Annotated in this window: 32 protein-coding genes and 4 pseudogenes; 11 read left to right on the forward strand and 25 right to left on the reverse strand. The window is 41.8% G+C overall.

The features are described 5' to 3' along the window. Window positions 1-142: 142 nt before the first annotated feature. A pseudogene (locus B9G53_RS16735) lies at window positions 143-501 on the reverse strand (transposase); the annotation flags it as partial. A gap of 127 nt (window positions 502-628) precedes the next feature. After that, a pseudogene (locus tag B9G53_RS16740) lies at window positions 629-971 on the reverse strand (ATP-binding protein); the annotation flags it as partial. 179 nt (window positions 972-1,150) lie between these two features. Between B9G53_RS16740 and B9G53_RS26870 the strand changes: the two are divergent. Further along, window positions 1,151-1,420: a hypothetical protein gene (locus tag B9G53_RS26870; protein ID WP_141211804.1), complete on the forward strand. Its 270-nt coding sequence runs from the start codon at window positions 1,151-1,153 to the stop codon at window positions 1,418-1,420. Window positions 1,421-1,441: 21 nt separating this feature from the next. On the opposite strand, the gene B9G53_RS16745 is transcribed toward B9G53_RS26870, so the two are convergent. The 11 genes from B9G53_RS16745 to B9G53_RS16790 all read right to left on the reverse strand — a co-directional run bounded on the left by B9G53_RS16745 (window position 1,442) and on the right by B9G53_RS16790 (window position 9,916). Continuing rightward, entirely contained in the window at window positions 1,442-2,050 is a 609-nt protein-coding gene (locus tag B9G53_RS16745; protein WP_094534290.1) for a DJ-1/PfpI family protein, read from the reverse strand. 142 nt (window positions 2,051-2,192) lie between these two features. Further along, window positions 2,193-2,759, reverse strand: a complete 567-nt coding sequence (locus tag B9G53_RS16750) for a hypothetical protein (protein ID WP_094534292.1) — start codon at window positions 2,757-2,759, stop codon at window positions 2,193-2,195. 55 nt (window positions 2,760-2,814) lie between these two features. Continuing rightward, a complete protein-coding gene (locus B9G53_RS16755; RefSeq protein WP_094534294.1) occupies window positions 2,815-3,168 on the reverse strand; it encodes a carboxymuconolactone decarboxylase family protein in 354 nt (117 codons plus the stop codon). A gap of 214 nt (window positions 3,169-3,382) precedes the next feature. Then, window positions 3,383-4,429 carry a hypothetical protein gene (locus B9G53_RS16760; protein ID WP_094534296.1) on the reverse strand — a complete coding sequence of 349 codons (1,047 nt, stop codon included), beginning with the start codon at window positions 4,427-4,429 and terminating at the stop codon, window positions 3,383-3,385. 12 nt (window positions 4,430-4,441) lie between these two features. Beyond that, window positions 4,442-5,569 carry a DctP family TRAP transporter solute-binding subunit gene (locus B9G53_RS16765; protein WP_094534298.1) on the reverse strand — a complete coding sequence of 376 codons (1,128 nt, stop codon included), beginning with the start codon at window positions 5,567-5,569 and terminating at the stop codon, window positions 4,442-4,444. A gap of 26 nt (window positions 5,570-5,595) precedes the next feature. Next, window positions 5,596-6,492 (reverse strand): alpha/beta fold hydrolase, encoded by an 897-nt coding sequence (locus B9G53_RS16770; protein WP_254923691.1) that lies wholly within the window; start codon window positions 6,490-6,492, stop codon window positions 5,596-5,598. A gap of 28 nt (window positions 6,493-6,520) precedes the next feature. Next, window positions 6,521-7,387 (reverse strand): sugar phosphate isomerase/epimerase family protein, encoded by an 867-nt coding sequence (locus tag B9G53_RS16775; protein ID WP_094534302.1) that lies wholly within the window; start codon window positions 7,385-7,387, stop codon window positions 6,521-6,523. Then, entirely contained in the window at window positions 7,384-8,184 is an 801-nt protein-coding gene (locus tag B9G53_RS16780; protein WP_094534304.1) for a cupin domain-containing protein, read from the reverse strand. Before B9G53_RS16780 ends, B9G53_RS16775 begins: the two co-directional genes overlap by 4 nt. 45 nt (window positions 8,185-8,229) lie before the next feature. After that, window positions 8,230-8,400, reverse strand: a complete 171-nt coding sequence (locus tag B9G53_RS27505; protein ID WP_176453252.1) for a hypothetical protein — start codon at window positions 8,398-8,400, stop codon at window positions 8,230-8,232. Between the two features lie 63 nt (window positions 8,401-8,463). Then, complete coding sequence (locus B9G53_RS16785; protein ID WP_254923692.1) at window positions 8,464-9,159, reverse strand: cupin domain-containing protein; 696 nt, start codon at window positions 9,157-9,159, stop codon at window positions 8,464-8,466. A 331-nt stretch (window positions 9,160-9,490) separates the two neighbouring features. Beyond that, on the reverse strand, window positions 9,491-9,916 hold the full coding sequence (locus B9G53_RS16790) for a putative quinol monooxygenase (RefSeq protein ID WP_094534308.1): 426 nt from the start codon (window positions 9,914-9,916) through the stop codon (window positions 9,491-9,493). A 178-nt stretch (window positions 9,917-10,094) separates the two neighbouring features. Between B9G53_RS16790 and B9G53_RS26875 the strand changes: the two genes are divergently transcribed. The 5 genes from B9G53_RS26875 to B9G53_RS16810 all read left to right on the forward strand — a co-directional run bounded on the left by B9G53_RS26875 (window position 10,095) and on the right by B9G53_RS16810 (window position 15,540). Continuing rightward, complete coding sequence (locus B9G53_RS26875) at window positions 10,095-10,328, forward strand: hypothetical protein (RefSeq protein ID WP_141211806.1); 234 nt, start codon at window positions 10,095-10,097, stop codon at window positions 10,326-10,328. 483 nt (window positions 10,329-10,811) lie between these two features. Then, a complete protein-coding gene (locus tag B9G53_RS16795) occupies window positions 10,812-12,641 on the forward strand; it encodes an AGE family epimerase/isomerase (RefSeq protein ID WP_094534310.1) in 1,830 nt (609 codons plus the stop codon). Window positions 12,642-12,676: 35 nt separating this feature from the next. After that, window positions 12,677-13,009: an STAS domain-containing protein gene (locus B9G53_RS16800; RefSeq protein ID WP_094534312.1), complete on the forward strand. Its 333-nt coding sequence runs from the start codon at window positions 12,677-12,679 to the stop codon at window positions 13,007-13,009. Between the two features lie 16 nt (window positions 13,010-13,025). Next, on the forward strand, window positions 13,026-15,143 hold the full coding sequence (glgX, locus tag B9G53_RS16805) for a glycogen debranching protein GlgX (protein WP_094534314.1): 2,118 nt from the start codon (window positions 13,026-13,028) through the stop codon (window positions 15,141-15,143). 76 nt (window positions 15,144-15,219) lie between these two features. After that, on the forward strand, window positions 15,220-15,540 hold the full coding sequence (locus B9G53_RS16810) for an anti-sigma factor antagonist (protein ID WP_094534316.1): 321 nt from the start codon (window positions 15,220-15,222) through the stop codon (window positions 15,538-15,540). Window positions 15,541-15,716: 176 nt separating this feature from the next. Here B9G53_RS16810 and B9G53_RS16815 read toward each other — a convergent pair whose 3' ends face one another. Further along, window positions 15,717-16,133: an anti-sigma regulatory factor gene (locus tag B9G53_RS16815; RefSeq protein ID WP_094534318.1), complete on the reverse strand. Its 417-nt coding sequence runs from the start codon at window positions 16,131-16,133 to the stop codon at window positions 15,717-15,719. A 387-nt stretch (window positions 16,134-16,520) separates the two neighbouring features. Between B9G53_RS16815 and B9G53_RS16820 the strand changes: the two genes are divergently transcribed. Continuing rightward, window positions 16,521-18,689 carry a SpoIIE family protein phosphatase gene (locus B9G53_RS16820; protein ID WP_094534320.1) on the forward strand — a complete coding sequence of 723 codons (2,169 nt, stop codon included), beginning with the start codon at window positions 16,521-16,523 and terminating at the stop codon, window positions 18,687-18,689. A gap of 56 nt (window positions 18,690-18,745) precedes the next feature. After that, window positions 18,746-19,797, forward strand: a protein-coding gene (locus tag B9G53_RS29110; protein WP_094534342.1) for an IS630 family transposase whose coding sequence is annotated in 2 segments (ribosomal slippage) — window positions 18,746-19,196 and window positions 19,196-19,797 — 1,053 coding nt in all. Because the reading frame shifts where the segments join, the coding sequence is not laid out codon by codon here. Here B9G53_RS29110 and B9G53_RS16830 read toward each other — a convergent pair. From B9G53_RS16830 to B9G53_RS16850, 5 genes are all read right to left on the reverse strand, one after another. After that, on the reverse strand, window positions 19,790-22,129 hold the full coding sequence (locus tag B9G53_RS16830) for a condensation domain-containing protein (protein ID WP_094534322.1): 2,340 nt from the start codon (window positions 22,127-22,129) through the stop codon (window positions 19,790-19,792). The two genes, B9G53_RS29110 and B9G53_RS16830, sit on opposite strands and share 8 nt — an antisense overlap. A gap of 3 nt (window positions 22,130-22,132) precedes the next feature. Then, window positions 22,133-23,176, reverse strand: a complete 1,044-nt coding sequence (locus B9G53_RS16835; protein ID WP_094534324.1) for an LLM class flavin-dependent oxidoreductase — start codon at window positions 23,174-23,176, stop codon at window positions 22,133-22,135. 4 nt (window positions 23,177-23,180) lie between these two features. Next, window positions 23,181-27,794, reverse strand: coding sequence for a type I polyketide synthase (locus B9G53_RS16840; protein ID WP_094534326.1), 4,614 nt, complete (start codon window positions 27,792-27,794; stop codon window positions 23,181-23,183). Window positions 27,795-27,819: 25 nt separating this feature from the next. Continuing rightward, the gene (locus B9G53_RS16845) at window positions 27,820-31,311 is read right to left on the reverse strand and encodes a non-ribosomal peptide synthetase (protein WP_094534328.1); all 3,492 of its coding nucleotides are present in this window, start codon (window positions 31,309-31,311) and stop codon (window positions 27,820-27,822) included. Between the two features lie 156 nt (window positions 31,312-31,467). Then, a complete protein-coding gene (locus tag B9G53_RS16850; RefSeq protein ID WP_094534330.1) occupies window positions 31,468-32,982 on the reverse strand; it encodes a 3-oxoacyl-[acyl-carrier-protein] synthase III C-terminal domain-containing protein in 1,515 nt (504 codons plus the stop codon). 193 nt (window positions 32,983-33,175) lie between these two features. On the opposite strand from B9G53_RS16850, the gene B9G53_RS16855 reads away from it, so the two are divergent. Next, a complete protein-coding gene (locus tag B9G53_RS16855; protein WP_094534345.1) occupies window positions 33,176-34,462 on the forward strand; it encodes an MFS transporter in 1,287 nt (428 codons plus the stop codon). A 38-nt stretch (window positions 34,463-34,500) separates the two neighbouring features. Here the strand turns inward: B9G53_RS16855 and B9G53_RS16860 are convergent, their stop codons facing one another. From B9G53_RS16860 to B9G53_RS16870, 3 genes are all read right to left on the reverse strand, one after another. Then, window positions 34,501-35,820 (reverse strand): salicylate synthase, encoded by a 1,320-nt coding sequence (locus B9G53_RS16860; RefSeq protein ID WP_094534332.1) that lies wholly within the window; start codon window positions 35,818-35,820, stop codon window positions 34,501-34,503. Between the two features lie 62 nt (window positions 35,821-35,882). Then, window positions 35,883-37,451 (reverse strand): benzoate-CoA ligase family protein, encoded by a 1,569-nt coding sequence (locus B9G53_RS16865; protein ID WP_094534334.1) that lies wholly within the window; start codon window positions 37,449-37,451, stop codon window positions 35,883-35,885. 59 nt (window positions 37,452-37,510) lie between these two features. Next, window positions 37,511-37,747 (reverse strand): acyl carrier protein, encoded by a 237-nt coding sequence (locus B9G53_RS16870; RefSeq protein ID WP_254923695.1) that lies wholly within the window; start codon window positions 37,745-37,747, stop codon window positions 37,511-37,513. Window positions 37,748-38,018: 271 nt separating this feature from the next. Between B9G53_RS16870 and B9G53_RS16875 the strand changes: the two genes are divergently transcribed. Next, window positions 38,019-38,789 carry a thioesterase II family protein gene (locus tag B9G53_RS16875; protein WP_094534347.1) on the forward strand — a complete coding sequence of 257 codons (771 nt, stop codon included), beginning with the start codon at window positions 38,019-38,021 and terminating at the stop codon, window positions 38,787-38,789. A 60-nt stretch (window positions 38,790-38,849) separates the two neighbouring features. Beyond that, window positions 38,850-39,260: a hypothetical protein gene (locus B9G53_RS16880; protein ID WP_094534338.1), complete on the forward strand. Its 411-nt coding sequence runs from the start codon at window positions 38,850-38,852 to the stop codon at window positions 39,258-39,260. A gap of 41 nt (window positions 39,261-39,301) precedes the next feature. Here the strand turns inward: B9G53_RS16880 and B9G53_RS16885 are convergent, their stop codons facing one another. From B9G53_RS16885 to B9G53_RS16895, 3 genes and pseudogenes are all read right to left on the reverse strand, one after another. After that, window positions 39,302-41,869, reverse strand: a complete 2,568-nt coding sequence (locus tag B9G53_RS16885) for a TonB-dependent siderophore receptor (protein WP_094534340.1) — start codon at window positions 41,867-41,869, stop codon at window positions 39,302-39,304. Between the two features lie 392 nt (window positions 41,870-42,261). Continuing rightward, a pseudogene (locus tag B9G53_RS16890) lies at window positions 42,262-42,687 on the reverse strand (transposase); the annotation flags it as partial. Continuing rightward, window positions 42,665-42,936 (reverse strand): annotated as a pseudogene (locus tag B9G53_RS16895) (hypothetical protein); the annotation flags it as partial. The pseudogenes B9G53_RS16890 and B9G53_RS16895, both read right to left, overlap by 23 nt.

Consider the following 42,936-nt stretch of genomic DNA (forward strand, 5'->3'; position numbering starts at 1 on the left):
CTAAAAATCCATATACCTGTTGACGAAATTCCTGTAGTTTGTCAATAATCATGGCTGTAGATATGTCTTTCTTTTTTATCTACTTTAGGCAGTTTGTATCTCTTTTACTCTGCCTTTCTTACCTTTTTTAGTCTAAACTCCAGTCTAGATTCAATCGTTTGCGAAAGTGTACCATCATGCTGGCTTCAAATGGTGCTTTGTCTCTGTATTCTGATATCCTTAAAAGTATTGCAAATATGGATTCTCTCGGATCTGTTCTACTGTCTCTTTATCGCTTGTTCCTAGTTTCTCTTTGATGATTAGTGCTTCCAGTGCCATCCGAAAGCTCTTGGCTGGTGCTCCTTCTCCTGCGCTGAATTGTTCGGCATATTCACTCTCAAAACTTTCCCATGGGATTAGTTCCGCTAACTTTACACATCGATTCTCTCCTGACAGTTTTCCATTAAATGGAAGATAGAAGTTCTCGAATGATAGTTGCCCTTTTGCGAAACTTCGGTACATAAAATTTTATTGATGCAAGTTTTTTTCTTGCTTTTGGGCTTTTTCCTTGCATTCTATCAGCTTGTGCAACCTTTGAAAACTACTGATTGCAACTGTTTCTGCCTTTTTCAGCAAGCCCTACATAAGTACAAAGCCCTAAATCTAAAACGTAGCGAATATCATCCTGTGTCACATCTGGCAGTTCCTGCCCAGCGAGAATCGGCTGAATCACTGCTTTGACTCTATCTATCTTCCCTCAATCTCTCCGCCAGACTATCCAAATGTGTATCCTGTCTTCTAATCAGAATCTCCTTAGCCTCATTCACCAACTCAGGAGTAATAGGAATTGCAGGATCTTTTGTAATGTATTCAACAATTTCCTTAGTGATCGCATTGACTAGCCAAGGTTGTCCCTGCATCAAATAAAAAGCTAAATCAACCGCTTCAGGTGTAAATACTTGCCCCGTTGCATCCGTATGTTGCTGATAGACGGGTATGACAACGATTCGTGCAATTTTGTATCATGAAGGCTTTTTCTCTAGCTTTAGGGTGACTCAAACCCGCATTCTTACGTTCTAAGATTGTCAATCAAGGCTGCAAAAAGCAAATCTCTAAAAACATCACTATATCTACATCTTAAGCCTGTCGTGATACAGTTTTACACGAATCGTTGCCATACCCGAATAATTCCGCAGAACGTGCTTTGCGTCCCGCCGTAATTTGGCGTAATCTCAGCTTTGGTTCTCGGGCTCAGTCTGGGAGTGAGTTTGTGACGAGAATGTTGACTGGCAATCATTCTTTGAAACTACAAGGACGTTCCATCTTGGATTTTCTGACGCAATCTTGTCTGGCAGCTCGACTGCGGATGCAGCATCATTCTCTAATTCCTACTGTTCATCAGCCTCTTATACATAATCCTAGACACTTGATTTTTCTGTAGGCTATTGGACGGTTACACACACTAAGATACAGTTTCGATTTCTTTAACAAAGGTTTCAATAAACTTCATAGTTACACCCGGGTGCTTACCTGTGATCAAATTACCGTCAATTACTAAATCTGCGGTAGCATCTCCTTCGTAAATCACATCACCACCAGCATTCTCTACGTCGCAAATAATATTATGGGCGCAGGTAACTTTTTTACCTCTAATTAAATCGGAATCAGCACAGAACAGCCATAGACTGTGACAAATTGTACCGAGCTTAATCTTGGGATTGTCAATTACCTTGCGTAGAAACGCAACAGCAGGAGCTTGATTCTTTTGACCTTTTTTCACAGTAGCCTGATATCTCAACCGATCTGTGGCATAGGCACCAATGCAAATAAATCCTTTATAGTCATCTGGATTAATGGAATTAATCTCTGTTGTGACCGTAACTTTTTCAATGGGATCGTAAATACCATCATCAGGATTCCCGCCAAAATGTAAGGCAGGCTGTCCCCAAAGATGAGAGATATATTCTACTTCATAGCCATACTCAGGGAAGTGAGCATTAAAAAGTCGAAATTCAGTTTGATCGAAATGGTCTTCAATAATTACGCCAATTTTGCCTTTGATTTGAGTCATATCTTGTGATTACCATTGATTAGCTTTGATTGTCTGTGATTTCCTTTAACTGACTTGGTCAGTTTTACAGCCTATTTAAGGTTTGTTGAATACATAGAAATATTTCGAAAAGAATTATTTGGTAATCCTTTTCGAAATATTTCTATGTAGTGATTAGTGTTAGTAACTCAGGGGCAGCAAAGACATCCCTATAGAATGTCAATTGTTCGCTCTTAAAGTAGCAACCGCCACGGTGTCCACGTCTTACCCAGCAAACCATGCCTTTAGCAAGGGTTTCATTGGTTTCATCATCGACACATTTCCACTCAAAGTGGACGAATTCTGACCAAAATTGCACAATGGGCCAGCACATGGTCACACCAGGTTGAGCAATTAATGCCCACCAATGTTGTTCTCGTTCTTTCTGTTCCACTAATCCATGAAAAGGTCCATCTTGGCAAAGATAAACTAAATCATCTCGATATTCACCAGTTAATAAATCACCTCTACCTTGTCTGAGAGCTTCACAGTGGGTGGGCCACCATTCTTTATTTTCTAGCTCAATTTGGGCAGTAGTATAATTATCTCCGATTTGAGGTAAGGTTGCTTCTTTTAAGAGAATAAACGTCTCGGCATCACTTATAAGTTTTGTCTTTAATTCTTCAGAAACTAGTCCAGGTTTTGAATAATCAGCAGATAAATCTTTGTAGTAGTTAGTCCTTTTTTTCATTTTTTTACAGATAAATTCTTTCGAGATGTAAGGTATACTGTGCAATGATTCTAGTCTAATCTAAATTAGAGTTGTCGAGAATTTGATTGAGCGCACCGAAGGCACTAGCGGATTTGTTGAAGCCAGCATATACCGCCGTGAACAACAAGAGTTCTTCAATTTCTTCGCGGGTTGCACCTTGTTTGAGTGCCATATTTACATGGGCTTCAAAGGGACTACCAACGCCTATTTGAGTGTTATTAACTAGGTCAACTGCGATGGTAATCAAGGCTTTTGTTTTTTGATCGATGAGAGGTAAACCCCAAGCTTCTCCTGCAACACGGGTAACGAAGTCTCCAAATTTAGGATTGATTGCAGATAAACCTGCTTGGAGGTCCTTATCATCTAGCACAGCATTTTCGTAAGGCATTTTATTCTCCGCTTCACATTATATTGATAGTTACAGCTTTTTGCACTTAATTAAAATTCAGAAATATTTTGAAAGCTTCAATCATCTGTATCTAGAATCTAGAAGTTAAGTTAGTTATTATATATATCATAAATGGAATCGATTTAATAATTACAGAATAATTTAAAATAGTTGTTTTAAATTGTTAAGTTCGCAGTTAAACTTACGGTTAATATTAATTACCTACTTTAGTTAGACTAAATTGATATAAATACCCAGCAGCATCAGTTGCTAGGATTGTCTTATCATCAATAAACAGAATCCCTGTAACTCCTACGGATGATATTTTCTGTTCTTGTAAAACCCTACCTGTTATTAATGAAATAATCCTGACATAACCTTTGTCATCAGCGATCACAATAATATTTTCGGGACTGATATCAAGACTACTAATTTGAGAACTAACTTGCAAAAGCTTCCTAAATTGACCATTAGTAATATTTATCTCTACCAAGTCACCTGTAAAATACCCAACGATTAACTTATCGCCTGATTGAGAAAATTTTAAAGCATTAATTCGGCTTTCTATTGGTTGAAATTTTACGGAATCTGCTTTCCTTGTAGAAATATCTTTTGTTAGAGAAAGAACTGCAATCTCTCCACTATCATAGCTAACTACAACTTTAGATGTCGTGACTGCATTTGCAGGGAAAACTGCTAAATTTCTAGCAACCCCAATTGAGCGATATATTTTATAGCTATTAACTTTATTCTTTAGTAAATTATTTAAAATATTAATTTGAACTGACCCATCATCGGAAGAAGATATTAAGTAATTATTAGTAATAAATGAATCCGTGACAGCAGCTTTATGGATTGGAATCGAAAAACTCTTATCGGCATTTACAAGTGATGCATTACCAGAATATATTGCTGAAGAAATTATAGTCTGATTATCAAATACTCCATACCTAGACTTGAAAAGTTTGCCACATTTATCTAAATAAACATTTCTTTCTAACTCTAAACCTCTATTAAGGATAACTAAATTACAGTTTTGAAAACCTACTACTAATTGTTTATTAGTTCGACTTTGATCAATAAAACTAGGGCTACCATATCGACTTAAGTCAACTTTTTTGATAATAAAATCTTGCTCTTGGGCTAGAGACTGAGAAGTTTCAAATCCACCTAAAAAAATCAGAGAAAATAAAAATAAAATTAATCTCTTTTGAGTAAAGTTTTTATTAAAAAGATTCAGAAGTTTTTTTAACATGCCCATAATTAACTATAATTAACTAAATTTAACTCCAGTTTTTTGTTCTAACTTAGAGTTAATTAGTGATTTTGCCTGTGAATTAAGTTGACTATAAATTGACTTATATATAGGAATCAATTTTTGCACTGCTTTAGAGCAGTCGGGTTGAGTCGCAGTCATACCATATTTTGTTGTCAATTCCTTATAAACAGCAGAGTTATAATCTCCCTGTGCCTTAATTTGTTTTGCCTGATATATGGGTAATAATTCTGAAATGACCTTTCGGTTAGATGGAGACAACTTATTCCAAAAGTTAGAGTTAAAAAAAGTGTTATAGCCTGACCAAGCGTGATTAGTCATATTCAAATATTTAGTAACTTCATGCAGGGCAAATCCTTTTGCTACTGATAATGGGTTTTCTTGAGCTTCTACAATCCGATTTTTAAGAACATCATAGACTTCATTCATCGTAAAAAACTTAGGATTAGCTTCTAGGGCTTGCATTGCTTGCTGAAAATCATAGGATGGGGGAATCCGAATAATTAAGTCTTTGAAGCTATCTAAGTTATAAATGGGTTTGGCTTCGACAGATGTAATGACACGCATACCATTATCAAACGTACCATTGGATAAGTACTTGAGGTTATATTTAGCAACTGAGTGATCGAGAATTTTGGCAAAAATAGGTTGATTGATTATTTCAAAAACTTCTTGAGAAGATTGATAGATAAACGATAAATTCTGGATGCCAACAACATCTGGCGATAATTTATCAATAATTGGAGCCGCAACACTTACAACCTCAAATCGTCCCGTTGATACTAACCTGACAGCTTGGGGATCACCACCTTGAAGCGAGGCATCTTGAGGAAGAGGAGAAACAAAAAGTTCACCATTAGTTTTCTCAAAAACATCTAACCAGAGAGCTTCTAGGTTTTGATGTAAGGGACTAGATTTGGGTTGATTATGAAGATGGAAGGCTTTGATTTTCGACTTCCCATAATTTTTCCCATATTCGCCAGAAAGACCTAAGACCTTTTCTAATTCGGTTTCTAGGTCAGGAAGTGAGGCTTTGTGATCGTTCTCACTTAGGGCTTCTGCTCCTAGAGCGGTTAATGAGGTTGCACCTGCCATTAATAAAAAGTTTTTACGGGAGAATTTCATGAGTCTATCCTCTTTTTAAATATTGGTTAAGTATTAGATTGATTTATAAAAGTTGCAAAGATGGCTTGGGCGATCGCTTCGGGTGCTTCTTCAGGAATGTAATGTCCACAGTTTTCCACAACATAACTGGTAATTTTATCGCAGTAGGGAGCTAAGCCTTGATAAATGAGAGTCTTAGTCGCGAATTCTCCACCCATAGCAAAAATCGGTTGATAGAAGCGAGTCTCAGGGGATAAGGTGTTAGTTTTAATGCTGTCATCAATGCAGGAATACCACCAAAATCCTGCTTTCATAGCATGGGGACGGCTATAGTAACTCACATAAAAATCAATGATATCAGGAGAGAGATTTTCTTTGCGAATGGATTTGTTGGTAAAGTACCAAGATAGATATTCTCTCTCTTTCCCTTGCACTAGATCTGATGCTAGATCACTATTTTTATGAAAGTAAAATTGCCAAACTTTGGCGGCATTGACAACAGAGAAGAAATCTGTGCTAACTAAACCAGGAATCGCAGCATCAATTAAACCTGCACCTTGAATAGCTTCAGGAAATAGTTTGAGTATGGTAAAGGCAACCCATGCCCCCACATCATGACCAACTAAGTAAAAGGAAGTGATTTGTTTTTGAGCTAAATAGGCGATCGCTTCTTGGGCAGCCGTAGCACAATCATAGTCTCCCTCAGGGATATCAGAATCGCCTTGACCTCTTAAGTCGAGGGCAATCACATAAAAAGATTTACCTAGTTCCTCTAATAAAAGTCGCCAAGCATAACAGGTTTGCGGCCAGCCCCCCAGTAATAATAGAGGCGTACCTGTCCCTCCCTCGATCGCATGTAAAGTAACATCAGCAACCGCAGTAAAAGTATGTTGAAATCCTGACGGTAAGGGAATAGGAATAAATGTTTCTTTCATATTATTCATGCTGATTATCCATTCTGATTATTTATGCTTAAAGAGAACTATAGGTTTGAGTCAGAAACTTTAGCCCTTCACGGGCAATATACTCACTACTAGGAGCCAGAGATCGCCAGACTCGCGCCATTGTTGCTAGCTCTGGATCATGAAAGTTAAAGCTCTCAATCACCACCCAATCTTGGTAATTTAGCTCATGCAAAGTCTCAAACCATTGTGACCAAGGGAAAGTATCAGTTCCAGGAGTGCCGCGATCGCAAGCACTAACATGGATATGAAAGCAGCGATCGCCCGCTAATCTAAAAGCCGATAGAACATCCTTCTCCTCAATATTCATGTGAAATAGGTCTAGTAATAAACCCAGTTGAGGGGAGCCAATGGTTTCTAAAATTTCTACTCCTTGTTCTACTGTATTTAAGATATAGCCTTGAAAGCGATTAAGAGGTTCAAGAGCTAGCTTGATTTTTGTTGGGGATAGAGATTCGGCTACTTGAGCCAGACTATCTATGAGGAAGTTTTTTTCTGACTCTTGGGGAGGGTAGCCAGTCAAATAACCCACTGGATGAATGAGTGGCCCTGACAGTTTAGTTATGCCACAAGCCTCACAGAAGGCGATCGCCTTCTGAATATAGGCAATGGACTGATCCCGAATCTGCTGATCATGGGCGGCAAGCGATAAACCATTGGGCATACTGGTGCAGAAAGTGATATCTAATCCATAGCGATCGCGATAATCCTGAACCGTATCGGGAGCGATCTGGTCAAATAAATGGGTGGAGATTTCCACACCAGCAAATCCCCAAGACTTTGCTTGCTCAAAGATAAACGCCTCTTCTCCTGCAAATTCTTTTTTCCAGATGAAGGTATGCACACCAAACTTCAGCGACGCAGGTATTAAACTCATGAGCAGCTCACAGATTTATCCCCTTGATTAAAGGCTTTGATTGCCTGAACAATTTTCCTGAGGTCGCGATCGTTCTTAAGCTTGGCAAGTTCATCGGGAATCTGATCCGAGATCGTACTGACGTATTGCAGGAAGTAAGAACTTTGGTTGATCCCATGCTCAGGCGCAAGATTGACAAATGCTGCCCTAGAAGTATTTGTTACCTGAGGCAGATCATTCAGATCGGTGATTGTTACCCCACTGTCCGTAAAATATTCGCGCATCCCGCCATCATTAAAGGAGAAATCTGGGGCAACTTTATCTTTCAACCATACAAAAGTGATCGGTAGGGTTTTGGTGGTGCTATTCACAAAGCCATGCACATGGTGTTTGGGAGAGTACACTACTTGCCGAGGCTGCATATTAATCATGTATAAATCAGTCTTCCCTGCGCCATCTTGGGTGGGGGGGTGATTAATATCGGGATACTCGCGAGCGCTACTGTAAAGTTCAATTCCTCCTTCAGGAGTCCAAAACCACTCATTGATAAAGTAATGAACATGAGGCATTGGTCCACCACCAGGGGGAATCTTCGCCGAAGCAATGGAAAAGCCCATATCCTTGGTAGAACAGGAAGCAATGTTAAAAATTTCGATCGCTGGAGTGAGAATCAGCGAAGGTTTTTCAACCTTCGGCGTAGGAATATCTGCGATCGTGTCCACTGTCTTGGCAGAGGCGACAAAGGATTGAAAGAAAAAAATGCTACAGGCAGCGATCGCCAAGAAAAAAACAACAGACCAAGCTTTAATTTTTAACATTGGGTGGTTCTGCTTGAAAGGGTGTAAAGAAGAACAAAAAAGGCATTAAAGAGCAAATCTTTCTTTGATGAAATTGTAAGTTACTTGACCGAGTAAAACGGCGGCAGCGGCAACTAAACCTTGAAAAGGAGGAACTGGTAAAGGAAGCTTAAAAAAAGTAAAAATCACACCAAGCAACCAACCACCTAAAAATGCAAATCCTAATTCTTGACTCATGGATCTATTCCTTTACTTCCAAGTTGAAATTCCCTAATTAATTTTTAGATATTTTTGAAAAATCTAAAAACATTTCACAGATTGATCGCCCTGATTATAAGCATTAATCGCATCAATAATCCTTGTTAAATCTTGATCATTAGTTAAATTTGCCAAAGCTACGGGAGGTTGACCAGACACAGCAGAAGCATATTTCAGAAAATAATTACTTTGATTAATGCCGTACTTAGGAGCAAGAGTCACAAATTTTTTCTTTGACTCATCGGTAATTGGTGGCAATTTCTCAATATTTTTAATAGGAATTCCCACTTCTTGGAAATACTCACGAATCCCACCATCATTCAAAGGATATGTCGGTGAAGTTTGATCTTTAATCCACACAAAGGTTAGGGGGCGAGTTTTGTTACTGGTATTGACAAACCCATGCACATGATACTTAGGACTATAGACCACCTGATTAGGGCTAGTATCCACAGTATAAAGAGTGGTTCGTCCCGCCTGATCGTTAGTAGCTGGCTTATTCAAATCAGGATACTCACTGGCACTTTGGAATAGTTCTAAATTACCTTCAGGAGTCCAGAACCACTCATTGGTGTAATGGTGAATATGGGGCAATGGTCCAGCTCCTGCGGGAATTTGGGCATTGGCGATCGTAAATCCTAAATCACCGCGATTACAAGTGCTAAACTCAAATATTTCTCCTGCAGGGCCCAGAATAAGCTCAGGATTTTCTATTTTGGGCGTTGGAAAATTATCCAAGGTTTTAAATTTTGATACTTCCGCAGCCTCTACAGACTCAAGTTGTGGTAGTGGCAAAAAACTTATAAAAACTATTGAAAAAGCAAGAATTGCTGTGAAGGCAATTATTAAGCTAATCAACCACTTAAAATATTTTTTCATATTGAACTTAAATATTTATCTATTCAGCTATTCTGTTTTTGGGGGAATAAGCGACACTTATGAAACACAAAACCTTCTCTCAGCATGGTTTTGAGATAAGCTAAAGAACTCATAATTGTATTGTTTCATACGATTTACCCCAAGAACTCAGAAGACCCATCTAATTCTTAGCAACCAAGGTAAATCGTTTCTAGTTTAGGATTTTAAGAGATGCCACATGAAATATCTTGATTACAGGTGGCTCTGCTAATAAATCAGGTGCTTTTTTAACAAATTCTTTAAAATAAGAAGTTTGAAAATGATAGTCTAAGGCTGCTTGGTTTTTCCATTCTTCATAAAAAATAAAGACATTATCTTGAGTTTCATCTTTGTAAAAACTATAGGATATTGCCCCCGTCTCTGCCCTTGAAGGTGCAATTAAGCTTTCTGAAAAATCAATAAATTCCTTTTCTTTTTCAGGTTTTACCTTGACTTTCCCTGCTACGATTACAAGTTCACTAGCATTATCTGCCCAGCTTGCTGAAGCACAAAATACAAAGCTAATGCAGGCAATTATGACAGCCAAAAAAATAGAAGCCAAACTACTGGGCTTTGTTTTAAATAGCATCGATTTCATATTAAAGATACTTTAAGATAGTAATTACTTAACTTACAGAAGAAAATGATTAACCTTGTTATAGTCTTTAGTTGTTTGCAGTTAATTCTTTACTTTTTTTGAACTTAATTTTTTGAAAATATAGAATTACTGCAATTAGGCAAGTAAACCTGATTAATCATAACCCAAGTTGCTACCTATGGTAACAAGAAAAAATACTGCTACAAAAGACAAAAGCCGAGTAGCAGCAAGAAAAATGAATGATGAAATTATAGCGATTTATTGCCCATGTGATGACATTCTCCGAGCGATGAATCATCAAGGTGCTATACAACAACAGATGAGTGATAAGGAAATGTTGCCGATTTCGATCCGTTTACTGCTTTTTTACCTCAAACGTAAAGATCAAAAATCCTTTCCCATTTTTCCTTGATCATTATGAATATGTGCAACGCCTAGCAATTTAAGGCGGGACACTTTATACTGTAAGTGATCTAGCCTACGACTGTTAAGGTGACTAACATACAATTCTCATTATGACTTTTGGTTTCTCTAAGCTATTAAATTTAAAACTAATACATATGCTTTTCAATAAACACTATTGATAATAGTCGCAATAGTCTCAGCCAAATCAAGACAAAATTTCCGTAATGAGAATTGCTGGTGACTAACAAACTTGAGTGATTCTAGCGATATAGATCTATAAATAATTTCATATCGAAGGTCAAATAAAGTAGATTTTTGAAGGCAAAACAGCAAATCTACGTCCGCTATTTTTGCGCCTTGATAGGGGAATTGGGCTAGCCCTAAAGCTTATGAGGTAAATGTCACAGCGATTTTAGCTGGACAAAACTCTTCCTTAAATGTCCCAATTATTAAGTTAACAACCAATTTTAGTTCTATTTAGGAAAACCAAATGCCAAGTCAGATTCCTTTTTCTTTCTCAGACCTTATTACAGGCTATGTCACCCACTTTAATCGCAGTGATAAAAATTTCGGTATCAAAACCTCTGAAGGAATCGAATATACAGCCTATATTGGCTCAACGACCTATGGTCGCATTAGTCAAAACTTAGAGGAAGGGTATATTGATGCAACTGAACAGTTAAATGAGTTATTAAAGCCTGGTCAACATATTTTTGCCTATGGTGTTTTTTACCCTAAAGGAGACGATCATAAATTTGAAGCTAAGTCCCTTGTTTTTCCTGGAGATGCCCCTGATAAGTACCGTCATGAAGAACCAGACTGGTGGATCAATCAAATCCGATCGATCGCTGATAAATATCTAAAGTGGCAATTTAATTATCCGAATCAGCCCATTGACTACCGAGAATATCGCACAATGCTGAAGCTGACGGGCGAAAAGCAGAAGGATGACTACTTACAGGAAACAGATACAGTTTCTCGTTTGGTTTATGGACTCGCTTCAGCATATCTATTAACTGGAGAAGATCAATTTTTAGAAGGGGCGGAACTGGGTACGGAATATTTACGCAATCATATGCGTTTTTATGATCCAGATGAAGACCTGATTTACTGGTATCACGGCATTAAGGTGACGGGAAATCGAGAACAAAAGTTATTAACCTCCGAGTTTGATGATGACTACGATTGCATCCCCGCTTATGAGCAAATCTATGCCTTGGCTGGACCTATTCAAACCTATCGAATTTCGGGTGATCCACGCATTTTAAAAGATGCGGAGATGACTATCGATCTATTTAATAAGTTCTACTTAGATCGAGAACAAGGTGGTTATTTTTCCCATATTGATCCTTTGACCCTCGACCCACGGGCCGCATCTATGGGTCGGAATCAGGCTCGTAAAAATTGGAATTCCGTAGGTGATCATGCTCCTGCTTATTTAATTAATCTGTTTTTGGGAACTGGTCGCCAAGAATATGCAGATATGTTAGAAGATACTTTTGATACGATTGAAAAGTATTTCCAAGACTATGAAAATAGTCCGTTTGTCCAAGAAAAATTCTTTGAAAATTGGGATAAAGACCAGTCTTGGGGATGGCAGCAAAATCGGGCTGTCGTGGGACATAATCTCAAAATTGCTTGGAATTTAATGCGGATGCAAAGTCTCAAGCCTAAGGATAGCTATGTTGCCCTTGCTCAGAAGATTGCGGAACTAATGCCAGAGGCTGGCAGCGATCGCCAGAGGGGAGGATGGTACGACGTAGTTGAGCGCACAAAACAACCTGGCGAAGATTTCTTTAGCTTTGTCTGGCATGATCGTAAAGCTTGGTGGCAACAGGAACAGGCTGTTCTTGCCTATTTAATCCTACATGGACTCCTGCCGAGTGAAGATTATCTAAAACATGCCCGTGAGGTAGCTGCATTCTACAATGCCTTCTTCCTCGATCATGATGACGGTGCTGTTTATTTTAATGTTTTGGCAAATGGTATGCCCTATTTAATGGGAACAGAGAGATATAAAGGGTCTCACTCCATGTCAGCCTATCATTCTACGGAGTTATGCTATTTATCCGCAGTTTATACTAATCTTCTGATTACCAAACAGCCTTTAGATTTATACTTCAAACCATTTCCTAAAGGTTTTTCCGATGGCATTTTACGAGTTTCTCCCGATATTTTGCCCCCTAATAGCATTAAAATTGGCTCCGTAGAAATTGACGGGCAGCCTTATACAGACTTTGATGCGATCGCTTTAACCGTTAAGCTTCCTGATACTCAGGATCGAGTTAAAATTAAAGTCCAGATCGTCCCCACTGCTTAATTTCTAATACTAACAACACGAACAGGATATGGTGAATGGATATTAAACTAAAATCCGTAGGAGAAATTCAGGTTGTCGAGTTAGATGGTGATATTGATGCCAGTACTGCCCCCGATGTAACTAAGTTTGTGTCTGAGTTAGTGAAGCCCCATATTCGCTTACTATTGGATATGACTAGGGTTCCCTATATGTCCAGTGCTGGCTTACGCACTCTCCTTTCCCTATATCGGCAAATCACAACTAAAGAAGGAAAGGTAGTCCTAGTTGGTTTAAGTGAAGAACTAATTGACACTATGTCTGTTACAGGTTTTTTAGATTTCTTTACTACCACATCAACTCAGGAAGAAGGCATAGCCAATTTAACTTAGGAAGCCTAGAACTATTATGGAACGTATTGATATTCATCCAACTCATGCCTATGAGAGCTTTAAATTACGATTAGGAAGACCCCAACCCTTCGGTGCAACTATAGTTCCGGGTGGAGTGAATTTTTCGATTTTTTCTAGTCATGCTACTTCCTGTTCTTTAGTTTTATTTAAAAAACATGCTAAAGCCCCCTTAGCAGAGATTCCTTTCCCCGATGAGTTCCGGATTGGGAATGTCTATTGCATGGTCGTATTTGATCTTGACTATGAAAATCTAGAGTATGGCTATCGCATGGATGGTCCTAATAACTTCCAGCAAGGGCATTGGTTTGATCCTAGTAAAATTTTATTAGACCCCTACGCCAAAATTATTGGTGGTCGAGATGTGTGGGGAGTAATCCCCGATTGGGAGGATATTTATCACCACCGAGGTAGAATTGCTTTTGATGATTTTGATTGGGGCAATGACCGTCCTTTAGAGATTCCTCCAGAGGATCAGATTATTTACGAGATGCACGTGCGGAGCTTTACGCGCCATGAATCTTCGGGAATTAAGGAAACCCATCGAGGCACCTTTGCGGGAATTCGGGATAAGATTCCTTACTTAAAAGAACTAGGTGTTAATGCCGTTGAGTTAATGCCTGTATATGAGTTTGATGAGTTTGAGAATTCCCGTCCCAATCCCCAAACTGGAGAAACTCTGTACAATTATTGGGGTTATAGTACCGTAGGCTTTTTTGCGCCGAAGGCGGGGTATGCGGCTACGGGTAAATTTGGGATGCAGGTTGATGAGTTAAAAAACTTGGTCAAGGAACTGCATAAACATGGGATTGAAGTAATTTTGGATGTGGTCTTTAATCACACGGCCGAGGGAAATGAGCGTGGTCCAACTATTTCTTTTCGAGGTATTGATAATAAGACCTACTACATGATGACTCCAGAGGGTTATTACTTTAACTTTAGTGGTTGTGGTAATACGATTAACTGTAATAATCCGATCGTGCGAAATATAGTTTTAGATTGTTTACGCTATTGGGCGGCTGAGTACCATATTGATGGATTTCGGTTTGACTTAGCTTCGATTTTGGGACGAGACCCTTGGGGATATCCGTTAGCAAATCCTCCATTATTAGAGTCCTTAGCTTTTGATCCAATTTTAGCAAAGTGTAAACTGATTGCTGAAGCTTGGGATGCAGGTGGATTATATCAAGTGGGTTCTTTCCCTGCCTATGGACGTTGGGCAGAGTGGAATGGAAAGTATCGAGATGGCATCCGTAAATTTCTTAAGGGAGATGGCACCGTAGGACAGATTGCTCAGTGTTTACAAGGTTCTCCAGACCTTTATGCTTGGGCGGGAAGGGCTCCTGCTACTTCAATTAATTTTATTACTGCCCATGATGGTTTTACCTTAATGGATTTGGTTTCCTATAACCACAAACATAATGAGGCGAATGGCGAAAATAATAATGATGGTAGTAATGATAACGATAGTTGGAACTGTGGCTGGGAAGGGGAAACCGATGATGTAGCGATTAATGCCTTGCGTCGTCGTCAGATCAAAAATGCGATCGCCATGCTCATGGTTAGCCAAGGTGTACCGATGTTGCTGATGGGAGATGAGGTTGGGCGAACTCAAAACGGAAATAATAATACCTATTGTCACGATAATGAACTAAGTTGGCTGGATTGGCATCTGCAAACTAAAAATCCTGACATATTGGAGTTTGTTAAACACTGTATAGCTTTTCGGCGATCGCATCCCGTTCTGCGTAATCCTAATCATTTCCGTAATCAAGATTATGTGGGTAGTGGTTATGCTGATATTACTTGGCATGGTACCAAGGCTTGGAATGCGGACTGGTCAGAGGGGAATCGGGTGATCGCCTTTATGCTCTGTGGAAAACATGCTAAGGGAGGAACCGTCGAGGATAATTATATTTATGTGGCGATGAATATGCATTGGCAAACTCAGTGGTTTGAGCTTCCGAGTTTACCTCAGTCTTTGCAGTGGCATATATTTGCTAATACTGGAGCAATTTTTTCTTCTAGCCATTTGCCTGGGACTGAACCTATGCTAGATGATCAATCGGGTTTATTAGTTGGCGATCGCTCTGTGGTGATTTTAGTCGGCAAGTAAGCATTGTATTAATCTATATAATCTATTCATTTTCTCTAATCTGCCCATCCCCAAATATTCACAAGGATCGAAAATCATGACTTTTACTGCAACTTCAGAAATTATTGATGATGTCGCAAAGATTACCCTAGCAGGAGAATTAGATGCGGCTACGGCTCCAGTTTTGAAAGTAGAAGTTGAGAAGGCTGCCGCCCAAAAGGTAAAAAGATTAGTTTTGCTTGTTCATGACTTAGAATACATGGCTAGCGCTGGTTTGCGGGTCTTGCTATTTTCCAAGCAAAAAATGGGGGTAGATGTGGACATTTATGTAGTAGGAGCGCAAGAATTCATTTTAGAGACTCTGGAAAAAACAGGCTTTGCCCAGAGTTTGATTCTTGTGGATAAATATGATGAGTAAGCTAGTATAAGTCAGCATCAATGAAGTTGCTATAGCCTTATGATCACCAATATGAAATCCACACTTTCGGAGACTTAGGCTTTCCGATCAAACTTACGTCCAATTTCCGTCAATTGTGCCGCGCCTTGCGCGGCACAATTGACGGAAATTGAGAATTACTGTTGATTTTGTCTTTATCAATCTCTCCTTAACCATAAAGAGCTTATGTTTTTTTGCTCAGTAGTTTGATATGAAAACCCGTCTATACTTTGTAGACTTAAAAAAATACCTAATCCACCTATAGGTCGTTCCTCAATGGGCTTACTCAGAATTGATTCATCAAATACTCTTTCCCTTGGATCGTAAGGTAACCCAGTATCAGTAATTGTAATTTTTAGGTTTTCCGAATCAATTTCAGTATTTATTTCAAGCATGGATTCCGCGGCAGAATTTGCAGAACCGTGAACAATTATATTAGTCACTAACTCATCTACAGCTAGTCTTAGTTTATATGCTCTTTTAGAAGAAATTCCTGCTTCTTGGCAAACAGCTATAATATATCGACCTATGATCTTGAGAGAGCTAAGTTGAACAGGTAAAGTCAGAGTTTCCACGATTGTTTTAATTCCAATAACTTAATTCCAATAAGGGATTTGTAGATTTAATGAACTACACTGTCGCAAGCATCGGGATATCATACCTAAATCAGCAATGCTATTTCTTGACTATCGTACCTCATACGAAGTATTCTTTGCCCCATCATAAACCTTTACATTTCATCCTTAAGAGCGTGTTTGAGAAGTTTGGCTTTAGCTAAAAAATGTGTGTATATTGACTTTTCAAATACCCTCTAAAATTAGCGAGTTAAATCTACATTCACCAGCGTCTATTAATGATTAACGGCTTATTACTAGCATAGTTGATACTTAGCTAAAAGCCATTATCTTGTAGTAGTTTGTTTCTATAGTTCATGCACTCTCAACTTTTGCGGGTATCCATCTATGTCTTCGATTCGCCAAGTTTTTCCGATTGTGGTCAGTCTGCAAATTACAGTAGCAGTCGGACTGACAGGTTGGATTTCCTTTGTTAGTAGCGAAAAGGCAGTGCAGAAACTGACGAGGGAGTTATGTGAAAATCTTAACGATCGCGTTGAAGAAAAAATTAATGCCTATCTGAGTGAGTCGGTGTGGGTGAACCAAGCAACGGCGATCGCCCTCAGTAATGGTGCTGTGAACCCTAATAACCTAGAACAAGTTCAGAGAGATATTTTTAATAAGGTCAAGGAATTAAATACTCAAAATATTCTTTTTTTCGGTAACGAGAATGGGACGATGGTGGGGATTGAGCACCGAAACAATAGCAAGTTCTTGTTACGCATCCGTGAAGATAATAACAATCCCAACCGTCCCACCTATGAGCTAAACAACAATGGATCGCGCGGCAAAGTGATTGCCAATGAAATTTATGACCATCGTACTCGTCCTTGGTATATTGCGGCAAAGCAATCTGGTAAAGCAATCTGGAGTTCTATCTTTGTCAGTACCACTGATGGGGAACTGAGTACCACTAGGGCAACTCCCATTTATACCTCTGAAGGTAACTTGCAAGGAGTTGTCGGCATTAATGTCTCGCTCAAGCAAATTTCGCAATACATATTGGAAACTCGCCCCACCGATCAGTGGCATGTTTTTGTGGTAGAGAGCAATGGTAGGCTAGTCGCATCCACCTCATCGAGTCCGATGTTTGAGAAAGAAGGAACTCAAGTCAAACGGTTTGAGGCAGCACAAAGCAAAGACTTGAAACTTCAGAAAGCTGCGCTTGCCATCCAAAATCAATTGGGTGGGTTCACTAACTTAAAAGACTCACGGGTGATCGAGTTTGATTTTAACGGCGAAACCTATATTGCCAGTGCCGATAGAATCAACCAAAATTTAGATTTAGATTGGTCGGTGGGCATTATTGTTCCTAAGGCAATTTTCATGAAAGAGATTGATGATAATAGTCGTACCACTGTCGTCATTATTATTCTTTCTTTACTTACATCAATTCTGATTTTAATTTATATTATCCGTCGTCAAATTTCAGTACCTCTTGATCGTTTAATGGGTGCGACAGAAGTGATCGCCAAGGGAAATTTTGATATTCAATTGGACGTTAGTCGCCAAGATGAGTTAGGTCGTCTGGCATACTTTTTTAATCATATGTCCCAGCAACTACAGGAATCCTTTCATAAACTAGAGAAAACTAATGAAGAATTAGAAATAAGAGTTGATCAACGTACCCATGAACTAAAAAAAGCTAAGGAACAAGCAGAAGAAGCGAACAAACTTAAAAGTGCCTTTTTAGCTAGTCTGACTCTTGAATTAGAAAAAGGAAGAGAAATGCAACTTAATTTTCTCCCTCCTGAATTACTTGAAATACCTAATTGGGAAATCTCCGCATTTTTCAAACCAGCTCGCCAGGTTGCAGGGGATTTCTATGACACTTTCCCAGTATTAGAAAAATATGTGGGTTTAGTAATTGCTGATGTATGTGATAAAGGAGTTGGTGCGGCTTTATTCATGGCATTATTTCGGAGTTTAATTCGGATTTTTGCATCTCAAACAGCCATGCGTAGTTTCTACCAACAAATTACCTTAGATTCGTCTGCGAAGTTCGATCAATTAACTGATAGTAATTATATTTCGGAACTAACGCCTATCAACGTATTAGAATCTGTTGCTTTAACCAATGATTATGTAGCTGAGCATCACGGCGACTTAGGAATGTTTGCAACGCTTTTCTTTGGGGTGCTAGACCCACTAACGGGAATTTTATATTACATCAATGGGGGGCATGAGCCATTATTTATCATTAATTCTGAGGGGGAGATTCTACAAAAGTTAAATTCTACTGGTCCTGCAGTGGGAATGATGCCAAATATGAAATTTAAAGTTGAACAGGCTCACTTAAAATCTGGTGATATTCTTGTTGGCTATACAGACGGGGTAACTGAAGCACGGGCTTTAGGAGGTGAATTTTTTTCCGATCAAAGATTATTAAATATTTTAACTAAGCCAGTTACTTCGGTTAGTCATTTATTAAATGAAATTACTAAAAATGTCATCAATCATATTGGAGGAGCTGATCAATTTGATGATATTACGCTTCTAGCTATTCAACGTCATTAATTAGTTAAAGGATATAGCAATCCTAAATGATTTGTGAGAAAGTAGAAACTGGAAAAATGTTTTTAGAGAAGATAAAAATGACAGAAGAACTGCAAGAATTTATCGAGGCAAATCGGGATGCAAGAGAACTAAAAAGAGGTGTATCGGTACAAATGTATCTCGAAGGATATAAGCATCGGGAGATTAAAGATATTTTGGGAGTGGGATCAGGATATATCAGCAAATGGACGAAAATATATGTAGAGCAAGGATTAGAAGGATTATTGCTAGGATATCAAGGTAAGTCAGGATATCTGAGTGAAATGCAAAACGAAGCTATTAACATATGGTTACAGGCTAAGAATTATTGGAACTTGGTAGAATTACAAGAATATATTGAGGATGAGTACAACGTAGTATTTGAGTCTAAGCAAAGCTATTATGCCATATTTGAAAAAGCGGGAATTAGCTGGAAAAAGACACAAAAGCATAACCCCAAAGGAGACCTCCCTATCATTCAAAAAAAAAGGAAGAAATTACAGAATGGTTAGCTAAGCATTGTGATGAAATCATTACTGAGAAATTAGTGATATTTTTTGCTGACGAATGCCATTTATTATGGGGAGATATTTGTGGATATGTGTGGGGCAAAAAGCAAGAACGGATTGAAATACCCATCGTTAATGAAAAAGAGCGACAGACCTATTATGGAGCTGTGAACCTGTATACACAGGAATGTGTAATTCAATTGGCTAGTGCGGGTAATTCTGAAAGTACTGTGGCTTTTCTAAAATATTTACAAAKTCAGAATCAAGGCAAGCGAATTGCTATCATCTGGGACGGTGCTAGTTATCATCGTTCTCAAGAGGTAAAAGATTATCTTGCTCTAACCAATCGAGAACTTGACGAGTCAGATTGGGAAATTACTTGTATCCGTTTTGCTCCTAACGATCCCAAACAAAATCCTATTGAAGATATTTGGTTACAAGGAAAACGCTTCATTCGCGAGTTCTATCATTTATGTAAATCTTTTGCGACAGTTAAGTTCTTTTTTGAGTTTTTTACTCATCGACAAATTTTTAATTTCCCAAAGCTTTTTACCTATGGCTTTTTCTCACAAATCATTTAGGATTGCTATATATGCTATCGGAAGCAGTCAAATTTTGGAGTTGCTCAATACGCTCTGCTAAACCCGCAACGGTGGGTGACTGAAATAAATCGACTATGGTGATCTTAACTTGAAAGACTATAAGTAATCGATTCACCAATTTGTTTCCCAGTAAAAAATGTCCTCCTAACTCAAAGAAGTCGTCATCGATACCCACCTGATTAATTTCCAAAACCTCCATAAAAATCTGGGCAATTTCTCTCTCTGTGGTGGTGCGTGGTGCGATAAAATCTATGGCTAAGTCAAGGCTAATTGACTCTGCTAGCGGTAAACTATGACGATTCACTCTTCCATTCTCATCAATGGGCAATGATTTCAATAGGATGAACTCGGTAGGAATCATATACTTCGGCAACCTTTTTTCTAGAAAACGGCGGAGGTTTCGAGAGTTTAGCGTATAGCCCAAAATCGGTACAATATAGGCAATTAGTCGTTTGTAACCCGCAAGTTCTTCACGATCAATCCGATCAATGACAACAGTTTCCTGTACTTGAGGATGTTGTGTCAGTATAGCCTCAATCTCTTCTAGTTGAATATAGAACCCGTGTATTTTCACTTGATGATCAATTCGTCCCAAGAATTGAATCGTTCCGCCCGAAGAGTAAAGAGCGCGATCGCCAGTTTTATAAATAGCGGCATCGAGACCGCCAATATAAAGCTCTCCAGGAATACCAATGGGAGTAGGTTGTAAGCATGGATCGAGGATATAGGTGCTAAACTTACAGATTGATTTACCAATAGGCAATTCGCGTCCAGCTAATTCTGGAATTGTTAGCTTTGCCAAATCGATGGAGCTTGTTTGATTCCACGTTGCTAACTGCTCTTGTTCTGTCAATGTTAGGATTGGAAGTGCCGAAATAGTGCAATCAGGATTTTCGACAATAGCTGCTAGCAAGGTCTGAAAATGCCCTAACATTCGATTCATTCTGGACTCATCAAACAAATCTGTGTTGTATTCCAATTTCCCGATTAATCCCGTATCTCCTTCCACCAAGTGCATGGTTAGATCCAAATCAGATGTCTGATTGTTAATGCGTTCATATTCAACTTTGAGTCCTGATAACTCAATACTCTTTGTCGAAAAAGCATTTTGGAGAATTAACATCACCTGAAATAATGGCGCATAGGTTAAACTCTGCCCTAGCTCAAATTCAACTATTAACTTTTCAAAGGGCAGGCTTTGGTGAGCTAAGGCTCCTAGGACTGTTTCGCGTACTCGCTTTAGTAAATTTCGGAAACTGGGATTTCCTGATAAGTCAGTTCGGAGAACTAATGTATTAATAAAACAACCGATTAGGTTTTCGATTTCTGGTTGATGACGGTTAGCGATCGGCGAACCTACTACAATGTCATTTTGTCCTGTATAACGAAATAGAAGTGTTTGTAAAGCTGCTAATAACACCATGAATAAAGTAGCTTCGTTCTGCTCGGATAGAGATTTGAGAGATGCAGTGAGTGTTTTTGGCATTAAAAAAGATAAGGTTTTACCCTTAAAAGATTGGATAGAAGGACGATGGCGATCGCTTGTGAGGGGTAATAAATCGGGAGAATTGGCTAATTGTCGCTTCCAGTAATCGAGATCATTCTCTAGTGCTTTGCCCTGTAAGTGCTGTTGCTGCCAAACTGCAAAATCCGCATATTGAATTGGTAAAGGCTCCAGAGGAGAAGGTTTACCTGTGGAAAATGCCGCATACAGAACATTCAATTCTCCAAAAAGGATACCCAGAGACCAAGCATCCATAGCAATGTGATGGATAGTTAAAATCAGCACGAATTCGCAAACATCACTTTGGACTAATGTTGTTCGCAACAATAATGAATCTATTGCTAGATCAAACGGCTGACAAGCTTGAACGGATGCAATGCGATTAATTTCCCTTTCTCGTTCGGGAATCTGGTACATTTGTAGATCAATCATCCTTAGCGTCCAGTTTCTGGGTGGGATAATAATTTGAGTTAATTCTCCCGTAGTCGTTTGGTAGTTTGTGCGGAGAATTTCGTGGCGCTGAATGATTTCTCGGATACTTTGCTCCAGAGCATCTACATTGAGATTCCCTGTGATTTTCAGAGATATAGAAACATTATTGGAGACTGCACTGGTGGTTCCTAATTGATGTTGAAACCACATTCCTTGTTGTTCAAAGGAGACGACAAGATGATTCTGTTTAGATAGATCTCTTTTGGGAATTGTCCAAGACTTAGGTTGTTGGACTTGCTTTTGGCTGATGCGCCGCTTTAATAAAGCCTGCTGCTCTGGAGATAAGGCAGCAATGCGTTTAGATAAATCATTCATCTTTTAACTCGCTATATTGTTTTTGATATCTTTGAGCAAATCTAGGCTTTTCATTACCCAGTCAAATTCCACCCCAAAATCAATGAGTGCAGCCACTTCATCCACTCCCGCCTGTCGCAGATTATCGATCATGGCTTGGCAATAGGCAGGAGTTCCCATTAAGACCTTGCCATTAAAATAGGTCTCAAAGCTGAAATCTAATAAGTCATCTAAATCCTGAGCCGTCATGGTTTTGGGATCAATGGAGAAGCGTAGATCGCCAGCCGATTTGACCACTAGATCGAAATGGGTTTTGAGATAATTTTTGAATGGCTCTCTCACCTTGTGGCGCACTGTATCCATATCATTATCAATAAATGTATGAATCATCATCGCCACTTTTCCACTTTGAGGATCGTGACCATGTTGAGCGAGAGATTGACGATAGAGAGTGACTTTTCTGAGAATCTCCTCAAGGCTTTGATATAGTGGCGAAGTGAGAATATTCGCGCCGATTTTACCTGCATCAATGAAGGTTTCGTCGGAAAGCGAGGTGATCCAAATGGGAACTTGTGGCTGTAATGGTCTCGGGAATGTGGAAATATTGACAGATTTGCCATTCCCACCCGTGAGAGCGATCGCTTCTCCTTGCCAAAGCTGCTGCACAACTTGGATATCGCGCCACATAATTTCTTTCTTATCGGTATACTTTTCAGGGAAAAGTACAAAGTCGTTGGGATGCCAACCAGGAGCGAAGGATAAACCGACTCGTCCTTGAGAGAGATTATCGACCACCGCCCATTCTTCTGCTACTCGTAATGGATTTTGTAAGGGCATAACCACGCTCCCAGAGCGAATTTGAATATGCTCAGTAATCATCGCGATCGCAGCTCCTGTCACCGCAGGATTGGGATATAGTCCGCCAAAGGCATCAAAATGGCGCTCAGGAATCCAAACCGCCGCAAATTTGTGGCGATCGGCAAACTTTGCGCCTTCAATCAATAGACGATATTTATCGCTACTGGTGGTAGAACCATCACCAGAAAAATAAAACAAACTAAATTCCATCAACTTAATTCTCCACTTGCGCTAATTGGGCTTGAACTTGGTCATGCGATAGATTTTCAATCTCTGCCAAAATCGCTGCCATTTCGTCATTGTCAGGTTCCGAGATCTGTTCAGCAATGATACTGGCTAACCCCGCTACGGTTGGTGCATCGGACAGCAAGGTTCTCAATGATAATTCCACAGGATACATTTCACGGATTTGGGACACTAAACGTACCGCTAATAGGGAATGTCCGCCTAGCTCAAAGAAGTTATCATTTGCGCCTACCTGCGCTAGTCCCAGTTGGTTTTGCCAAAGTTCGGCAATCCTTTGCTCGATCGCATTACGAGGAGCCACATAGGTAGTGGATTGGAGTGATCGCTGATGTCCTGCTGGAGTGGACTCAGGAAGATTCACGACTGGTTCAGGTGTGGTCGTAATTACGCGCTTTTGATTGTTTTGGAGTACGCCTTGCCAATCTTGAGTGGAAACGATGACCTGAGAATAACCATGTTGGAGAATGCGCTGTAATACCTCCAAACCTTCTTGGGGAGATATTCCTATTGCTAGAGCTTCGATGCGTTCCTGTTTAAGGCGATCGGGCAGTTCTGTTAAATCTGCACCCATTCCTACTTCTTGCCAGATATCCCAATTAATAGCGATAGTACGCTGGTTAGTTTGCGATCGCGCCACAGCATCAAGAAAACAGTTGGCGGCACAATAGTCCACTTGTCCTAAACCACCCAATAGCGCACTGAGCGAAGAAAATACCACCAAGAAATCGAGGTTATCCTTGGCAAAAATTTGCTGTAGTACGAGCGTGCCTTGAACTTTGGGGCGCATTACCCTTGCAGCGTTTTCAGGAGTTTTTAGCTGCATAATGCCATCACCTGCTACGCCTGCGGTATGGAAGATGCCATGCAGTTTGCCAAAAGTTTGTTGGATGCGATCTCGTACAATTTGCATTTGCTCCATATCGGCAACATCGGCACTGAGAACGAGGACTTTCGCGCCCTTAGATTCCAGAGACTGAATTTTGCGAATCTTGACACTCGCTGGATCTTGCTCGCTTTGAGTCTGGAGCCATTGTTCCCAATCACTTGGTGAGGGTAGAGGCGAACGGCTCATTAAAACTAGTCTTGCTTGGACGCTCTGGGCAAGATGCTCGGCAATGGTCATGCCAATTCCGCCCATACCGCCTGTAATTAGGTAAGTCCCCTGAGGTTGATAGGGTGATCCGACTGGCTGTAAGTAAAGCGGCTCATGGGTGGGCAACCAGCGATAATTACCGCGATAGGCAACTATCGGAGCTGAAGGTGCATCTGCTTGAGTTAATATTTCGCCAATGATTTGATCGATGAATGGAGTATTGGCGGTGATGTCTGACAATGGAATTTCCATATCCAGATGGCAGCAAGTGAGGTTAGCATATTCCTGCGGTATTACTTGACTTGCCCCCAAAATCGTTGCTTTCTCTGGACGAATTTCTTCCGTTCCTGTGACATCTTGAATCTGGCTCGAAACCACACCAATATGGATTGAGTTCTGGACATTCTGCTGTCCGATCGCTTGGGCTAAATAGAGCAAACTATAGAAGCCAAGATTTTGCGATTCCGTAAATTCTAGATGATCATTTAAAGTCCAGAGATGGGCAATGATCGGTGATGGCTCAAGAGCGAGAACTTCGCGCATTAAAGTGTCATAGTGGGCGCGATCGCTAGGATTTAGGATGTACAGATCACGATCATTTTTGCGAAACTCTGTGCCGATATGTACCTGAATGACGCGATGTCCTTGTTGCTGTAGGCGTTCAGTCATGGCAGCAGCTACACCTGTGCGATCGCCAAATAGCAACCAACAGCGTTTCTGATCGCTATTCAGCATTGGTAAAACTGTACGCTTCCAAGAGGGGCTATAAAACCATTCGCCAATGTCAGATTTTTTGGTGAGTTGAGAGACATGGCGATCGCTTAAATTATTTGCCGAATCTGCCAGTAAATTTTCTGAGGGTGGATCAATCCAATAGCGCTGACGTTCAAAGGGATAGGTTGGCAGAGACACAATTTGGCATGGCTGTTGATCGTAAAAGTTTGCCCAATCGACTTCTACTCCATTGAGCCAAAGCTGTCCCAAAGTCTTGAGCATTAATTCTAAATCTGAGGCATCTGATCCTCTCTCTTGGGGATGGGGTAGGGAACAGAGAATAGTGCGATCGCTTGCCTGTTGTTTAGTCAAGGTGCTAAGCGTGCGTCCTGCTCCTACTTCCAAGAAAATTGCTTCGGGATTAGTTAATAATTCGGCGATACCCTGCGAGAACTGTACGGGTTGGCGCGAATGCTGCGCCCAGTAGAGAGGATCGGTGGCGGAATGGTTAGTAATCCAAGTACCTGTGACATTAGAAATAAATGGAATTTGGGGCGAGTTTAGCTTCACACTACACAAATGCTCTATTAAAGGTGCGATCGCACTTTCCATCATCGGTGAATGGAAAGCATGGGAAGTATGCAGCAGTTGGCAAGAGATGCCCTTAGCGGATAGTTGTTGTTGCAATTGGGCGATCGCTTCTTTTGTGCCTGACACCACACTCAGCGAGGGGCTATTACTGACGGCAAGATAAAGGTTTTCCTTGAGAAAAGGCTGGACATCTTGGGCAGATAAACTGATGGATAGCATTGCGCCCGTTGGCTGTTGCTGCATCAATTGCCCACGCATTGCCACTATGGTTAACGCATCATTGAGCGAGAAGACTCCCGCCAGACAAGCAGCGACATATTCCCCAATGCTATGCCCAATCATCGCTTGGGGCAGTACACCCCATGACATCCAGAGTTTGGCAAGGGCATACTCAATCGTAAATAAGGCAGGTTGGGCGATCGCCGTTTGCGTGAGTTGCTTAGTAGCCGCTTGTTGATCTGCATTATCACTAAATAGAATTGGCTTCAGGTCGAGGTGATGCTGCTCAAGGAGAATTTGGAAACAGCGATCGCATTCTTCGTGGAAGGTAGCTTCATTGGTATATAGCCCTCGCGCCATGTTCACATATTGGGAACCCTGCCCCGTAAACATAAACATCACGGGAGGATTATTCGCTTCGGTATGTCCTGTAAATTGTTGAGCAGAAGTAGTCAACGCTTGCACTGCACTCTCGGGGGTGGATGCAATCACAAAGCGTCGATGGGGTAATGCCCAACGTCCTCTCCCTAAGGTATAAGCCACATCCGCCAACTGGAGATCGTTTTTTTGCTGGAGGCGATCGCCTAAATTTACCGTTGCTTGCTCTAAAGCTGTAGGAGTTTTTGTGGAAAGGGTGAGGATTTGCAAAGCTCTGGGTTGGAGAGGTTCAATGGGCAAAAGCGCAGGGGTTTCTTCTAAAACCGCATGAACATTTGTGCCACCAAAACCGAAGGAACTCACACCTGCTCGACACGGCTGACCATTCGCTTTCCAGTCAGTAAGCTGCGTATTTACGAAAAAGGGACTATGGGCAAAATCAATTTGAGGATTGGGAGTATCAAAATTGATACTAGGAGGGATCTTTTTGTGATGCAGCATCAGCACGGTTTTGATGAATCCCGTAATCCCTGCGGCAGCATCTAAATGTCCCATATTCGTTTTCACCGAGCCGATCGCACAGAACTGGTTGTGATCGGTAGCGACTCGAAAAGCTTGGGTCATCGCTGCTACTTCAATCGGATCGCCCATCGCTGTACCAGTGCCATGAGCTTCCATATAGGTAATCGTAGCAGGGTCAACTTCAGCCATCATTTGGGCGGCGCGAATGACCTTGGCTTGTCCTTCCTGACTGGGAGCAGTGTAGCCCACCTTCATCGCGCCATCGTTGTTGATCGCTGAACCTTTGACTACGGCATAGATCTGATCGCGATCGGCGATCGCATCTTCCAATCGCTTCAATACCACTACGCCCAGTCCATTGCCGCCCACCGTGCCATTTGCCTGACTATCAAAGGCGCGACAATGCCCATCGGGAGAAACAATTTCGTCGGGAGATAGAGTTAATTCGCTCTGAGGAACTTTCACGGAAACCCCTGCGGCTAAGGCGATATCGCATTCACCACTCAGCAAACTTTGACAGGCTAAATGCACCGCAACCATTGAGCTAGAGCAGGCTGTACCCACGCTCATACTTGGTCCTTTGAGATTTAACTTGTAGGAAACACGGGTGGGTAAGTAGTCTTTATCCACGCCCACTAGGGTTTGCAAAAATCCTCGCGATTCAATCAATCCCTGATTAGGACTAAGGTTGTAGAGCAGATAGGTTCCCATGCCCACGCCTGCAAATACGCCGATCGGTTTCGTTTCGGTTTCTGAGCGACAACCTGCATCTTCAAGGGCTTCCCAAGCAGATTCTAAAAAGAGACGATGCTGCGGATCCATTGCTTCCGCTTCCCTAGGATTAAATCCGAAAAATGCGGCATCAAATTTATCGACATCTTCCAAAATCGAACCAACTCTGGTGATATTTTGTTCTGGAGCAGATTCACTCTTTTTCTCAAAGGGAGAAATTACTTCTACTCCTGCTTCCAGATTTTTCCAAAAATCATCAATTGTCCTTCCGCCTGCAAATTTCCCTGCAAGCCCAATCACCGCAATTTCTAAGCCATTTTGATCAGAATTCATATCATTTATTACTAAAAATATTTGTTTATTCGTAAACTTGAGACATTCTCGATTTCTCCAATCTTTGCTTGAGACGACTTTTACCTTCACTCAATTTCTGGGCGGATTCCACCTTTTGCTGCTCTAAGACATTGACCTTTTGCGCCTGAGTCAAGCGCTGGGTGAGACTCCTCAAGGTTGGGTAACTGAATAAATCCACAAGGGAAATTAATTGAGTTTCCTGCGGTAGTACCTGACCCAATTTGCGATAGATATTCGTGATCATTAGAGAATTAGCGCCGAGGTCAAAGAAATTATCATTAATGCCTACTTTTTCCACTGCTAGTTCCGATTGAAACACCTCAGCGATCGCTTGTTCGACTTCATTTTGAGGAGCGGTATAAACCACTGCTCGTGTTTGAAATAGAGCATCTTGGGTGGGTAGAGCTTGGCGATCGACTTTGCCATTTGCTGACAGAGGCAATCCTTCCAGAAATAGAAACACCGAAGGAATCATATAACTAGGCAATTTCCGACTGAGAAACTGACTGAGTTCATCAACGGTGGGTAAGGCAGTATGGGGAGCCAGCAGTTGAGGTACAATGTAGGCTGCCAGATGTGCTTGCTGATGCTCACCAACAATCTTGACGATCGCTGTTTGGACTTGAGGATGTTGCATTAAAGCTGCTTCTATTTCGCCAGCCTCAATGCGATAGCCGCGCAGTTTAATTTGAAAGTCTACTCTTCCTAAAAACTCAATCGTGCCATCGGGTAAATAGCGACCGCGATCGCCTGTGCCATAGAGTCGTTGTCCTGTAAGAGGATGAGTAATGAAGTTGGCATTAGTTTTCACTTCATCATGCCAATAGCCTTTAGCCACCTGCACCCCAGAGCAGTACATTTGACCTGAAACCCATGTGGGACAGTCTTCTAAGGCTTCATTCAAAATGTAATACTGGGAATTTGCCATCGGCTTACCATAGGGAATACTCTTCCAGTTAGGTTCAACGGTTTCCACTTGATAGCCAATATTCCAGATCGTCGTTTCCGTGGGGCCACCAATGCTCAAAAGGGTAATATCAGGAACTAAAGCTTTCAGACGATTTGGTAAAGAAACAGGTAGCCAATCGCCGCCTAAAATCGCTAGGCGTAAATGAGAAGCAAAGGCAGTTTGGCGATCGCTGACCACATTCACCAGCATTTCCATCATCGCGGGAACTGAGTTCCACAGAGTGACTCGTTCGCGTTGAATCAGTTCTGCCCAGTGATTCGGATCTTTGACTAATTGAGCTTCAGGCATGACGATCGCGCCGCCTGCACTAAGCATTCCAAAAATGTCATAAACCGACAAGTCATGATTCAGAGTCGTTAATGCCAGAATGCGATCGCTTTGTCCAATTTGGAAGCGTTGATTGGTGTAAATCACCACATTGGCAACATTACGATGGGTAATCATCACTCCTTTCGGTAAGCCAGTAGAACCAGAAGTATAGATGACATAGGCTAAATCATCGGCAGTTTGCGAAGGCTGAAGAGAAGATTTACTCTCGGTTGTAAATTCTTCCTGATCTATGCACAATCTCTGCATATCTTCGCCAAAATCCAAACTGTCATCTAACCAAGATTGCGTGAGGATAATCTTCGTGTCGCTGTTTTGGAGAATATACTGCAAGCGTTCTGGTGGTAAGTCGGGCGCGATCGGCACATATGCCCCACCCGACAGGATCACGCCCATCACCGCAACGATTTGCTCCCATCCTTTTTCCATGACGATCGCAATTAATTGGTTGGGTGCAGCACCCAAATTTCGTAGGCGATGGGCAAGTTGATGAGAGCGATCGCTTAATTCTTGATAGGTGAGCGATCGCTGTGGCGCAATCACAGCCAGTTGATCGGGATGCTTTTGTACCTGCTCAATGAATAATTCTTGTAAGAGTACCTGTGGAATTGCGGAATCAGTGGCATTAGCAAGATTGCGAGGAGCTAATTGCGATGGCAGTAGCAGTTGACGATTTTCGGTATTCCAAATATCTTCCGTAGTAGCCAATTGATCGAGGAAGCTACAGTAGGTGTCAAACATCTCGCCAATCATGCTTTCAGGGAATAGTTCCTCGACGACATCCCAATTAAAGCTTAAGGTTTCTTTCTCTTCCCAAACCTGCACATCCATCCAAGCTTGCGAAGCCTGACTAATGCCATAAACTAGCTCTCCAAAATGACTAAAGGTCAAAGTCTCTTGCCCGATCGCCGCAAAGCCAAGGGTGCTGGTAAAAATCACAGGCATGGCATTGGGAACACCACCTTGACGACGGGTTAGTTCTCTAGTGACGCGCACGCCACTGAAATAGCGATGTTCGAGATCCTGCCACAGTTGTTTTTGCAAACGCAGAGCGCGATCGCGAAACGGTTCATTCGCAGAGTTATCCACCGCCAGCAGAGTGACAGAAGTAAAGTCTCCCAAGAGATGATTTACTTGGGGGTGCATTGGTAAGCGATTAAATAGAGCAAGATTGAGCGTAAATTGAGGATTTTGACTCCAGAGGGTTAAAATCTCCGCAAAGGCGGCTAGCAATAGTCCTGAAGGAGTCAAGCCCATATTTTTCGCTTTCTGTTTGAGGTTCTGCCAAGCCCCTGTTTCCATCTGGGTATGATAACGGCGGCAGCGATGCTGTTGCAGTTCTTGAGGATTTTTGGCGAGGGGTAGGTCAGGAGCAGGAGGTAATTTGTCAAGGCGATTGAGCCAATATTCCTGCGATCGCTGATAAAGTTGGGTTTCAGGTAAAGACTGCTCGGCTAATACATAGTCTCGGAACGAAAGCTCTAAGGGTGTCAAAATTGCATGGGGATTTTGATAGAGTTGAAACCATTCTTCAAACAGGCGAAATAGACTCCAAGCATCAAATACAAGCAAATCATAACTAACATGGAGCCGACTGCGATCGCCATCTAAATAAGTAACGCGAAAGTCAAATAGAGGATATTTATCGGCAGGAAGAACTTGATGGGACATCTCTTCCCGAATTGCTTCTAATTGAGCATCAATTACCCCTTGCTCTTTTCCTTGTAAATCCACCATTTGAAGCTGATAGGGTGGAACTTCTTTGAGAATGCGCTGTTGTCCATCGGGCAGAACAATTGCGCGTAACATATCATGGCGTTCTATTAATTGTTGCAGTGTGGTATTCAGTCGTTCCAGATCGAGGGTAGCGCCTTCAATTTCATAATAACCATGATTAGAAACGTTACCTAATTGCAATACACCACTGCGCCCAATCCAAAAGGCGTGCTGCATATCTGTGAGGGGAAATGGCTCGTAGCGAGACTCTGGTGTAGGGGCGATCGCAGGTAAATCACTTACAGGGGCGCTAACACTATGTTGATGCAGCAATGCCAAAATCTCTAACTTACGCTGAATCAGGGAGTCTCGCAGTTCAGTGGTTAATGCTCCTTGTGGTGCATCCACCACTAAGGATTCACCATTAGCGGATAATTTAATGCCGATATCAGAGAGCGAGTTGAGAAGCGAATGCAGATTCATAGATTCAATTAATAAACGTTAGCTAAATATCGATTTCCTAAGAACCTATTTAAGAATTGGCTAGATCCCCCCAGCCCCCCTTATAAAGGGGGGGAATTTAATTCTTCCCCCTTTATAAGGGGGATTGAGGAGGATCTCTTAGAGTTATTAAATTTATTACAAACTGATAATTTCTCTTGCTTGAGAATTTACCGCCGAAGTATTCATCACTTTGGCTACTGCCAATTGGTTGAGCAAAAAATCAGCGAGATCATGAATAGTACTGTCACCAAAAAATTTCTCCATGGGAATACAAATTTGTAAATCCATTTCAATGTGACGACGGAAGATGATTGCCATCAAGGAATCCAGCATTGTCGCAAGATAATCGCGATCGCTAATTTCTTCTGGCTCAAGCTGTTGCGAATTTGCTAACCATTCCCGCAAGTAGTCAACCAAAATGGCATAGCGATCGCTAAAATTTGCTGTAACTAACTTTTCGCGAACGTCAGATTTGGTGCTTAGTTTGCCATTAAGCTCTGGCGTAAATTGAATGGCTAAAGGAACTTGACTTGAATTCTGATTCAGAATTAAGTCATTGGCAGAAGATGCCGCGATCGCCACATCACCCCATCGAATGACCATCGCCGCCGCTGTTGCCGAAGCGCCATTGGCATAGATCAAAACCAGATCGTTCTCACGGATTTTGCCATTTGCCGACGCATGATAGAGATTGGCGATCGGAAAGACAGGTCCAATATTGGCATAGGTCGGATAGAGATTAATCACTCGTTCAGGATCGATGCCAAGGGCTTTAGCGCAAACACTGGCATACCAAGCTGTCGGTGTATTAAACGCAAAATAATTAATGCGATCGAGGCTCACTCCTGCTTCTCTAACGGCTGCCAAACAACATTCACGCACCTGATCAACGGCGGTAGTGGCAAGACTACTGACATTCTCACCCGTACTGGTTTGGATGCGGGGAAAGCCTTGATCATCAATCACTAACTCATGGATATATGCACCACAGGTCGCGGTCGTCGGCATGATTTTGGTGCTGAGAATCCCTTGATCGGGCTTGGCTTTACCGACAATAAAAGCTCCAGCACCATCGCCCATTGACCATGAGAGCGTATCTGCTTCTTTCACCGCTTGAGAACCAATATGGGAAACCACAATCAAAATATGTTGATAGCTTCCAGTTTGTAGAAATGCCTGAGCCGTATGCAGCGCAATTAAGGCACTAGCACAGGTGGATTCCAGATTCCAGGCAGGACAACGTAATCCTAATTTTTGGGCGAGGTGAGCTGCGAGTCCCGTACCGACGACATCGGGAAAGAGAGAAGCAACGATCGCCAAATCTATTTGATCAGCAGTGAGATTCGTGGCTTTTATTGCGGCCTGTGCTGCTTGACATTCCAACAGTAGCGATGACTCATTGTCCGTCACCACGCATCGCTGGACAGTACCTCTAAAAGGATCGCCTAGATAAGGATTAACTTCCTGTAACCAGAGATCAATACCATTCATATCTGTAATAGATTCAATGGATTGAGTCAATTGTGTTTGTTTTCCTCTTTGCCTTGGCGCAGCTTTGACAAACAATTCAGGGAATTTTTGCAGCCAATATTCATTGGTGCGAATTGTCTGGGGAAAGCTGATTGCCAGTGAGCGAATCCCAACTTGCATAATGATCACAGATTTTTTAAAGTTTCAAGCTTCTTGCATACTCTTCTCAAGAAGCTAAATTGACAGTATCATAGTTTATGAGCAGTTACAAGCAAACTTGAGAAAGTTATTTATTGCTAAACCACTTAAAATTATTAGTAATCTTTATCAATAGTTATGACATGATGGAATATCACTTTTGAAGATTTCCACTGTGCGTACTTTTACAATTCTTTGGAGCGGGCAGATGGTCTCTGCAATTGGGACAGAAATGACCCAGTTTGCGCTCACTATTTGGATTTGGCAACTAACTCAGGAAACTACTGCGATCGCGTTGCTCACTTTCTTCTTTTTTGTTCCCCAAATTTTAATCTCCCTTGGGGCGGGTTTACTGATTGACCGTTGCAATCGCCAATTCTTGATGATTATCAGCGATGTTGCCGTGGCGATATGCACTTCTCTAATCGGAATTCTATTTGCTACCAAAAATCTGCAAATCTGGCATCTTTATGTTTTAGCGATTGTCTATGGTTCCTGTGGACAGATTCAAGGGCTGGCTTTTTCGGCATCAATTTCATCGATTGTGACGAAGGAGCATTACGCTCGTGTGAGTAGTATGCGAACCATCATTAACTACAGTTCCAGCATTATCGCGCCTGCCCTAGTAGGTGTTCTTTATCCGATGATTGGATTCATGGGCATTATTCTGATCGATCTGGCAACTTTTATCGTCGGGATTAGTACTGTGCTGATGGTGCGGATACCTCAACCCAAAAGTTCGGAAATTGACAATATCAATAGCCAAAATATCTGGCAACAGTTGTTTTGGGGACTCAATTACATCTTTGCTAGACCGAGCCTATTAGCGATGACCACGGTGTTTTGCTTGTTTCTATTCACCTATAACATTAGTGAAACTCTCTATCAGCCGATGATTTTGGCACGAACAGGTGGCAGCACTCAAATATTAGGAATGGTAGTCACAGCAGCAGGTGTGGGCGGTGTTGTTGGCGGTGTATTTTTGAGCGTGATCGGTGGTTTTAAGCGCCAAATTCAGGGAATGTTACTCGGCTTTGTCGGTACTGGTTTAGGAATCCTCATCTTAGGTTGGGGACAAACCTCATGGATTTGGATTGGCGCACATTTCTTTGCCGTCTTCAATATTCCTTTAGCCTACAGTTCCAGTTATGCGATCTGGTACGCCAAAGTCCAACCAGAAGTACAGGGAAGAGTTTTAGCTTCCGCCCATACCCTTGGTTTGGCTGTGGGTGCGATCGCGAGTTTAATTGCAGGCCCACTAGCAGATCGCGTGTTTGAACCCATGATGAATTCTAATAGTGCGATCGCCTCATTGTTTGCGCCTCTGGTCGGCACTGGTCAGGGTTCAGGCATTGCCCTGCTACTGATTATCATGGCGATCGGGATGGTGTTGATTGGGGTGATTGGTACTGCCTTTCCAACATTACGAAATGCGGAAGAGCTACTTCCAGATTACGAATAAGAGAAGCGGCGCAACGCGCCGCTTCTCTTATGTGGATATTATTTCAACACCAAATTGGTAAGCATCGTATTCATTTTATTGACCGATTCTAAATACTCAGTTTCAGGTACAGACTCAGATACAATGCCTGCCCCTGCATTGAAGTAAATGCAGTCATCGTACTGATAAGCCGAACGAATGGCGATCGCTAAATCCGCAGTGCCTTGACTATCAACCCAACCAATGCCACCCGCATACAAGCCTCTTGGTTCTGACTCTAAGCGATCGATCCATGCCAAAGCACTTTGCTTATCGATTCCCGAAACCGTAATACCTGGGAAGAGCACCTTTAAAGCATCCCACAGGGTCTTATCAGACTTCAGTTCACCACCAACGCGAGAGGACAGGTGCTGCACACAGCGATATTTTTTCACTTCCATGAAGTCAAATACACGCACGGTATCAGAGTCACAAACCGAGTTAATCTCATCTTGGGCTAGCCAAACTGATAGTGCGTGTTCCTTAACTTCTTTGGCATCAGTAAACAACTCGCCATTTAACTGCTGATCTTCTGCTAGATTTTGGGAGCGGGGACGAGTACCTGCTAGAGGATTGGTGATCACTTTGCGATCGCGATCGACAGTCATCAAGATCTCAGGACTAAAGCCCACCGCACTTACATTATCCATGTGCAGACAATAGGATCGCGCCGAATTATTACTTTGAGAACCGAGGCAATAGGTTCCTAGCAGATCCATTTCGCCTTTGACTTTGACCGAACGAGAAAGGATCGCTTTATGCAGTTTCCCTTCCTGAATTGCTTGAATCAGTTTCCATACCTGAGTTTGATAATGTTCGCGATCGGCAAAATCAACAACGGGTGGTGTAGCAGTGTAGCTTCGCAATGGGCTATCAATCGCCAGAGCTTCGATAATCTTCATGAGCGGCTTCACACTTCTGATGCGGATACCTTTCTCAGTAATATGGAGTTCGGTTTCAGGGATGAAAAATTGTAGGAGTGGTTGCTCAATTGCTTTGTTATAGGGAGAATAAAAACGAGTGATGTCAAAGCCAACATAGCCATAGGCTGTCCAGTTCTCGATGGGCAAAGATCCTAAGACCGCCTCCACCTGCTTGAGGGGATCGGTAACTGGGTAAGACTGAGATTGACCCATATAGTTGCAAGTCACTGTTTCGGCGCTCACGGCAATGTTCGCCAAGGCATTTCCTGCAATGCGCGTTTCGCGATCGCTTTGGTACAGCATATAGTTGGAGAACAACCCAATATCTAATAGATTCTGTAAAAGAGATTGCGGATCTTTAGGAGAAGGAACAAACAACTCATGATAGACAAGAGACTGAATCGCAATAGAAGACATAGATAATTACCTAAATATAAAAATGTTTTTGGTGAAGTTTTTCAGCGCTGCGCTGGAAAACTTCATGGCTGCTTGAGCAGGGCTTGGCGATGTACCTTACCCGTGGATGTGCGCGGCAAAGTTTCTAAAAAATGGATGCTTTTAGGCGCTTTAAAGTGCGGCAATTGTGACTTCACCAGTTGCCGCAGATTGTTTTCTAGGGCTACCGATGGCGTAACTCCAGCTTTCAAACTGACATAGGCAATGACTTGATTAAGAGATTCATCCTGCCCATTACCATTGCTAGCAGCCTGATTAGTCGCATTACTGGGCAAGACTGCCGCATCGAGAATACTTTCATGTTGGAGCAGCAGATCTTCAATTTCAAAAGGAGAAACCCACATCCCATTGACCTTAAAAAAGTCATCATTGCGTCCCATGAACCGAAAATAACCATCGGCATCTTTGACATATTTGTCGCCAGTCCGCATGGTCATTCCATACAAAGCATTGCGGGTTGCTTGTAATCGGTTCCAATAGCCCAGCATCAGACTCTCTCCCGTAACTTGGAGAGCGCCGATCTCACCTATTGGCATAGGCTTGCCTTGCTCATCGACTACTTCCACTTCATAGCCTGAGACTGGATAGCCCGAACTCCCTGCATGACATTGATCAGGTCGATTCGATAAAAAGATATGTAGTAGCTCTGTTGTGCCAATGCCCTCACAAATCTCCAGACTATACATCTCACGCCACTTTCGCCAAATTGTTGTGGGCAGTTGCTCGGCTGCCGAACAACATAGTCGTAATGAAGCAGCATTGAGCGGGGCAATTTCATGTAAAGAAAGAATGCCCGCATAGATCCCAGGAATGCCAAATAGAACCGTCGGTTGATAGGTGTGAATATCGGCGATGATATCAAAGGCATTCGCGGCATCGGAGAGAATCGCCGCCGCCCCAACTGCCATCGGCATATACAAGGTATTACCTAAGCCATAGGCAAAGGGGATTTTGGCGACGGAATAAATCACATCATCTTCTCTTAAGTCGAGAACCCCTTTCGCATACTGCTCGGCACATACCACCATACTTTGATGTAGATGAATTACCCCTTTGGGTTTACCTGTACTGCCAGAGGTATATAGCCAGAATGCAGGTTCTTCACGATGGGTTTTCTCCCAAGAAATCTGGGCATCCTGTTGAGTTAATTGTGCAATTAACGGATTCTCTCCATCTACTGGCAGAATATGCTTTAAATATGGAGACTCAAGAGGAGTAAGCTTTTCGCACCATGCCTGATTAGTCAACAGTAATTTGGCGCGGCAGTCTTGGAGAATATATTGAATATCTTCCAAAGTGCTAGCGGTATTCACTGGCACTGGCACAAGCCCTAACCAGATTGCACCCCAGAAAGCAAAGACAAACTCTGGTGTATCGGGCAAAAGAATCGCGATCCGATTTTCTCGCTCTAGTTCCAACTGAGCGAGAAAGCTTGCCATCCGTTGCGCCCAAATGCTTACCTCGGAATAGGTATAGGTTTCATTGCGATAGTAAAAGGCAACTTTGTCACCCCGTTTGGCTTCGAGGTTCAGTTCGAGAAAGTGCGCTGCTACGTTAAACGTAGTAGGCAGGCGTATAGAAATACTTTCCATTTAATTTACTTGAATAAGCTCGGAAATACAGAGTCATAAAGTGCTACGCAGAGCGCGATTTATACAGATGGAGAATTTGTGGCGGCTATACTGCAAATTTCTGCCAAGGTCATGTCATTCCTTGTTCCTAATTTGAGGTCAATGTTAAGTTTGCGCTTTACTTCTAGAGCAAGCTTAACCGTTTCCACAGAGTCAAGTCCTAAATGTCCATGCAGTAATGTCTCTGGGTGAAGTTCCTCTCGAGGGATGCCTAAATCCATCAAAATTCCTTTTAATGTCTCTAATCGATTTTCCAATTTATCTATTGCTACACTCTTCAATCAAGCACCTCTCTTTGTCTACAATGTTCCTATTCTGATCAAAAACTTCCTGAAAATATCTGTACTCCTAATTTGGAATTAAGTGTTAATTGAGCGCTAATTGACTTGCTAGTGTACGATATTTATTAATAATTATTTGCAATAAGTGATCAATAGCTTATTACATGAGTTTGACTTTTGGCAAGCAAAAACTAAATCTCATCGAAACCGCACACAAAACCGCATCCACAAACACACAATTGTGACCATGACACCAACATTAACGACATTCAATAAATGGGTAGTTCGTCCTCAGCCCAATGCTCAAGCAGCATTACGGCTATTTTGTTTTCCCTATGCAGGTGGCGGTAGCCTCAGTTTTCGGAATTGGGCAAGCGCTCTACCGTCAAATGTAGAGATTTGCCCCATTGAATTATCAGGGAGGGGATTGCGGCTGATGGAGCCTGCCTTTACGCAACTGGAGCCGCTTGTGCAGGCGATCGCCAACGCACTGTTACCTGATCTTGATCGCCCCTTTGCCTTTTTTGGTCACAGTATGGGAGCCTTACTGAGTTTCGAGTTAACCCGATTCCTGCGCCGTCATTACCAGTTAGCCCCAGCACATCTATTTGTTTCGGGCAAGCGATCGCCACAAGTCCCTAACCCCAATCCGCCCACCTACAACCTCCCCGAACCAGAATTTTTGGCGGAGCTACGTCGTCTCAATGGTACACCCGCCGAGGTATTGGACAATCAAGAACTCATGCAGTTGCTATTGCCCACCCTCAGAGCCGATCTTGCTGTCGTCGAAACCTATGTTTACAGCCATGAAGCTCCTCTAGATTGCCCAATCACAGTCTTTGGCGGTGATCAAGATCCTGAAACTAGTATTGAATTGCTCGAAGCGTGGCGATCGCAAACTAGCGCTGATTTTGCCCTGCATCTGTTGCAAGGCGATCATTTTTTCTTGCACTCGGCTCAACTCGATTTGTTGCAAGTGCTGGGAGATGATTTACAAATAATTCTTAATAGTTTATGAAAATTAACCCTTAAATTGCTAGGATTTAATTAAAAATAATTGAGAATTACTTTAATTAGTATGATTACCATTGACGAATCTAACTATCCGATTGTATCTGTCCATTTTGAGAATTCGTCAACCTTGGCAGACACCGAAAAGTATCTAGCCCATTTTGATAAATGGCTTTCCTTTAATCAAAAATTTGGATTGATTCTCGATCAATCTACTTCTCAAAATCAGGAAGATCAGGTCAAAAGCGATCCAGAAGAAATCGAAGCAGTGCATCGCTTAACTGTTGAATGGGCAAAGCAAAATAAAGACAGAATCACGCAATTCTGCCTTGGCATGGCGATCGTTTATGATGGCGATGATTTGGAGAAGCGCAAAAAAGCTGCTCCCAAAACCATCGCAGGTATATTTGGATGCTTAGGACAAGTATTTACAAGTCAAGGAGAAGCCGAGCAATGGCTTCTTTCTCTACAAGCATAAAAATCAAATAATATGCAGCGCAAAGCGCTGCATATTATTTTTTAAAACTGGATACCAATGGAACCAACCACAGAGAAGGGCGCACCGGGGGAATTGCCGAAATTGCGACTTGTGCCACCAACACCACTGATGTAGTTGGTGTTGAAGAGATTATTGAAGTTCAATCCCATGCGCCATTGATCGCGTTTATAGAAAATTGCCGCATTAGTGAGAAAGTAATCACCCACTTCGTATGTATTCTGGCGATCGCCTGCACGATTGCCCACATAATTTACACCCAAACCAAAGCCGAGTCCTTGCAAATCACCATCGGGAATTTGGTAAGTTGTCCATATTCCAAAAGAATTGTAAGGAGAACCTGGTAAACGATTACCCACAGGAATGCTATTGTCTTCCGTAACTCTGGCATTGGTGTAAGCGTAGGAGGCAATTAGATTCCAATTCGGCGCAATTTCGCCAGAGATATCAAGCTCAATTCCTTGACTCTGTTGTTTGCCCGTGGCAACTGAGACAAAGGGATCAAGTGGTGATACAGGTGTTGCCACATTTTGCTTGGTGACATTAAAGTAAGACAGAGTAGCAAATAGTTTTTTAGTTAACTCAGCTTTAATTCCCAACTCATAACCTTGAGCCTTTTCAGGTTCTAGAAAATTACCATTGGCATCTTGTCCAATATTTGGCGCAAAAGATTGGGAATAGTTGGCGAACAGAGCTACCGTTTCAGTGGGTTTATAAACCAAGCCGAGGCGAGGACTCCAAGCACTATCATAACGACTCGTCCCCGCAAAGGTATTACGGTTATTCACTCCATCAAAGCGAATCCCCGCAATCAAACTCAATTGGTCACTAAAAGCAATTTGATCTTGTAGAAATATACCTGTACGACTGATCGCCGTATCACTTTCAGGAAGTTGCGGCACTGTATCAAAATTGGGACGGGAGAATAGTCCATAGGTTGGATTAAATACATTTAGGGGCAAGATCTGAAGAAGGCTAATTTTGGTAAAGACATCGTTAAAAACACTCCAATTCAAATCCACCCCCGCTAACAGAGTATGTTTTGCAGAACCAGTCTCAAACTTGCCAACTACATCAGTTTGGAGCGAATAGTCACTCGATTGCAGTTCACGTCTACCATATAGCCTTCCTAAAATTCCTGTGGTTTCATTGAATAGGAACGGTAATGTTGAGTCAACCCGAAGATTTTGATCGGAATACCTAAAAGCATTTCGGACTTTCCAATTGTCATCAAACTGGTGTTCTAGCCTATAGCCAATGGAAAATGCTCTGCTTTTGAGACTATCATCACGTTCTCCCAAGATGTGATCGCGTGGTACATTAAGGACACTTCTGCCAAAGGCTGGTAGTCCCACATCGTATGGGATTTGGTCGTTCGCATATTCTAGGAAGAAGTTGAGATTGGTGCGATCGCTAATCTTCCATTGCACCACTGGCGCAATAAAGAAGCGTTCAGATTTGGTCTCAAAATTGCGAAATCCATCCGAGCGCTGATATGCAGCATTGAGGCGATAAAGGACATTCCCATCCGTATCTAAAGGCCCAGTGAAATCGATACTGGGGCGCACAAAGCCAAAACTACCTGCTTGTAATTGCAGATCATAAAAAGGCTTGGCTAAAGGCTGTTTAGTCACAAGATTGATAATCCCCCCAGGATCAGCCTGTCCGTAAAGCACGGATGCTGGCCCCTTGAGGACTTCAATGCGTTCGAGGTTGGCTGTTTCCTGTGGACCAAGATTGTAATAAGTGCGGAAGCCATCGCGCAAAATCGGAATATTTGCAAAGCTATCGGTGACAAATCCACGAATTGTGAGGCTTTGAGCCGATGAAAATCCAGAGAGTTCGCCTGTAACACCGCTTACATTACGCAGAGCTTGATCGACGCGGACAACCTGTTGATCTTTCAACACCTGTTGGGGAACTACTTGAATTGATTGGGGTGTATCAATAATCGCCGTATCGGTACGAGTGGCGGTGGAAGCATTGGGTACGCGGTAGACGGTCGGGCGATCGCCTTCACCTGTGACAGTAATTTCCTCTTCTTCGTTGGCATCATTAGGTACTTGCGTGATAGGAGGATTAACACTGATAGAACTCACACTTGCTTGCGGGGGAGTCTTAATTCCCGTCACGATCACGCGCACACAACTAGCGTTTGCCTGACTGACAGAAACATTGGCAATGCCCTCACTGGGGTTTTCGACTAGAAAGCGATCGCCATTTGGCAACATCAATTTAGCATTGGGAATATCGAAGTAAACCAATCGCCCTGATGTTTGGGCTACGGGTGTAGAGATAGAACCTGTGGCTGTTTCCAAAACCACTTCCAGCCCTTTAGTAGTGGGATTGAGTTTTACACCTGTGATTTGGACTGAGTTAGTAGGAGATTGGGCAAGTAATTCTGAAGCATTGGTGGAAATTTGTCGTAACTCCTGCACGCTTTGAACTTTTCCATTAGCGATGGAGTCTATTTGGTTAGAGGGATTGCTCAGATTTTCGGCTGAGGCAAGATGGAACTTAAAAAATTCAGGTGATGCAATACTGGCGATTGCACAGACGAAACTAGCGACTAAAACGCGATCAGATTTCATTATGATGTTAGGTATCGATTTGATATTGATAAGTTCGGGGCAAGTTGACGCTTGCCCTATTTTTTTGAGTATTCTTTGGGATCTACTTAAGAGCTAATTGCAATTAAATCAGATGCTCAAATTTAATTGCAAGCAATAATTAGCTTTTCTTTTCACCTATGAAAGCTATGACTAGAAGGCTATATAAGTAAATATAGAATATCCTTATTGCAATTAATTAGCATTTGATACTAAGATTAATAGCAAAATAACAGATCAATTGCAAGTAACTTGCAATAATTAGGGGATCAAATTTGCTTAACCTGATTCTTAACCGCCGATTGACAGCCTGTTGCAGATAAAAAACTCACTCTATGTCCCAACTACCTTTTTTGCGTCCACCTAGTAAACTATCAAGTCATTAATGACGGATAGAGGCGAAGCAATTTAATACGAGCATCCGCAGTAGTAAATTGCCAGTTAACTTTACAAGAGAGAGAATTCCTGCGATTTACTCAAGCCGAGATTTCCTGAATCAAAAGCTGTTTATCAGGAATACGACGGTCGAGACACTACCGATTTAAAACACTCAACTCAATTTCAGCTATATTGAGCCAACTACCATGTTGAGGGGTGTAGTGAAACTCGATTTTGTCGAGAATTCTTCTGGCTTCCTCAGGTGCAAAAGCCTTGTAAAGAGATTATTTAACGTGAGTGTTGAGGTTATCTTGAGCAAGACGGATTTTGATGGTATGGGGGTAACGTTGATCAACCAAATATTTAATTTGGTGAGCATAATCAATTTGGGTACGTTGGTCAGTCACGACCACATGCCGCCATAGGATTAGCGATCGCCAAACCATTTTTGTTAGTACAAAGCCCTAAATCTAAAACGTAGCGAATATCATCCTGTGGCACATCTGGCAGTTCCTGCCCAGAGAGAATAGGCTGAATCACTGCTCTGACTCGATCTTCTCTTAGCCTTTCCGCAAGACTATCCAGATGCGTATCTTGTCTCTTACTCCCTTCCCGCTGTAAGGCATGGTAAAATATGAAATAAAAAGACAGTAAAAAAATGAACCAAAACG

The sequence above is a fragment of the Pseudanabaena sp. SR411 genome (assembly GCF_002251945.1).
In the GTDB taxonomy this organism is placed as follows: Bacteria; Cyanobacteriota; Cyanobacteriia; order Pseudanabaenales; family Pseudanabaenaceae; genus Pseudanabaena.

Bases quoted from the DNA above. Each gene is read 5' to 3' on its own strand.
- B9G53_RS16745 (WP_094534290.1), bottom strand. From the start codon at position 2,050: ATGACTCAAATCAAAGGCAAAATTGGCGTAATTATTGAAGACCATTTC.
- B9G53_RS16750 (WP_094534292.1), bottom strand. From the start codon at position 2,759: ATGAAAAAAAGGACTAACTACTACAAAGATTTATCTGCTGATTATTCA.
- B9G53_RS16755 (WP_094534294.1), bottom strand. From the start codon at position 3,168: ATGCCTTACGAAAATGCTGTGCTAGATGATAAGGACCTCCAAGCAGGT.
- B9G53_RS16760 (WP_094534296.1), bottom strand. From the start codon at position 4,429: ATGGGCATGTTAAAAAAACTTCTGAATCTTTTTAATAAAAACTTTACT.
- B9G53_RS16765 (WP_094534298.1), bottom strand. From the start codon at position 5,569: ATGAAATTCTCCCGTAAAAACTTTTTATTAATGGCAGGTGCAACCTCA.
- B9G53_RS16770 (WP_254923691.1), bottom strand. From the start codon at position 6,492: ATGAATAATATGAAAGAAACATTTATTCCTATTCCCTTACCGTCAGGA.
- B9G53_RS16775 (WP_094534302.1), bottom strand. From the start codon at position 7,387: ATGAGTTTAATACCTGCGTCGCTGAAGTTTGGTGTGCATACCTTCATC.
- B9G53_RS16780 (WP_094534304.1), bottom strand. From the start codon at position 8,184: ATGTTAAAAATTAAAGCTTGGTCTGTTGTTTTTTTCTTGGCGATCGCT.
- B9G53_RS27505 (WP_176453252.1), bottom strand. From the start codon at position 8,400: ATGAGTCAAGAATTAGGATTTGCATTTTTAGGTGGTTGGTTGCTTGGT.
- B9G53_RS16790 (WP_094534308.1), bottom strand. From the start codon at position 9,916: ATGAAATCGATGCTATTTAAAACAAAGCCCAGTAGTTTGGCTTCTATT.
- B9G53_RS26875 (WP_141211806.1), top strand. From the start codon at position 10,095: ATGGTAACAAGAAAAAATACTGCTACAAAAGACAAAAGCCGAGTAGCA.
- B9G53_RS16795 (WP_094534310.1), top strand. From the start codon at position 10,812: ATGCCAAGTCAGATTCCTTTTTCTTTCTCAGACCTTATTACAGGCTAT.
- B9G53_RS16800 (WP_094534312.1), top strand. From the start codon at position 12,677: ATGGATATTAAACTAAAATCCGTAGGAGAAATTCAGGTTGTCGAGTTA.
- glgX (WP_094534314.1), top strand. From the start codon at position 13,026: ATGGAACGTATTGATATTCATCCAACTCATGCCTATGAGAGCTTTAAA.
- B9G53_RS16810 (WP_094534316.1), top strand. From the start codon at position 15,220: ATGACTTTTACTGCAACTTCAGAAATTATTGATGATGTCGCAAAGATT.
- B9G53_RS16820 (WP_094534320.1), top strand. From the start codon at position 16,521: ATGTCTTCGATTCGCCAAGTTTTTCCGATTGTGGTCAGTCTGCAAATT.
- B9G53_RS16830 (WP_094534322.1), bottom strand. From the start codon at position 22,129: ATGAATGATTTATCTAAACGCATTGCTGCCTTATCTCCAGAGCAGCAG.
- B9G53_RS16835 (WP_094534324.1), bottom strand. From the start codon at position 23,176: ATGGAATTTAGTTTGTTTTATTTTTCTGGTGATGGTTCTACCACCAGT.
- B9G53_RS16840 (WP_094534326.1), bottom strand. From the start codon at position 27,794: ATGAATTCTGATCAAAATGGCTTAGAAATTGCGGTGATTGGGCTTGCA.
- B9G53_RS16845 (WP_094534328.1), bottom strand. From the start codon at position 31,311: ATGAATCTGCATTCGCTTCTCAACTCGCTCTCTGATATCGGCATTAAA.
- B9G53_RS16850 (WP_094534330.1), bottom strand. From the start codon at position 32,982: ATGCAAGTTGGGATTCGCTCACTGGCAATCAGCTTTCCCCAGACAATT.
- B9G53_RS16860 (WP_094534332.1), bottom strand. From the start codon at position 35,820: ATGTCTTCTATTGCGATTCAGTCTCTTGTCTATCATGAGTTGTTTGTT.
- B9G53_RS16865 (WP_094534334.1), bottom strand. From the start codon at position 37,451: ATGGAAAGTATTTCTATACGCCTGCCTACTACGTTTAACGTAGCAGCG.
- B9G53_RS16875 (WP_094534347.1), top strand. From the start codon at position 38,019: ATGACACCAACATTAACGACATTCAATAAATGGGTAGTTCGTCCTCAG.
- B9G53_RS16880 (WP_094534338.1), top strand. From the start codon at position 38,850: ATGATTACCATTGACGAATCTAACTATCCGATTGTATCTGTCCATTTT.
- B9G53_RS16885 (WP_094534340.1), bottom strand. From the start codon at position 41,869: ATGAAATCTGATCGCGTTTTAGTCGCTAGTTTCGTCTGTGCAATCGCC.